A 56,955-nucleotide genomic window follows, 5' to 3' on the forward strand; every position below is an offset into this window, starting at 1 on the left:
GGCGGTGCGCGGCCCCTGCGGCTCGACGATCACATCCACCTCGACACGGCGCGATCCGGCCTCTTTGCCGGCGTCGACGTAGAAATAGCGAACCGCGTTGGCGTCGGTACGGTTGCCCATGAGGAAGCCGCGCGGGGTCATCTCCACTTGCCAAGGGCCGCTGACGCCGCGCGCGGGCAGGATCGTGGTGAGCGGACCCATCACGCCGCGGATCGCATCGCGGGACAGCGACGGAGCTTCGGTTTGCGGAGCCGGTTGTGCATCCTGTGCGAGAGCGGAGGGGGCCGCCATCGGCCCGGCGGCAAGGCCGAGGGCGAGGGCAAAAGCGAAGGCGAGGAGGGGGGCGGTGATGCGCCGTGTCGTCGGCATCGCGGGTCTCCTGGTCCGGGCGGCGGCCGGGCGGCCACCCTGTGGGGGTTGATCACGCGCGTGCGGGACCGGGCGGGTTGGTGGTAGCAAACCGCCCTCCCACCGATATAGGTGTCGGCAGCGCCTGTCGCCGGGGCTGCCGTGCGGCCAAGCGTGGCGCCCCGCGCCCGGTGCAGCGATGAAAGCCGTGCGTGACGCGCAGGATGTCCGCCGCCATTGCCGATGGCCGGACCCAAGAAGGAGGACGAAAGATGGCCGAGCCGCGGGTCTCCCACGTGGAGGTGGATCCCGATGATGCCGGAATGCGGCTCGATCGCTGGCTGCGGCGCGGCTTCCCGGACGTGCCTCTGGGCGCTCTGTCGAAGATCGTGCGCACCGGCCAGCTCCGCGTCGACGGGGCGCGGGTGAAGCTGGAGACGCGGCTCGAGGCCGGGCAGAGCGTGCGCCTGCCGCCGCAGATGACCGGCGGTGCCACCGCAGCCCCCTCCGGCCCGGTCAGCGGCGCCGCGGGCGACGCCGCCGCGCTGGAGGCGATGGTGATCTACCGCGACGAGGCGATCGTCGTCCTCAACAAGCCGTTCGGCCTCGCCGTGCAGGGCGGCTCCGGCATCTCGCGCCATGTCGACGGTATGCTGGAAGCCTGGCGCGACAAGAAGGGCCGCAAGCCGCGCCTCGTCCACCGTCTCGACCGCGACACCACGGGCGTTCTCGTCATCGCGCTGAAGCGCAGCATCGCCGCCGCGCTCGCCGAGACGTTCAAGGGCCGCGATGCCGAGAAGACCTATTGGGCGCTGACCCGCGGCCACCCGTCGCCGGACGAGGGCCGCATCTCCACCTGGATGGGCCGCGACCCGCGCGATTCGGAAAAGATGGCGGTGCTGCCGCAGAAAACCAAAGAGGCGCAGCGCGCGACCACGCTCTACGAGACGCTGGACCGCTCGGGCCAGCTCTCGCTGCTGCGCCTGTCGCCGGTGACGGGGCGCACCCACCAGCTTCGCGTGCACTGCGCCCACATCGGCGTGCCGATCATCGGCGACCCGAAATATTTCAACGTGGAGAATTGGGCGCTTCCGGGTGGCATCCAGAACCGCCTTCACCTGCACGCCCGCCACATCACGCTGCCGCACCCTGACGGCGGGACGCTCAACGTCACCGCGCCGGTGTCGCCGCATTTCCACCAGAGCCTCACGGTGCTGGGCCTGTCGCCGACCGGAGGCTGAGGCGAGGGCGGCAGCTTAATGCGTGGGCAGAGCCCTGCGGCCCTTGCTGCATCAGTCAAAGGCCGGTACGTCTAGGCCCCATAGGTTTCCTCAATAGCCTGATGCGGTCGATGCTCGCCGGTGCGCCGCTGTCCGCCGGGCGCTCCGCAAAACCAAGGCCGCCCTCCGTGGACCTCAGGCACCTGAAATACTTCCTCGCCATCGCCGAAGCGCGGTCGATCTCGGTCGCCGCCCAAACCATCGGCGTCGCTCAGCCTTCGCTGTCGCAGCACCTGAAGCGCATGGAGGAGGAACTCGGCGTGCGCCTGGTGGAGCGTTCGCCGCGCGGAACGATGCTGACCGAGGAGGGGTGGGTTCTGGTCGAACACGCCCGGCGCATCTGCGGCATGCTGGACGCCTGCGTCGAAGAAATGCGCAACCTTTCGGGCGAAGTGCGCGGGACGGTGAATTTCGGCATCCCGCCCTCCGCGGCGATGGCGCTGTCCGTCCCTCTCGCCGAGACGGTGCGGCTGGAACTCCCCAACGTGCGCCTCAGGGCCGTGGAGTCGATGTCCACCTACATCATGGGCTGGATCGAGGATCGCACGGTCGACCTCGCCATCGTCTACGATCTCGAGAATGCCGACCATCTGCGCGCGACCCACCTGGTGACGGAAACGCTCGACTTCATCTCCGCGCCCGACAGCTGGCCGTTCGACACGGTGCCGGGCACACCGGTCCCCTTCAAGGATCTCGAGGGGGTGGAAATGATCCTGCCCTCCAACGGCCTGCGCCGGACGATCGAGAAGTTCGCCCATGTGCGCGGGGTAAAGCTCAACGTCGTCATGGACATGGATGCGATGACGCAGATCAAGGAGCTGGTCGCGCGGGGCTCCGGCTATGCGATCTTCGCCCCCGCGGCGACGCAGGACCTCGTCTCGCGCGGCGAGCTGGTGCGTGCGCCGATCATCGAACCGGTGCTGACGCGCCCGGTGCATCTCGTCCACCACCGCGACGTGGTGCAGAGCAGAGCCTGCCGCGCCGTGGAGGCGCTGACCCTGAAGGTGGTGCGTGAGCTCGTGGCGCGCGGGCTGTGGGAAGGCACGCTGGCCGAGGCCTGATCTTGAACCCGGCCCTCTGACGACGTACCTCCAGCCCCTAAGCGAGGACGACCTCCTTACGGCTCACCGGCTCGGGACGACCCGATGTTCATGGAGGTTTGACATGCGGTCCTTCGGCGATCGCCTTCGCCATGCCCTCAGCTTCGAGATCATCGGGCTCCTCATCGTCGTGCCGCTCGGCGCGCTGGTGTTCGGCAAGCCCATGGTCGACATCGGCGCCGTCGGCGTCGTCAGTGCGGTGATCGCGGCGACGTGGGTGTTCGTGTACAACGCCGGCTTCGATTACGCGATGCAGCGCCTGCGCGGCACCACGCAGAAGGGTCTGCTCTTGCGCATCGCCCACGCGGTGCTGTTCGAGGTCGGACTGGTCGCGATGCTGATGCCGTTCATCGCGTTCTATCTCGGCGTCACCTTGTGGGAGGCGTTGATGATGGATCTGTCCTTGTCGGCCTTCTATCTGGTCTACGCTTTCACGTTCAACTGGGCCTACGACCGGCTGTTCCCGCTGCCGGAGTGGCGGACCGTCTAGGACATGCGGGCCTGCCGCGGCCCCGCGCATCTAAGCCTCAGCGCTTGCCGTAGGACTTCGGCAGTCCCAGCACCTGCTCGGCGATGAAGCAGAGGATGAGGTTGGTGGAGATCGGCGCCACCTGGTAGAGCCGCGCCTCGCGGAATTTGCGCTCCACGTCGTATTCCTCCGCGAAGCCGAAGCCTCCGTGGGTCTGCAGACACGCCTCGCCGGCCTCCCAGCTCGCGTCGGCGGCCAGCATCTTGGCCGTGTTCGCCTCCACGCCCGGATTGAGGCCGGCGTCGTACATGGCGGCGGCGCGGTAGACGATCGCCTCGGCCGCCATCAGGTGCGCGGCGGCCTTGGCGAGCGGGAACTGCACGCCCTGGTTGGCGCCGATCGGACCGCCGAACACTTCGCGCTCGCGGGCATAGTCGGAGCCCGTCTTGAGGAACCACTTGGCGTCGCCGATGCATTCGGCGGCGATCAAAATGCGCTCCGAGTTCATGCCCGACAGGATGTAGCGGAAGCCCTTGCCCTCCTCGCCGATCAGGCTGGAGGCGGGGATCACCGCGTTGTCGAAGAAGATCTCCGTCGTCGCGTGGTTGATCATCGTGCGGATGGGCCGGATCTCCACGCCGTTGCCGCGCAGCTCGCGCAGGTCGATGAGGAAGACCGACAGCCCGTCCGTGCGCTTCTCCACCTGATCCACCGGCGTGGTGCGGGCGAGGAGCACCATGAGGTCGGAATGCTCGGCCCGGCTGATCCAGATCTTCTGGCCGTTGACGATGTAATTGTCGCCGTCACGCCGTGCGGTGGTCTTCAGCGCCAGCGTGTTGGTGCCGGACGTCGGCTCGGTGACGCCGAAGGCCTGCAGGCGCAGCGACCCGTCGGCGATGCCGGGGAGATACTTCGCCTTCTGCTCGGGGCTGCCGTGGCGCAGCACCGTCCCCATCGTATACATCTGGGCGTGGCAGGCGCCGGCGTTGCAGCCGCTCTTGTGGATCTCCTCCAGGATGACGGCGCCCGCGGTCAGCGGCAGGCCGGAGCCGCCGTACTCCTCGGGGATCATGGCCGAGAGGTAGCCCGCCTCGATCAGTGCGTCGACGAACGCCTTCGGGTAGGCGCGCTCGCGGTCCAGCTCCTGCCAATAGGGGCCGGGAAAGCGGGCGCAGACCGCCGCCACGCCTTCGCGAATGTCGGCATAAGCGGCGGTCGGGTCGAACTCCGCGGCGGGGGTGAGCTTGTCCATCGGGGTCTCCGGTGAGGTGGGTGGCGGGCGTCGGCGGGTCTCTGCTGTCATCTTCGCCCCGGCCGGGGAAGCCATGCCACGCCGCGCGCGCATATAACGGGCATCAATAGCCCTGCCGAGGATGGCACGACTTCCGGCCGGGCGCCGCCCTGTGCCAGCGTGCCGCGCATCGCAGGGCCAGGAGGATGGGGCATTATGGGTGATCTGGACGGGCTTCTCGTCGTGTCGGTGGAGCAGGCGGTTGCGGCGCCCTACCTGTCGAGCCGTCTGGCGGAGGCGGGCGCTCGCGTCATCAAGATCGAGCGGCCGGAGGGCGACTTCGCCCGCGCCTACGATACGCTGGTCCATGGCGAGAGCGCCTATTTCGTATGGCTCAACCGCGGCAAGGAGTCCGTCTGCCTGGATCTTCGGCAGGACGAGGACAAGCGCGTTCTGGAAGGGCTGATCGCCAAGGCGGACGTGTTCATCCAGAACCTCGCCCCCGATGCGATCGACCGGCTGGGCTTCGCCCCCGCGCGCCTCAGAGCCGCTTATCCGCGCCTCATCACCGTGTCGATCTCCGGCTATGGCGACGAGGGGGAGATGAAGAAGGCCCGCGCCTACGACCTCCTCGTCCAGGCCGAGACGGGGCTCGTCACGATCACCGGCAACCCCGCGGGGCCGGCGCGGGTCGGCGTCTCGGTGTGCGACATCTCGTGCGGGATGACGGCGCACCAGTCGGTGCTGCAGGCGCTGTTCGCGCGGGAGCGGACGGGGGAGGGGCGCCACATCGCCGTCAGCCTCTTCCACGCCCTGTCGGACTGGATGAACGTTCCCTACCTGCAATACGTCTACGGCGACGTGACCCCGCCGCGGGCGGGGCTGCATCACCCCTCCATCGCGCCATACGGAGCCTATGCGGGTCGGGACGGCAAGGAGGTGCTCTTCGCCGTGCAGAACGAGCGCGAGTGGGTGCGCCTGTGCAACGAGGTGCTGAAGATGCCGGAGGTGGCGACCGATCCGCGCTTCGTCAGCGGTGCGGCGCGCGTCGCCAACCGCCCGGCGCTGGATGAGATCCTGAACAGCGTCTTCAGCCGCCACGACCGGGACGATCTGGCAGCGATGCTGACGGCGGCGCAGATCGCCAACGGCCGCGTCAACGGGATGGACGATCTCGCCCGCCATCCGCAGAACCGCTACGTGGAAGCCGATACGCCGAGCGGGCCGGTGCGCTTCCTGGCGCCGGGGGCGACGGTGAACGGGGCATCGCCCGCCTTCGGCCCCGTGCCGGCGCTGGGCGAGCATACCGCGGCGGTGCGGGCGGAGATCCTCGGCGAACAGTGACGCGGGCTCAGATGCTGCGCTGGTTGACCCGCTTGGAGAGTTCCGCCGCGCTCTCGACCCGCTCCGAATAGCGGTCGGTCAGGGCGGCGGAGCGGGCGCGGGTCATCAGCGTGAACTTCACCAGCTCCTCCATCACATCGACGATGCGGTTATAGTAGGCGGACGGCAGCATCCGGCCGTCCTCGCCGAATTCCGACCACGCCTTGGCGACGGAGGACTGGTTGGGGATGGTGATCATCCTCATCCAGCGGCCCAGAATGCGCATCTGGTTGACCGCGTTGAAGCTCTGCGATCCGCCACACACCTGCATCACGGCGAGCGTCTTGCCCTGGGTCGGCCGCACCGCGCCGGCGGCGAGCGGGATCCAGTCGATCTGTGCCTTCATGATGCCGGTCATGGCGCCGTGCCGCTCGGGGCTCGACCAGACCATCGCCTCGGACCAGATGGCGAGGTCGCGCAGCTCTTGCACCTTGGGCTGGTCGGCGGGGGCGCCGTCCGGCAGCGGCAGGCCCGCGGGGTCGAAGATCTTCACCTCCGCGCCGAACCAGGTGAGGAGCCGCGCAGCCTCCTCTGCGGCGAGGCGCGAGTAGGAGACCGGCCGCAGCGAGCCGTAGAGGATGAGGACGCGCGGCGGGTGGCCGTCGTCGCCCGGCGCGGCGTAGAGGGCCGGGTTGATCGGCGTCAGGCTGTCGGCGTCGATGTTCGGCAGGTCGTCGATCGGCACGGCGGGTCTCGGCTGTTCGTGGGGCGGCTGCTGCGCGGCGGGGGGAGAATTGACGCGGCGGCCGTCACAGTCCAGTGCGGGGCCGCTATGCGCGTGGCCGCCGCCGCCCGATGGCTAGCGTGCCGCGCTGCGGGGGATCGGCATCGCTGCGGCATTTTCGCGTGCTGCGGCGCTGCTGCGCTCTTGCGGACACAGCACCGGGCCCGCTGCCCGCGCCGCGCGGGTCACATCGCCGTCGGCGCGTTGACTTCGGGCGGACGGCACCCATACTGGCCCCGTATGCGTATTGTTCCGATCCTTCTGACCGTGATCGTCCTCGCCGGACTGGTGGCTGCACCGCCGATGACGTCGGCCGCGCTGTCCGGGAAGATCGCCAAAGTGCAGCGCGCCGTGGTCGAGGCTGTCGGCGCCGGGGGCACCTGCGTCACCGCAGAATGTGCCGAGCGCGTGGTCCGGGACAAGCTGCGCTGCCTCGCATCCACCAGCTTTTGCACCACGGCCCTCGCCGCGATCCTGCCAAGCGTGCCGAGCCTTCCGCCCCGTCAGCGCAGCACCGGCATCCCCGTGGAGGAGCCGGGCCTTTCAGTCCACACCACGGCGACCGACCCGCCACCGCCCCGAACCACCGCCTGAACGGCGTTGGCGAGCGGCCTGTCCGGCCCCGTTCACGCAGCGTGAACCGGAGGCACGGCGCGGCCTTTGTCCCGCGCGCGCACCGTCCGTGGCGTTGAACCGCGCCGCCGATACGGTGCCCGTGAGCGCCGGCCGCCTCCCAGCGATCTCACACCTTCCAAACAGTCACAGGCGCAGCCGACCGGGCGCGCGCCCGCAACAGGTCCGCACGGCCTGCGGGAGACACGGAAAGACGACGATGACACACCCGATTTCGATGCGCCGGCCCGCCGAACGCTGGCGAACCCATGCCGTGACCGAAGTGTCCGCGACGCGAGCCGGGGAGGGCGCGCGATGACGCTCCTCAACCGCCGCACCTTCGCGCTCGGCCTCGGCGCCACCACCCTCGCCGGCTGTCAGATGGCGGCGCCTCAGGAAACCGTCGTGCCCGGCCGCAGGGTGATTCCGGCAGACGTGGTCGCCATGTACGGGCCGCGCCCGGACGAGCGCTTCCCGCTCCCCGCCGTCGACCTGACGAAGATCGAGCCGCAATATTGGCGCCGCATCGTCGACGATCCGACCGGCGAGCGGCCCGGCACCATCGTCGTCGACACGGGCGCGCGCTACCTCTACCTCGTCATGGAGGGCGGCCGAGCGATGCGCTACGGCGTCGGCATCGGCCGTGACGGGTTCTCGTGGAACGGCGAGGCGGTCATTCCCTTCAAGCGCCAGTGGCCGACGTGGACGCCTCCGGCCGAGATGATCGCCCGCGAGCCCGAGCTCGAGAAATACCGCAACGGTATGGAGCCGGGCCTCGGCAACCCGCTTGGGGCGCGCGCCCTCTACCTGTTCCAGAACGGGCGCGACACGCTCTACCGTCTGCACGGCACGCAGGAGGCCTACTCGATCGGCCGCGCCGTCTCCTCCGGCTGCGTGCGGCTCATCAACCAGGACATCATCGACCTTTATGATCGCGTGCCGAACGGGACGCGGGTCGTGGTGCGCCCGCCCTCGCAGTCCCTCGGCGTCTGAGCGAGCGGGATGCGGCGCCGGGTCAGACTCCCGGCGCCGTCAACATCAGCTCGAAGGTGATCAACACCGGGCCTCCGCCGGGGACGAGATCGCCGCGGAACATCCCCCCGTCCGGGTCGACGCAGTGGAGCGGGATGCGCCCCGCCGTGGCGCCCGGCAGCGTCAGCACCTCCGAGGCGAGGCTTTCCATGGAAGGCCCCGCGGTGAAGTCGGCGCCGATGATGGAGCCGAGGCCGTAGAGCGGCGCCTCACTGCCGCCCAGTGGGCCGCCCAGTGGGTCGCCGAGCGGGGCGGCAAGGTCAGGCATCACCGTCACCAGATCCTCGAACGGGGCGAGGGTGGCGATGAGAGCGTTCACCGGCCCCGCCGCCGTGCCGCCGGGCCGGGCGCGGAAGAACGAGAAGGCAGTCTCGTCGTCGGCGGTGACGTCGAACAGGCCGCCGGTGAAGGCGAAGGCGGTGACCGTGCAGTCGGCGCCGATCGTCACCTGATCCGGCAGAAGGTGGCCGGAGCGGGTGTTGTCGTCCCATACCGCATGGCAGTGGAGCAGCCACGCCCCCTCCTTGCGGCCGACCGAGGCGACGGCGTGTTCCAGCACCGCGCCTTCCCCTTCGTGGGTATCGCTGTACCAGGCGACGCGCACCCCGTCGGGCGAGCCGAAGCGGGGCATCACGTAGCGGTAGGGGCCGAGCACCAGCCCGTCCAGCACCAGCATGGCGCTGTCGCAGCCAAGGCCGTCCATCGCCTCGGCCACCGCCTCCATCAGAATGCGCCCCTTGGCGAGCGGCAGAGCGACGCGCCGCACATGTCCCGGGACCACATGCTGGCGCACCGCGCCGCGCGGTCCCGGATGGGTAATTCGCGACGCCCGGCTCATGCGCCTGCCTTCTCGGTCAACAGTCCCATCTCGTCCAGCGTCTCGCGCACCAGCTTCTTGGCGATCTTGCCGTAGCCGGTCTTGGGCATCTCATCGAGGAAGACGTAGCGGGCGGGGAGCTTGTAGCGTGCCAGCTTGCCGTCGATGTGCGCGGCGAGCACGGCGGCGTCCAACGTGGCGCCCTCCGCGGGGCTGACGACCGCGAGACCCACCTCGCCCCACTTGGGATGCGGCACGCCGATGATCGCCACCTCCTTTACCGTGGGGTGGGTCAGCAGCAGCTCCTCGATCTCGCGCGGGTACACGTTGGAGCCGCCGGAAATGTACATGTCCGACGCGCGCCCGGTGATGAAGAGGAACCCCTCCGCGTCGACGTAGCCGATGTCGCCGGTGACGAACCAGCCGTTCCGGAACGACTTCACGTTGGCCTCCGGGTTATCGTAGTAGCCCGCGAACACGCCGGGGCCGATGACGCAAATGTCGCCAGCCTCGCCGGTGGGGAGCTCGTTGCCGGCGGCGTCCTGGATCTGCATTTCCATGCCCGTCCGCTCGAAGCCGCAGGTGCCGACCTTCACGCCCGGCCCGTCGTCCGGCGCGTGCAGCGCCTGCGGCAGCACGGTGATGCAGCCCGTCACCTCGCCGAGGCCAAAATATTGGATCATCACCTTGCCGAGCTTGGCGAGGGCGAATTTCTGATCCTCCCGGTACATCGGCGCCCCGGCATAGATGACGGTCTTCACCGAGGAATGGTCGTAACGGTCGACCGCCGGATGCTCGGTCAGGATTTTGACGATCGTCGGTACGGTGAAGATGTTCGTGACCTTCCACGCTTCGACGAGCCGCCACGCCTCTTCCACGTCGAGCCGCTCGCCCGGCAGGAGGATGGACTTGCCGCCGCGCGCCGCGACGACGAGCTGGTTCACGCCCGCACCGTGGGAGAGGGGGGCGACCACCAGCGAGGCATCGGCGTTGGTGTAGCCCGGCATCAAGTCGGCGAGGTGGTTGGTGATGATGAAGGCCATCTGGCCGTGGGTGAGCACCGCCGCCTTCGGCCGCCCCGTGGTCCCTGAGGTGAAGAAGAACCAGCACGGATCGTCATACTCGACCGGCTCCACCTCGGTCGCGGCGCCGGCGTGGCGCTCCACCAGCGCCTCGTAATCCTCGCCGAAGTCCGACGGGCCGATGGAGATGGTGGCGCGGATCGCCGGCGCGGCCGCGCGGATCGCTGCGGCATGGGCCGGAAAGGCGGCGTGGCAGAGGAGGAGCGTGGCGCCGGACGCGGTGGCGAGGTAGGCGACCTCGTCCGGGGTCTGGCGGTAGTTGGTCGGAACATAGACGGCGCCCGCGCGGAAGATCGCGAACATCGCCTCGAACATCTGGTTGCAGTTCTTGGACTGGACCAGAACGCGGTCGCCCTTGGCGACGCCGTGCGCCCGGAGCGCGGAGGTCATGGCGTCGACGCGGGCGTTCATCTCGGCCCACGTCCATGTCGCCTCGCCCCAGACGAAGCCGATTTCGCTGGGGAAGCGCCGGGCGTTCTGGCGCAGGATGTGGGAAAGGTTCATCACCCGCCGGGTGATGGGGGCGACGCCGCCTTTGGGCGCGCCCCCTGTCGTCTCGTTCATGCCTGTCCTCCCGGTTTTTGTTGTCATGTGTCAGGCGTTGGAAAGGGGCCGCGCCTGGCGCGGGATGTCGGTCGGGCTTGTCAGCCTGCGGGGGCCATCGCGGGCAGGCGCCGGGCGAAGCGGGCCTCGAAGGTGGCGGCCTGGCGGGTCAAGAGCGTCACGAGCTCGCGCTGCCGGTCCGGCCCCAGCCGCACGTCGAGCGCGGCGATCGAGAAGGCGCCGATGACCGCTCCGCCGGGCGCCCTCAGCGGCACGCCGATGCCCCATGAGTTGGCGACGTTGAGCCCGGGATTGAGCGCGTAGCCGCGCGCCCGCGTCTCGGCAACGAGAGTGCGCACCAGGGCGACGGAGTAGCTGGGATAATGGCTCGAAAGGGCGCAGGCATTCTGTGCCAGGGCGGCTTCCGCTTCCTCGGCCCCCAGCGCGGCGAGGATGGCGAGCGACCCCGCCCCGATACCGAGCGGGTGCCGGTCGCCCACCTGCAGCGCCTGCGTGCGGATCGGAAAGTCACCATCCTCGCGGTGCATGCACACGCCGTGCGCCCCGCGCCGCAGCGTCAGAAACGAGGTATCGCCGCTGATCTCGGACAGTTTCACCAAACTGTCGATCGCGAGGTCCACCAGGTCGAACCGCCGCTGCGCCATCACGCCGACGAGGTAGGCTTCCGGCCCCAGCGCATAGTCACGGCTCGTCTCGTCCTGCTCGACGAGACCGGCGCGGATGAGGGCCAGCAGCAGGCGGCGCACGGTCGGCCGGCTCAGCCCCGTCTCGGCCACCAGGGTGCCGATCGACACGCCGCGCCCTGCGCGTGAGATGCGCGACAACAGCGCCAGCGCCCGGTCGACGCTCTGCGCGCCGCCGCGGCTATCCGGATCGGGCAGGGTGGTGTCCATAGTGTGGATGGTGTCCCGCATGACGTCTCAATGTCGGCATAAGGACATTCTTTAATCAACTCAATAAGCGGCTTGCATTCGGCTTAATCGTTCCGTTATCTTGAATAGAACGATGTCCACAATGTGGATCAAGCGCGGCTTAGATCGCGAAAAACATAGGCCTTTTGGGGAGGTTCCATGAACAAGACCGGCACGGCGCTCGTCGCCGCCTTTGCCTTTGCGGCCACCGCTCTCGGGGCGTCCGGCGCGCGTGCCGACACGCTCGTCATGCAGTCGATCTACCCGTCGACCCTGCCGCTTCTCGGCGACACGGGCGTGAAGCTCACCGAGCAGGTGAAGCGGCTGACCGGCGGCGACCTCGAAATCGAGTTCAACGAGCCGAACGCCATCGTCGGCGGCAACGAGATGTGGGACGCCATCTCCACCGGCGCGGTGGACGCCGGGTGGTATTCGCCCGGCTTCGCGCAAGGGATCATCCCGTCGGCGGGCATCTTCACCGCCGTCCCGTTCGGGCCTGACGTGCGTGAATATACCGCCTGGTGGTATTATGGCGGCGGCAAGGAGCTGTGGGCGGACATCACCGCCAAGTACAACATCCACACCGAGCTGTGCACCATCCTGGTGCCCGAGGCGTCGGGCTGGTTCGCCAAGGAAATCAACACCCCGGCCGACCTTCAGGGCCTGAAGATGCGCATCTTCGGCCTCGGCGCGGCAGTGATGCAGAAGCTCGGCGTGGAAGCCCAGTCGATGCCGGTCGCCGATACGATGACGGGCCTGCGCCTCGGCACCATCGACGCGGCGGAGCTGTCCTTCCCGCTGATCGACAAGCAGCTCGGCATGAACGAGTACGCCAGCGAATATTACTTCCCCGGCTGGCATCAGCAGACCTCGCTGATCACCTTCATCATCAACCAGGACGCGTGGGACGGCCTGTCCGACGAGCACCAGGCGGCGATCGAGATGGCGTGCGCCGCCAACGTCGCGATGACCTCCGCCCGCGGTGAGGCCGAGCAGCTCCAGCCGCTCGCCGATCTGGAGGCCGCCGGCGCCAACGTCCACAAGTGGAACGACGAGATGATGGCCGCCTTCAAGGGCGCGTGGGACGAGGTCGTGGCCGAGCAGACCGCCGCCGACCCCGACTTCAAGCGCGCCTGGGAAAGCCTGTCCGACTTCCGCGCCAACTACGCCAAGTGGGCCGAAATCGGCTACGTGCAGTAAGCCGCGGCGGGAGGCGGGGTGCCGCGGTGCGGCGCCCCCTCCCACGCGACACGTGACACCGTTCGCGCGACTGCTGCCGGGCGGAGCCTCACGCGCCGCGACCGCCCGGCGCCCGTCTTCCTAGCGCCACTTCGATGCAATGCCGGACCAGAGCCGCCCGCCGCCACGCGCCGCGGGTGAGGCTCCAGCGAGTGCCATGCAGTCTCTCCTCATCATCGCCAACGTCATGGCCTTCCCGTGCCGGGTGGTCGCCAAGCTCCTGGGGTTCACGCTCCTCGTTCTGATGGCGGTCATCCTCTACGACGTGATCGGCCGGCGCTTCTTCTCCACCGGCTCGTTCAAGCTGCAGGAGCTGGAGTGGCACCTGCACGGCGCCATTGCCGTGCTCGGCTTCGGCTACGCCTACATCCACAACGCCCACGTGCGGATCGACGTGTTCTCGTCGAACTTCTCCGATCGGGCGAAGCTGCGGATCGAGATCTTCGCGATCCTCGCCTTCCTCATCCCCTTCATGGCGCTGCTCGCCTGGTACGGTTACGACTTCGCTCTGCGGTCGTTCGAGCGCGGGGAGGGAAGCTCCGGCGGCGTCGGCCTGTCGGACCGCTGGATCATCAAATCCGCCATCCCCATCGGCGCGGTGCTGACCATCATGGGCGGCGTTGCGGTGCTGCTGCGCGCCATCGTCGCGCTGAAGCGGCCGGACCTGATGGCCGACCCGTTCGGCGGCGAAGAGGCGATGCCGGCCGCGGGAACGGAGGCCGCGCCGTGACCGAGTTCATCGCCGCGCTGCTGCCGGGCGCCATGTTCCTGTCCCTCGTCGTCGCGCTCTTCTCCGGCGCGCCGGTGGCGATCATGCTGATGGGCATCAGCCTCGTCTTCGGCATCATCGCCGTGTTGACGGGCGAGATGCGTCTCGTCCAGGCGACGCTCATCCCCAACCGCATCTTCTCCGGCACGATCGAGAACGCGGTTCTGGTGGCAGCGCCCATGTTCATCTTCATGGGCATCATCATGGAGAAGACGCGCCTGGCCGAGGATCTGCTCCTGACCTTGCAGCGGCTGATGCGCGTTGTGCCGGGGGGCCTGGCGCTGGCGGTGGTGATGATGGGCACCATCCTCGCCGCCGCCACCGGCATCATCGGCGCATCGGTGGTGATGCTGACCGTGCTGGCACTGCCGACGATGGTGGAGCGCGGCTACGGCAAGGGCCTTGCCGCCGGCACCGTGGCCTCGGCGGGGACGCTCGGCATCCTCATCCCGCCGTCCATCATGCTCGTCTTCATGGGCGACCTGTTGTCGGTTTCGCTCGGCCACCTCTTCATCGCCGCCTTGGTGCCGGGGCTGCTGCTGTCGGCGTGCTATGTCGTCTACATCGTCGTGAGGAGCGCGCTTCAGCCGGGTGTGGCGCCGCGGATGGCGCCCTCAACCGGCGAGGACCGCACGGGGCTGTGGCTCGAAACCGCGAAGTCCGTGGTGGCGCCTCTCGTCCTCATCGTCGCCGTGCTGGGGTCGATCCTCGGCGGCATCGCGACGCCAACCGAGGCGTCGGGCGTCGGCGTCTTCGCGGCACTGGTGCTCGGCCTCCTGCGCGGCCGCCTCTCGTGGCCGGTGCTGAACGCGGCCATGGATTCCTCGGTGAAGCAGCTCGGCATGCTGTTCTTCATCTTCGTCGGCGCGACGGCCTTCTCCTACATCTTCCGCATCGTCGGCGGTGAGCACTTCATCGTCGAAACGGCCCGCTCGCTGCCCTTCGGCGATTGGGGCCTGCTGATGGCGATGATGGGCATGATCTTCGTCATGGGCTTCTTCTTCGACTGGATCGAGATCACGCTCATCATGCTGCCGATCTTCGCGCCGGTGGTGCCGCTGCTCGACCTCGGCGACCACGTGACGTCGCAGGAGATGATCTACTGGTTCGCGATCCTGGTGGCGCTCAACCTCCAGACCTCGTTCCTGACGCCGCCCTTCGGCTTCGCGCTCTTCTACCTCAAGGGCGCGGCGGGGTCGGTCATCTCCATGGCGGACGTCTACAAGGGCATCATCCCCTTCGTGCTGGTGCAGCTCGTGGTGCTCGGCCTGTGCATCGCCTTCCCCGAAATCGTGCTGTGGCTACCCGAGGTTTTGACCCAATGAGCGGTTCCGACATGGTGACGACGCGCAAGGGGCGGGTCGAGGGAAAGCGCGTGGCCGTCATCGGCGCGGGGTCGGTGGGGCCGGGTTGGGGCAACGGCAAGGCGGCCGCCGTGCTCTTCGCCCGCGAAGGCGCCGCCGTGCTTTGCGTCGACCGCGACCGGGCCGCCGCCGAGGAGACGGCTGGCATCATCCGCAGCGAAGGCGGCACCGCCCATGTGCTCGCGGCCGACCTCACCGTGGACGGCGCGCCTGAGGCGGTGAGGGACGCGGCCGCCGATGCGCTCGGCGGGCTCGACGTGCTGCACTTCAACATCGGCTTCTCCACCAAGGGCGGCATCGCGGATACGCCGCTGGCGGACTGGCGCCGCGTCCACGGCCTCAACCTCGACGCCGCCTTCCTCGTGGCCCAGGCGACGATCCCGCTGATCGAGGCGGACGGGGGCGGGGCCTTCGTCTTCGTCTCCACCCTCGCGGCCGAGCGCAATGGGCCCTATTCCTACATCGGCTACGAGACGTCGAAGGCCGCGCTGTGCCGCCTGTCGCGCTCCATCGCCGCCGAATATGCCGCGCGCGGCGTGCGCTCCAACACCATCGTTCCGGGGTTGATCGATACCCCGCACATGCTGGCCTACAACGCCGCCGGGCCGGACCACGAGGCGATCCGCGTCGGGCGCGCCGCCATGGTGCCGATGAAGCGCCAGGGCACCGCATGGGACGTCGCCGCCGCCGCCGTCTTCCTCGCCTCCGACGAGGCGGGCTTCATCACCGGGGTGGACCTGCGCGTCGACGGCGGCACCGCGCTCCTGATGGGAAACGCCGCGCACTGAGCCGCCGACCCCTGCGAACCGCCGACCCCTGCGACCCGCCGAACCCGCGACAAGAACGGAGACTATGATGGCGAAGACGATCCTCATCACCGGCGGCCCGTCTGGCATCGGCCGCGCCGTCACCGAGGCGGTGCTCGCCGAAGGCTGGACCGCCATCGCGGTGGACGTGTCGCAGGCGACGCTCGACCGATGCCGCGAGGAACTCTCCGCCGCCGGGGACCGTCTCGTCGTGCGCCCGCTCAATGTGACCGACGACGCCGCCGTCACCGCTCTGGTGGACGCGCTGGAGGCGGAGGGCCACGCGCTCGACGGCGTGGTGAACTCCGCCGGCATCGCCAAGGAGATCGACGCCTTCAACACCTCCACCGACCTCTTCCGCACAATCCTCGACGTGAACGTCGTCGGCGGGTTTGCGGTGGCGCGGGCCGCCGCGCGCCACATGATGGCGCGCAAGGCCGGGGCGATCGTCAACATCGCCTCCGTATCGGGCATGGTGGGAAGCTCGGGCCGGGTGGCCTACGGCGCCTCCAAGGGCGCGGTGCTGACGATGACGCGGGTGCTGGCCATCGAGTGGGCCAAATACGGGATCCGCGTGAACACGATTTCGCCGGGGCCGATCGAGACGCCGATGGTCGCGGCGATGCACACTCCCGAAAGTCGCGCCGCCTACAACGAGCGCGTGCCGATGGAGCGCTATGGCACCCCGGCGGAAATCGCCGCCGCGGCGATGTTCCTGCTCGACGGTGCCAAGTCCGGCTACATCACCGGACAGAACATCCCCGTCGACGGCGGGATGACGATCGCCGGTGTGCTGCACGGGAACAAGCCCGGGGCTCACTGAGGCGCGGCGCGGGGGAGGGGGCGCGAAAAGGGGCGGGGGCTCGGATCTCACCAAAGAACAGGGCGGGCCGCCTGTTCTTCAGAGCCGAACGTCGCTGAGAAGCCCTGAGCGAAACGGCCCCGCCGCGCAAGGCACGCCTTCGGCTCTACGGCCTTGCGCGCCGGGGCCGTTTCACTCCGGTCGGGCTTCAGCGACGATCGGCTCCGAAGAACAGGCTCCGGCGGGGCGCCTCTTCGGCGCGGTGCCGCGGGCGGCGGCAGGCGGCACGGGGCCGGGTCACACGGGATCGGGCGCGGGTCGGATTGGGGCGGGTTTCAACCCCCAGCGGGCTTGCGGGGCCGCTGCTATTCGCCCCATGAGGATCAGGTCCGGATGGCGCAATCATTGCGTCCATCACGCAACGTTCGTTCCTTGAGGATATCCGCCCTATGGCCATCGCCGAACCTGTCACGGGGGCGGGCGCCGCAGCGCCCGGCCGTGACGCTTTCGTCGAGATCGACACCGTGAGCCTCGCTTATGGCAGCGGTCCGTCGCGCACGCTCGCCCTGCGCGGCGCCACGATCAACGTGCGCAAGGGCGAATTCGTCGCCGTCGTCGGCCCGTCCGGCTGCGGCAAGTCCTCGCTCATGAAGCTCGTCACAGGGCTGATGCGCCCCACCGTCGGCTCGGTCCGCGTCGACGGCAAATCCGTCGACGGTCCGCTGAAGATCGCCGGCATGGCCTTCCAGAACCCGACCCTTCTCCCCTGGCGCAACACGCTGAAGAACGTGATGCTGCCGCTCGAGATCGTCGACCCTCACAAGGGACGCCTGCGCGCCAACCGCAAGGAATACGAGGAGCGGGCCGAGAGGCTGCTGGACTCGGTCGGCCTCAAGGGCTTCGGCAACCGTCATCCGTGGGAATTGTCCGGCGGCATGCAGCAGCGCGCCTCTCTCTGCCGCGCGCTCATCCACCAGCCGGACCTCCTGATGCTGGACGAGCCGTTCGCCGCGCTCGACGCCTTCACCCGCGAGGAGCTCTGGGCGGTCCTGCAGAAGCTCTGGATGGAGGAGAAGTTCACCGTCATCCTGGTGACGCACGATCTGCGCGAGGCGGTCTATCTCGCCGAGACGATCCGCATCATGTCCGCACGTCCCGGCCGCATCGTCGCCACGCGCGAGGTGCCCTTCGGCTTCCCCCGCACCCTCGACGATACGTTCAAGCCGGAGTTCGTCGACATCGTTCACGAGCTGCGCGAGCACATCGGCCGTGAGCGCACCACCCAGCAGGCGGTTTCGCAATGAGCCAGATCGACCAGAAGATCGACAGCGACGCCTCCGATCTCGTGCTGGAGCCGGACGCACCGGCGCCGAGCCGTCGCCTCGTCACCGAGAATTCCGCGCCCTGGCTGATCGCCGCGGGCACCCTCGTCGTCTGGCAGCTCGCGGTGTGGGTGTTCTCCATCAAGCGCTTCGTTCTGCCTGCGCCGACCGACATCGCCGCCAGCCTCTGGAAGTGGAAGGAGGTCATCCTGATGCACGCCGGGCAGACGCTCTACACCACGCTCCTGGGCTTCGCCTTCGCCGTGGTGGGCGGCATGCTGCTGGGCGTGGCGGTCGGGTATTCGCGGGTGATGTACCGCGCGCTCTATCCGATCCTCATCGCCTTCAACTCGGTGCCGAAGGTCGCCATCGTGCCGATCCTCGTCATCTGGTTCGGCATCGGCACCATTCCGGCGGTCATCACCGCGTTTATGCTGTCCTTCTTCCCCATCGCGGTGAACGTTGCGGCGGGCTTGGCGACGGTGGAGCCGGAGCTTGAGGACGTTCTGCGCTCGCTCGGCGCCTCGCGCCGGACGATCCTCTTCAAGGTCGGCCTGCCGCGCTCGTTGCCCTACTTCTTCGCCTCGTTGAAGGTGGCGATCACGCTCGCCCTCGTCGGCTCGGTCATCTCCGAGACGATCGCCTCCAACGCCGGCATCGGCTACCTGATGCTGAACGCCTCCAGCCGGTTCGACGTGCCTCTGGTGTTCGCGGGACTGATCGTCGTCGCGGCGATGGGCGTCGCGATCTACGCCGTCTTCGCGGCGGTCGAGACGCGCACCACCGGCTGGGCCGTGCGCGGTCAGACGCAGCGCTTCGACGCCGGCGGCGGCTGAGCCCGAGCGGTGGTCCCACGAAAAAAAAGCGGCGCCCCGAAAGGAGCGCCGCTTCTTTTTTGCGCGGATGAGCGCGAGGCTTACTTCGCCGCGTCCGGAACCTGGCGCTCCTCCAGCGGCGGCAGGAAGCTGCCGTCGAAGTAGTTCGCCTCGGCCGGGTCGATGTCGAGGCCGTAGGCTTCGGCCATCTGCGCGGCGGCGGTCGCCATGCGCTCCTCGGAGACGGAGGAGATGCCGTTGGCGATCACGTCGGGCGTCACGATGGAGAGCTCCTTGGCGAGCTCCCAGCGCTGCGCCTCGACGTCGAGGTCCACCAGCGGCTCGCGCTTCTTCAGAAGCTCCAGCCCTTCGGTGGGATCCTCCAGCATGTCGATGAGGCCCTTCATGGTGGCGGCGACGAAGCCTTTCACCACGTCCGGGTGCTCTGCCGCGAAGGACTCTTTCACCAGGATGCCCGACGAATAGGGCTTCACGCCCCACTCGGCGAAGGTGGAATAGGCGATGTCGTCGAGGTCGACACCGGCCAGCACCATGTTGAGCACGGTCGTGGTGCTGAAGCCGAAGGTGGCGGACGCCTGACCCTGCAGCACCATCGCGTCACGCAGGTTCGGCTCAACGTAGAGGAACTCGACGTCGTCCGGGCTGAGGCCGTGCAGCTTGGCGACGACCGGCCACACGGTGACGGTGGCCTCGTTCTGCGTGGCGGAGATCGTCTTGCCGACGAGGTCCGCGGGCTCGGAGATCCCGGTCTCCTTCATGGAGATGACGCCGGTGGGCGACTGGTCGTTGATGACCATCACCTCGAGGACCTTGTCCTCCGGGTTGTCGGCGTTGAACTTGAAGAGGCCGGTGCCCTCGGCAAAGCCGATGTCGTAAGCGGCGGCGGCGACCTTGGAGATCGTATCGCCCGAGCCGAAGCCGCGGTCGATCGTCACGTTGAGGCCTTCATCCTCATAGTAGCCCTTCTCGAGGGCGATGAGGAAGGGGCCGTGCATCGCCTGCCAGGCCCAGTCGAGCACGAAGCTGACGTCGGTCTTGTCCTGGGCGTGGGCGGCGAAGGCGGAGAAGGACAGGGCCGTGCCGGCGGCCAAGGCGCAAAGCGTGCGGCGAATATTCAAAGCGGGGGTGCTCCCATGGTTGACGCGGCGGACCGGCGCGCGGCGGGCGCGGCGCAGCCGGACGGATGCGCCGATGGCATGCAAATACGAGACCACCGGCCCCTGCCGCAATGCCGCACATGACCGTTCTGCGACGACACGTTTGACAGCTTCGTCACTTGCCTAACGGCCGCAAAGATTGGCCTATGTTGTCGCACTCAATCATAAGGAGGGCGCCGCTTCATGCCGACTGTGGCCAAGGACACCGCCCATGCCCGAACCGGGCTGCCGTTCGACCGGATCGCGTTACTTCTTCAGGGCGGCGGGGCGCTTGGCTCCTACCAGGCCGGCGTCTACGAAGCGCTGACCGAGCGCGCCCTGCATCCGGACTGGGTCGCAGGAATTTCCATCGGCGCCATCAACTCCGCTCTCATCGCAGGCAATGCGCCCGAGGACCGTGTGGCGGCGTTGCGGGCGTTCTGGGAGAGCGTGACGGCCACCCCCTTCGGCATGCCGGCGAACTTTTGGCGCGACATGGGGTTCGGCCCGCCCCGAGGGGATTTCGCGCATTCGATGTTGAACCAGGCGCGGGCCTTCGGGACGCTGCTCGGCGGTGCGCCCGACTTCTTCAGCCCGCGCCCTTGGCCGCCCTTCTTCGCCGTCCCCGGCACGCCTGAAGCGCAGAGCTTTTACGATGTCGCCCCCTTGCGCGCGACGCTGCTGCGCCTGGTCGACTTCGACAGGATCAACGCCGGCGAGATGCGCTTCAGCGTCGGCGCGGTGAACGTCTGCTCGGGCAACTTCGTCTATTTCGACAATGCCACCCACACCATCGGTCCCGAGCACGTGATGGCGAGCGGCTCGCTTCCGCCGGGCTTTCCGGCGACGATCGTCGATGGCGAGCCTTATTGGGACGGCGGACTCGTCTCCAACACGCCGCTCCAATGGGTGCTGCAGGACCGGCCGCGTACCGACACGCTGGCCTTCCAGGTCGACCTTTGGAGCGCGCGCGGGGAGATGCCGAAGGACCTCATCGCCCAGGAGGTGCGCCAGAAGGACATCCGCTTTTCCAGCCGCACCCGCGCCGCGACGGACCAATACAAGAAGATGCAGCGGCTGCGCCGTGCCCTGATGCGTCTGTTGGACGAGCTGCCCGACCGCGAGGCGCTGGCCGCCGACCCGGCCCTTGCCGAGCTGATGGCGGAGGCCGACGACAAGGTGACGCAGATCGTCCACCTCATCTACCGCGCCCGCAACTATGAAGGGGCGTCAAAGGACTACGAGTTCTCGCGCCTGACGATGGAGGAGCATTGGGCCTCCGGCTACGACGACATGGTGCGCACGCTGGACCACCCGGACTCGCTCGCTCGGCCGGACAGCGACGACGGGGTGGCGACATTCGATATCGCCCGGCCCGACCCCACCCGGACCTGACACCCGCTTTTTCCCGCCTTCGCCGGACCCGCTCCCCGCCCTTCCGAGGACATTTTCATGAAGATCGCCGACGTTCGCGCCAATGCCTTCGCGATGCCGCTGCACAACCCAGCCTATCCGCGCCCGCCCTACAAGTTCTACAACCGCGAATTCATCGTCATCACCTATCGCACGGACCCCGAAATCGTGCGGGCCATGGTGCCTGAGCCGCTGGAGCCGGTGGGTGATCTCGTGGCCTACGAGTTCATCCGCATGCCCGACTCCACGGGCTTCGGCGACTATACCGAGACGGGCCAGGTGATCCCGGTGCGCTACACCACGCCGGAGGGCGAGGTGCAGGAGGGCGGCTACGTCCACGCGATGTATCTGGACGACAACTCGCCCATCGCCGGCGGGCGCGAGCTGTGGGGCTTTCCGAAGAAGCTCGCCAAGCCTGTCATCCGCCACGAGGCGGAAACGCTGGTGTGTACGCTGCACTATGGCACCATCCCGTGCGTGGTGGCGACGATGGGCTACAAGCACCAGGAGGCCGACCTCGCCGCCGTCGGCAAGGGGATGGAGAAGCCGGCCTTCATGGTGAAGATCATCCCGCACGTCGACGGTACGGCCCGCGTGTGCGAGCTGGTGCGCTACTACATGGAAGACGTGACCTTGAAGGGTGCGTGGACGGGTCCGGCCGCGCTGCAATTCTTCGAACACGCGATGTGCGACGTGGCGCGCCTGCCGGTGCGCGAGGTCGTGTCCGCCAGCCACTACATCGCCGATTTGACGCTGGGGCTGGGCGAAGTGGTGTTCGACTATCTCGCCGACTGAGCGCAGCCCTCGCCGCTGACCGGCTGAGCGGACCGATTGAGCGGGGGGCGCGGCGAGGTGGCCGCGTGCCCGGCGTGCGGTCATCTCAAAGGTGGGTTATGGTGTGGCAAAAGGCTGGAACGGCCAGGAGGTTTCCCGTGTCACCTTATCTCACCATCGCGGACCTGCGCGAGCGGCACCGCCGGTTCACGCCGCGGATGTTCTACGATTATGCCGATTCCGGCTCCTATACCGAAGGCACCTACCGCGACAACGAGGAAGCCTTCGCCGCGATCAAACTGCGCCAGCGCGTCGCCCGCAACATCGACCACCGCAGCACCGCGGCGAAGATCCTGGGCGAAGACTATTCCATGCCGCTCTACCTGGCACCGGTCGGGATGACCGGGATGCAGTATCCGGACGGTGAGATCCTCGCCGCCCGCGCGGCCAACGCGTTCGGCGTCCCGTTCACCCTGTCCACCATGTCGATCTGCTCGATCGAGGACGTTGCGGCGGCGACGGGCAAGCCGTTCTGGTTCCAGCTCTACGTGATGCGCGACCGCGCTTTCGCCGCAAGCCTGATCGAACGGGCCAAGGCCGCCGGCTGCTCGGCCCTCGTGCTGACGCTCGACCTGCAGATCCTCGGCCAGCGCCACAAGGATCTGCGCAACGGTCTGTCCGCCCCGCCGAAGATGACGCCGAAGGTCATCGCCCAGCTTCTCGCCCGCCCGGCCTGGTGCATGAAGATGCTCGGCTGCAAGCATCGCGATTTCGGCAACATCGTCGGCCACGTGAAGGGTGTCGACGACATGAGCTCGCTGTCGGAGTGGACGGCGCAGCAGTTCGACCCGACGCTCGACTGGTCCTCGGTGGAGTGGGTGAAGGAGCGCTGGGGCGGCAAGCTGATCCTCAAGGGCGTCGGCGACGTCGAGGATGCGAAGATCGCTGCCAGCCTGGGCGCGGATGCGATCACCGTCTCCAACCACGGCGGGCGCCAGCTCGACGGTGCGGCGGCGTCGATCGACATGCTGCCCGAGATCGTCGACGCGGTGGGCGACAAGATCGAGATCCACATGGACGGCGGCATCCGCTCCGGCCAGGACGTCCTCAAGGCGATGGCGCTGGGGGCGGACGCGGTGTCGATCGGCCGGGCGTTCATCCACGGCCTCGGCGCCGCGGGTGAGCCGGGGGTGACGCGCGCCCTCGAGATCATCAAGAAAGAGCTCGACATCACCATGGCGCTGTGCGGCGAGACGGACATCAACGCCGTCGGCGCGCACAACGTGTGGGGCCGCGCGCCGCATCCCGTGCCGGTGGCGGAGGAGACCCGCGAGGAAGCGCTCGTCTCCGTCGGCGCCTGACGGCGGACGAGCAAAGGAGGGGACGGCCGATGCGCGTTCTGGTGACCGGCAGCACCGGCCATCTGGGCGAAGCCTTGATGCGTCTCCTTCCCGCCGCGGGGCACGAGCCCGTCGGCCTCGACGTGAAGCCGGGGCCGTTCACCGCGATCAACGGGTCCGTGGCCGATCCCGCCGTGGTGCGGGCGGCAATGGTGGGGGTGGACGCGGTGATCCACACGGCGACGCTGCACAAGCCGCACGTCGTCACCCACACCAAGGCCGACTTCGTCGAGGTCAACATTTCCGGCACGCTGGCGCTGTTGGAGGCGGCGGCGGAAGCCGGTGTGCCGCGTTTCGTCTTCACCAGTACGACGAGCGCGTTCGGCGCCGCGCTGAACCCCGGCCCGGACGAGCCCGCGGCGTGGATCGACGAGAACGTCCGGCCGATCCCCAAGAACATCTACGGTGTCACCAAGACGGTGGCGGAGGACATCGCCGCCCTTTTCGCGCAGCGCGGCGAGATGAACGTCACCGTCCTTCGCACCTCGCGGTTCTTTCCGGAGGACGACGACAGCGCCGCCGTGCGCGCCCGGTGGAGTGCCGAAAACGCCAAGGCGAACGAGTTTCTCTATCGCCGCGTGGACCTCGAGGATGCGGCCACCGCCCACATCGCCGCGCTGACCGCGGGGCGGGGCTTCCAGCGCTACATCGTCAGCGCGCCGCCGCCCTTCTCCCGCGCCGACACGGCGGACCTGAGGCGCGACCCGCACCGCGTCGTGGCGAGGCTCTTCCCGCAGTTCGAGGCGGTCTACGCGGCGGCGGGGTGGACGATGGCGCCGACCTTCGACCGCGTCTACGACAGCGCCCGCGCGTTGGCAGGGCTTGGCTGGCGGCCACGCTGGGATTTCGCGGCGATCCTCGCCCAGGTTGCGGCCGGCTCGCCGATCGGCAGCGACCTCGCCCTGACGGTCGGCTCCAAGGGCTACCACGAGACGGTGTTTGCGGACGGCCCTTTTCCCGTGTGAGTCCGCCTGGGGGCCACGGACCGTCTCACCCGCCGCGATCGCGCCCACCTCCACACACGCACATCCGCCGCTGAGACGTGAGCGACCCCATCGACGCGGTGCGCCGCCGGCGATCACGTTGCGCTGTGTCTGATTCGGCGCGTTGCAGCCATGCACGGGTGCAGTTGACGAACATTAAAGTTCGTCAACGCTTTAGAATGCGGTTAGCATGGATCAAACCATTTTCCGGTCACAATTTTTCTTTCAGGCATGATTGATCTTGATGACTACGACGCCATCCTGAGCGCACTTTATTCAAGCGTGGCAGATGCGGGCCAGCTTCGCGACGTCGCGCGAAGGCTCGCCAAGCTGTTGCCCGGCGGCAGTGGTGTGACCATCCGCCGGGTCAATAAATTCGATTTTTCGCAGCCTTCGATGATCATCGAAGGTCTCGATCCCGAATTTATCCACAGCTTCGAGACCTATTGGGGCGAACGAAACATCTTCAAGGACCTCGTGGTCAGCCTGAAGCCGCTCGAAATTGCCAGCGCGCCGACGCACATGGACCTATCATATATCGAGAAGACGGAATTTTACCACGAATTCATGAAGCCGCAGGACCTGTCGCCGGCCTCGTCCCGCGGCGTCATCATCGGCGGTGACAGCACGTTCAACATCGTCCTCACCCTGGATGTGGCGGGACCTGTCAGCGATCAGCTTCACCTCGGCACGATCGACCTGTTGCGCAGGCTCACGCCGCATCTGGTGCGCGTGCTGAACCTGGCGACAGATGCCTGGACCGAGGGCCTGAAGACGTCGCTCGCCACCATTCCGACGGCCGCGCTGATCCTCTCGCGCGAGCGCAAGGTGATGCACCTCAACGCCGCCGCCCAGAACCTGTTGCCCGAAACAAGCCTCTTCGTGGACCGCGCCGGGATATTGCGCGGGCGCACGCCCTATGCTGACAGCATCGTCGAGACCGTGGCGGGGCAGGTCGCGCGGCGGGTCTTGCCGGTGCAGACGGTCAAATTGTCGGACTTCGGCCCGCTGGGGCATCTTTACCTGACCGTCGCCCCGGTTCAGCACGAGAACGTGGCCGACCTCCTCATCAACCGCCACGCCGAGGCTGCGGCGATCCTCTACATCGCCACCGATCACACGCGGATGCGCACCGTGCTGCCGCGCCTGATGAGCGTGTTCGGATTAACGCGTGAGGAAGCCGTCGTCGCCTACGGCATCCACAGCGGAACGCCGATGGAGCGCGTGGCGGTGGTCGCCGGCCTCTCCCTTTACGAGACGATGCTGATCGTCGAGCGCGTCAAGGAGCGGCTCGACGCGCGGCGCTATGCGGACGTGGTGCGGAAGGTGGGCCGCCTGACCGGGTCGGTCTGACGCGCCGTGTGGGCCGGGCCTTTCGGGTGACAGACCGCCCGGCGCTGAGGGCGGCCTCTGCAGGGCCGAGGGGGCGCCGGGTCAGGCCGCTTCCGGGGTGGTTTCGGCGAGGACCCCGGCGGCGTTGGCCGGGAGCGGGCCGCCATAGGCCCAGTCCAGCAGCTCGGCGGTGTGGATCACCGGACGCTCGCCGGCAAGCTGCGTCATGCAGCCGATGTTGCCGGTGGCGACGATCTCGGCCTTGGTCAGCCCGATGTTGGCGAGCTTCCTCTCCCGCAGGCGGGCGGCGATGCCGGGCTGCATGATGTTGTAGGTGCCCGCCGAACCGCAGCACAGATGCCCCTCGGGCACGTCCTTGATGGTGAAGCCGGCCGCCGTCAGCAGGCGCTTGGGCTCGGTGCGGATCTTCTGGCCGTGCTGCATGGAGCAGGCGGAGTGGTAGGCAACGACGGTGTCGCTGCGGCGCACCGGCGCACCGAGGTCCAGCGTGGCGACGAACTCGGTCACGTCCTTGGCGAGCGCGGAGACCGCGGCGGCACGCTCGGCCCACTCGGGGTCGCCTTGCAGCATGAAGCCGTAGTCTTTGATGGTCGTGCCGCAGCCGGAGGCGGTGATGACGATGGCGTCGAGCCCGCCTTTCTCCATCTCGCCATACCAGGCGGCGACGTTGGCCTTCGCCGAGGCCAGCGCGTCATGCTCGCGGCCCATGTGGTGGACGAGGGCGCCGCAGCAGCCCTCGCCGGCCGGCTGCACCACCTCCACCCCGGCGCGGTTGAGGAGGCGGATGGTGGCCGCGTTGATCGACGGGGCGAGGACGCTCTGGGCGCAGCCTGTGAGGAGGGCGACGCGCTTCTTGCGCGGGCCGGACGCGGCGTGGAGGGCGGGGCGCTGGTCGTTGCCGGGGGCGGGCAGCGTGGCCGGGGCGAGCGACAGCATCGCCCCGACGCGGGAGAGGAAGCTCGGCACAGGCGCGGTGGTGCGGGCCGCGTTCACCGCGGCGGGCATCGCCGGCTTCATCGCCCGGTTCTCGGCGTTCATGGCGTTGGGGGAAGAGGGGCGCACGGCGGGGGTCGCCGCCTTAGGGGCCAGCACACCGGCGAGGGGCCGCGCCAGGGCCGACAGGCGCAGCGCAAGGCGCATCCGCCGCGGATAGGGCAGAATGAGCGCCAGCATGCGGCGCAGAAGCCGGTCAGACAACGGCCGCCGATAGGTGGCCTCGACGTGGGCGCGGGCGTGGTCGATCAGGTGCATGTAGTGGACGCCGGACGGGCATGTCGTCATGCACGAGAGACAGGACAGGCAGCGGTCGATGTGGGTCACGTCCGCGGCGGTGGCCGCGCGCCCGCCCTCCAGCATCTCCTTGATGAGATAGATCCGCCCGCGCGGCGAATCACGCTCGTCCCCCAACAGCACGAAGGTCGGGCACGTGGCGGTACAGAACCCGCAGTGGACGCAGGCGCGCAAGATGTCGTCGGCCGTACGGATCGCCGGATCTTCGAGCTGCTCCGGAGAAAAGTGGGTCTGCATGGTTCTGACGCTATCGGTTGGCGGCCGCGGCAAGCGGCCAGGGGACACTTAGACCAGGAAGGCGTCCGGGTCGTCGATCGGCTCGGCGCGGGCGGCGCGCACGACGCCGTGGACGGCGCGCGCGACCAGCCACACCGCGACGAGCGGGTAGATGATGACATTACCACCCGCGAAGGCGAGGAGCACGGTGGCAAGATAGCCCGCCGCGATGCCCCAGAAGGTGCGGATCTGGTAGGTGTAGTGCGAGTGGAGCCACGCCGGCGGCTGACGGCGCTGCGCCCAGTAGGCGAGGCCGAAGCCGAGCAACGCCGCGATCGGCAGTGCCGGGGCGACGAGGTAGATCGAGTAGATCAGCTTCGCGTTGACCATGCCCGGCTTGTCCCAGGTGCCGGCGGACTCGATGCGAGGCTCCCCACGCGCCGACGCTGCGCCCGTGCGGCTGCCGGCGCGCGACGACCGCTCGGCCTTGCGCGCCGCGTCGGCGGCGGCAGCGGCCTCGGCGACCGGATGCGGCGGCGGCTCGCGATGGCCGCCCGTCTCGGGGATGTGGTGCCGGTTTTCGGGCGGCGGGGCCTTCGCTGGGGAGACGGGCGGTGATGACGCCGGAGCCGCGCTTTTGGGGGCGCGCTTACGGGCCGGCTTGCGCACAGTGCGGCCGGACGAAGGGACGCTCGGCCCGGAGCGCCCGGAGGGCTCGTTGTCGCTCATCTCGTCATCAACGACCGAACGCGGCTGAACGTTGCGGCTTCGTAAGAGCATCATGCATGCACCATGGTCAGCCGCGTCCCGCCTGCCTCAGGAGCGTGCGAGACGTCCGGGGTTGAGAATCGATTGCGGGTCGAACGCGGCCCTGAGGCGCTGTGTGAGAGCCTTAACATTAGCCGCGGCATTATGGAACGTCGCGGTTTCTGCGCGCACAGCCGAAGGGGCCCGCACGAGCGTGGCATGGCCTCCGCCCGCCGCCGCGATTGCCGCGCGCAGGACCGCGCCCCCGCCGTCACCGCTCGCCGGAGCCTCCACCCAAACGAGGCCACCCGCCCAGTCCATGAAGGCGCGGCTGCCGGCGGGTGCGGCGGCGAGGATCGTTGGGCCGGCCGTCGGCGCGACGGAGATGCGCCAGACGGGGCCGGAGGTGCCGACGAAGGGCGTCACGTCGCGGATCGCCTTCCAGGCGGCCGCGGACTGCGCAGGGTCGAGCCGGCCGACCTCGTGCCCGGCGAAGAGCGCGGTGAGCGCGGCGGCCCGCGCCTCCACCGAGGGGCCGAATCCTTCCAGGCGGACGAGGGTGCGTGCGGCATCGGCACCCAACACCGGGGCGGCGATGTCGGCCGGCAGATGCGCGGCGCTCGAGACGTCCGTCGGCGCGCCGAGGGCGCGGGACATGGCCGCGACGGCGTCCTGCGGCGTCAACCCGGCGAGGGTGAGGCTGATCTCCATTTCGGGCCGGGGGAGCACCTTCACCGTCATCTCGGTGGCGACGGCGAGCGTCCCCCACGAGCCGCAGAGCGCGCGCGCAAGGTCGTAGCCGGTGACGTTCTTCACCACCTTGCCGCCGGCCTTGAAGCTCTCGCCCCGGCCGGAGACGGCGGCGATGCCCAGCATATGGTCGCGCACGGCGCCCGCGGTCAGGCGGCGCGGCCCGGCAAAATTGGTGCCGAAGGCGCCGCCGAACGTGGCCGCTCCGGTGCCGCCCAGCAGGGGAACGAAGTCCGGCGGCTCGAAGGCGAGCATCTGGTTGGCAGCGGAGAGCGCCTCCGACAGCTCCGCCATGGTGGTGCCGGGCCTCACCGTGAGGATCAGCTCCTCCGGCTCGTAGCTGACGATGCCGGAGAAGGCGGACAGGTCCAACACATGCGCGGTCTGCGTGGCCGGGCTGATCGCCCTTTTCGTGCCGCCGCCGATGACCTCGACCGGCTCGGCGCGTGCCAGTGCGGACTTGATGTAGTCCTCCACCTCGGCCGCGCTGGTGGGGGTAAGCGTCGTCGTCACTGGGCCGTGGCTCCGTTCCCGGCGTCCTGATCCGGCGCGTCGGGTGTGTCAGTCGCGCCGGGTGCGTCTTCGGCATCGGGCGCGCAGGGGAAGGTGACGGCCAGGATGTTGTGCAGCACGACGGCGGTCGGCGTCTCGCCCGGCACCCCGCGCTCGATGGCGACGGCCATCATGTCCATCATCTCGACCAGCGTCACCGGCCGGGGCAGGCAGTAGGGGGCGCGGTTGCCGTTGGCGAACGCGCCGACGCCATACCCCTCGATCAGCCCGGCCATGTAGGAGAGGCACGCATAATTCTCCGGCGGCCGCTCGCCGTCCGCACCGGGTCGCGCGTCGCAATTCTCGATGAAGCGGGCGGCGGTTTTGAACGGGCTCGATTCGCCGTCGTGGCCGGAGGGAGCCTGAGCGAGGGCGGGAGCCGAGGCCGCGAGGGACGCGGCCATGAAGGCCGCGGCGAAGAGGGAGCGCATCAAAACCTCGGAATGTCCGGGAAGGGCAGCTTGCCGTGATGGACGTGCATCTTGCCCAGCTCGGCGCAGCGGTGAAGTGTCGGAAACACCTTTCCAGGGTTCAGAAGATGCTGCGGGTCGAAGGCGCACTTCACGCGCTGCTGCTGCTTCAGGTCGTCCTCGGTGAACATCTCGCCCATCAGGTCGCGCTTCTCGACGCCGACGCCGTGCTCGCCGGTCAGGCAGCCGCCGACTTCGACGCACAGCTTCAGGATGTCGGCGCCGAACGCCTCGGCCCGCTCCGTCTCGCCGGGGGCGTTGGCGTCGAACAGGATCAGCGGATGAAGGTTGCCGTCACCGGCGTGGAACACGTTGGCGACGCGCAGGCCGTGCTTCTGCGACAGCTCCTGCATCCCCTTCAGCACGCGCGGCAGCTCGCGCCGCGGGATCGTGCCGTCCATGCACATGTAGTCGCGCGAGATCCGGCCGACGGCGGGGAAGGCGGCCTTGCGCCCGGCCCAGAATGTGGCGCGCTCCTCCTCCGATTGGGACACGCGCGAGGTGGTGCAGCCGAAGGTCCGGCAGATGGTTTCCACCCGCTCGATGAGGTGGTCCACCTCCACCTGAGGCCCGTCCAGCTCGACGATCAGCAGCGCCTCGACGTCGAGCGGGTAGCCTGCGTGGACGAAGGCCTCGGCGGCGTGAATGGCGGGCTTGTCCATCATTTCCATGCCGCCGGGGATGATTCCCGCGCCGATGATCGCGGCGACGGCGCGCCCGGCATCCTCCGCATCAGGGAAGCCGACGAGCACGGCGCGCGCGGTCTCCGGCGAGCGCAGGATCCGCACCGTCACCTCGGTGACGACGCCGAGAAGGCCCTCCGAGCCGATCATGAAGGCGAGCCAGTCGTAACCCTCCGAATCGAGGTGCTTGCCGCCGAATCGCATCACCTCGCCTTCGATGGTGACGATCTCGAGCCCCAGCACGTTGTTGGTGGTGAGGCCGTATTTCAGGCTGTGCACGCCGCCGGAATTTTCCGCGATGTTGCCGCCGATGGAGCAGGCGATCTGCGAGGAGGGGTCCGGCGCGTAGTAGAACCCTTCGTGGCTCACCGCCTGGGTGATCGCGAGGTTGGTGACGCCCGGCTGCACGGTGGCGGTGCGGTTGTCGAAGTCGATGTCGAGGATGCGGTTGAACCGCATCATGGAGATGAGCACGGCGTCGGCGAGGGGGAGGGCGCCGCCGGAGAGCGACGTGCCGGCGCCGCGCGGCACCACGCGGATGCCGTTCTCGTGGCAATATTTCAGGACGGCCGCGACTTGTTCGACGGTTTCCGGCAGCACCACGACGAAGGGCATCTGCCGGTACATGGTCAAGGCATCGCTCTCGTAGGTTCGCATGCCGGTTTCGTCGTCGACCGTGCCTTCACCGGGGACGATTTCGCGCAATGCCGCAACGATTTCAGCCCGGCGCGCCATGATCTCCTGGTTGGCCGACGGCATCATTAAGCCCGACATATCATTCCCTCCCGCGCACCGAATCTGGAGCGGCAGACCCCACTTGCAACGTCATATTGTCGACTGTCCAGCCGGTCATGCCGGCCAAGCGGTTGAAATCCGCAGCGACATGTTATCCTAAATCAAGCGTAATCAACCTTGAAGGATCGGCATGGGCGTTCTCACGCAGGCAGACGAAATTTCGGAAATCGCTTTCGGCTACATGGGATCGAAGGCGCTGTTCGCAGCGCTGGAGTCGGACGTGTTCACCCTCCTGTCCAGCGGGCCTATGACCGCCGAGGACATCGCAGGCAAAACCGCCCTCGAGCCCGACCGGGCCGAAATGCTGCTCACGGCGCTGGCGGGGCTCGGCCTCGTCTCTGCCGATGACGGGCGGTTTGCGAACTCGCCGGCGGCGGACGCCTTCCTCGTGAAGGGCGCCAAGTACGACTTCTCGGACTATCTGCGCTTGCAGGTGGGCCAGCAGATGTACCCGCTGATGAACCAGATCGAGGCGGCGCTGGAGAACCGCCTGTCCGACGAGGAGACCGGCTCGTACGCCGATTGGTTCTCCGACCCGGCACAGGCCAAGCTCTATTCGGAGAGCCAGCATGCAGGCTCGCTCGGCCCGGCGCGGCAGCTCGCCCGCAAGACCGACCTGTCGGACGCCAAGACGATGCTCGACGTCGGCGGCGGCACGGGCGCCTTCGCCATCACGCTGTGTCAGAAGAACCCGCAGCTCACGGCGACGATCGTCGACTTCCCGAACGTCGCCTCACTCGGCAAGCAGTACGTCAAGCAGGCGAACCTTGCGAGCCGCATCCGCTATGTCGAGGGTGACGGGCGCGAGGACATCTGGCCGAAGAACAACGACATCGTGTTGATGTCCTATCTCTTCTCCGGCGTGCCGGGCGAGGCGCACGAGGGGCTGATCGCCCGCGCCTTCGACCATCTGGCGCCGGGCGGGCGGCTTCTGATCCACGACTTCATCGTCGACGCGGACCGCACGGGGCCGAAGCTCGCCGCGCTGTGGCAGCTCCAGCATACGGCGTTCACGCCCGAGGCCCGCTCGCTCGACACGGGGTGGCTGGAGACGGCGCTTCCGGCGGCCGGTTTCGAAGACGTCAGCGTGGGGACGATGATCCCCGAAATGACGATGCTGGCGCAGGGTCGCCGCCCAAAATAAGCGGCCTCGGCCCGACCTCAACCAAGGGGCGCTCGCGGGCGCCCCTTTCGCGTTGCGGGTGGTGCCTTCAGGGCGGTGGGCATAGGCCGCACCAATAGCGGCGGCGTGCCATGTTGCCGCAGCCGGGTGCGGGGCGTATGCGGACGGGTATGCAACCACACGATCGCCTCGCGCGGCGCAATGCGCTCGTCCTTGCGCTCGCTCAGGCCATGGGCGGCGCGCTTACCTCCATCACCATCTCGCTCGGCGGCCTCGTCGGCGTGTCGCTGCTGGGCTCCAGCTCCTATCTCGCAACCCTCGCGGTCTCGACGATGATCGTCGGCACCGCCTGCGGCACCATTCCGGCGGCGATGCTGATGGGCCGCATCGGCCGGCGCGCGGGCTTCATGCTGGGGGCGCTGATCGCCTCCATCGGCGGCCTCGTCGCCTTCGGGGCGATCATGGCGGACAGCTTCCCGCTCTACTGCGTCGGCACCTTCTGCGGCGGCTTCTCGTTCGCCTTCGTGCAGCAATACCGCTTCGCCGCGGCGGAGGGGGCGAGCGACACCTTCCGGCCGCGCGCCATCTCCTACGTGCTGGCGGGCGGGCTGCTCGCCGGCATCATCGGCCCGCAGACGGTGATCGCGACGCGCGACATGTTCGCCCCCACGGCCTTCGCCGGAGCCTATCTCGCCCAGGCGGTGCTGGCGCTTGTGGCGGTCGCGATCCTCTCCTTCTACCGCGCGCCGGATGCTGCGGCTTCGGGCACCGCGAAGGCGGGCGGGCGGCCGATGCGCCAGATCCTCGCCGACCCCAAAGTGCAGCTCGCCATCATGGTGGCCCTCGTCTCCTACGGGGTGATGAGCCTGATGATGACGGCGGCCCCGCTCGCCATGCTGGCCTGCGGGTTCGACACGGACGATGCCGCCTTCGGCATCCAGTGGCACGTGATCGCCATGTTCGCGCCGAGCTTCATCACCGGCAGTCTGATTTCTCGCTTCGGGGCGGAGGTGATCGCGGCCATCGGCCTGGTGCTGCTGCTGGCGGCGGGGGGCACGGCGCTCGCCGGCATCGAGCTCGGCCATTTCTACGTGGCGCTGATCCTTCTGGGGCTCGGCTGGAACTTCGGCTTCATCGGCGGCACGGCCATGTTGACCCAGGCGCAGCGGCCGGAAGAGCGGGCGCGCACCCAGGCCGCCAACGACTTCATCGTCTTCGGGATGGTGGCGCTGACCTCGCTGTCGTCGGGCGCGCTGTTCCACACGGCGGGCTGGGCGCCGATCAACTGGGTGCTGCTCGGCCTCGTCGCTTGCCCTCTGGTTGTGTTGGGGATTTGGACCTTCGTGGGGCAGGGGCGCCGCACCGATAAGCTTGCCTGATGGGCTGACGACCGCTTTACTCCAGCGGCAACGACAAGAGATGCGGCCCCCAACGAGGGGCCGCACGCTGGAGGAACAATGAACCCCACACTGATCGTCATCGCGTGCGGGCTCGTCTCGCTCGCCTATGGCGCCTGGGCGATCCGCTCGCTGATCGCCGCCCCCGCCGGATCGCCGCGCATGCAGGAGATCGCCGGCGCCATTCAGGAAGGCGCTTCGGCCTATCTCTCGCGCCAATATATGACCATCGCGGTGGTCGGCGTGGTCATCTTCGCGCTCGTCTTCTGGCTCCTCGGGGCGCTGGTCGCCGTCGGCTTCGCCATCGGTGCGGTGCTGTCGGGCGTCGCCGGCTATATCGGCATGCTGGTCTCGGTCCGTGCCAACGTGCGCACCGCGCAGGCCGCCTCGCAGTCGCTCCAGGGCGGGCTCGACATCGCCTTCAAGTCGGGCGCGGTCACGGGCCTGCTGGTCGCCGGTCTCGCCCTTCTGGGGGTCGCGGTCTACTTCTTCGTGCTGACCGGGGTGATGGGGATCGATCCGACCTCGCGCACGGTGGTGGACGCGCTCGTGGCGCTCGGGTTCGGCGCCTCGCTGATCTCCATCTTCGCGCGGCTCGGCGGCGGTATCTTCACCAAAGGCGCGGACGTCGGCGGTGATCTCGTCGGCAAGGTCGAGGCGGGCATCCCGGAGGACGACCCGCGCAACCCGGCCACCATCGCCGACAATGTGGGCGACAACGTGGGCGACTGCGCCGGCATGGCGGCCGACCTCTTCGAGACCTACGCAGTGACGATCGTCGCCACCATGGTGCTCGCGGCGATCTATTTCGCCGGGACCGATCACCTCGCCGCGACGATGCTCTACCCGCTGGCGATCGGCGGGGCGTGCGTTCTGACCTCCATCGCCGGAACCTTCTTCGTGAAGCTGGGCGGCGGCACCAACATCATGGGCGCGCTCTACAAGGGGTTCATCGCGACGGCGGTCCTGTCGCTCATAATCCTCGCTCCGGTGACGTATCTGGTGTTCGGTTCGTTCTCGACGGTGATGTCGGTCGGCGGAACGGAGGCGGTGGCCGCGGCCGGTGACGCGATGGCAGCGGCGACGGCGCAGGCGGCAGAACCCGCGCTCACCTTCACGCCCTTCTCGCTTTATCTCTGCGGCGTGGCCGGGCTCGTCATCACCGGGCTGATCGTCTGGATCACCGAGTATTATACCGGCGTCGGCTATCGCCCGGTGCGCTCGATCAGCCAGGCGTCGGTGACCGGGCACGGCACCAACGTCATCCAGGGTCTGGCCGTTTCGCTGGAGGCGACGGCGCTTCCGGCGCTGGTGATCATCGCCGGCATAATTTTTACCTATTCCATGGCGGGGCTTTTCGGCATCGCCATTGCGGTGACGACGATGCTGGCCCTTGCCGGTATGGTTGTGGCGCTGGACGCCTTCGGGCCGGTGACGGACAACGCCGGCGGCATCGCCGAGATGGCCGATCTTCCGGCCGACGTGCGTGCCACGACCGACGCGCTGGACGCGGTCGGCAACACCACCAAGGCGGTGACGAAGGGCTACGCGATCGGCTCGGCCGGCCTCGGCGCTCTGGTTCTCTTCGCGGCCTACACGGAGGACCTGAAATATTTCATCGCCCACTCCGACCAATATCCCTACTTCGCCGGGCTGACGGCCGAGACGCTGAACTTCTCCCTCGCGAACCCGTACGTGGTGGTGGGGCTGTTCTTCGGCGGGCTGCTGCCGTTCCTGTTCGGCGGCATCGCGATGACGGCGGTGGGCCGGGCGGCCGGCGCGGTGGTCGAGGAGGTGCGGCGCCAGTTCCGCGAGAAGCCGGGAATCATGGAGGGCAAGGACCGGCCCGATTATGGGCGCGCGGTGGACATGCTCACCAAGGCGGCGATCCGCGAGATGATCGTCCCGTCGCTGCTCCCGGTGCTGTCGCCGATCGTGGTCTTCTTCCTCATCAACGCGATCGCCGGAAAGGGGCAGGCCTTCGCGGCGACGGGGGCGATGCTGCTCGGCGTCATCATCACCGGGCTGTTCGTGGCAATCTCGATGACGGCCGGCGGCGGCGCCTGGGACAATGCCAAGAAGTCGTTCGAGGACGGCTTCGTCGACCGCGACGGGGTGAAGCACCTCAAGGGGTCGGATGCGCACAAGGCCTCTGTAACCGGCGACACCGTGGGTGATCCCTACAAGGACACGGCCGGGCCTGCGGTGAACCCGATGATCAAGATCACCAACATCGTGGCGCTGCTGCTTCTCGCGGTGCTGGCGCATCAGGGCGTCTGATCCAACGCACGAAAAAGGGCCGCGCACCGGAGTGCGCGGCCCGTCTCTCGGGGAACCCTCCCGCGGGGGCGCGGGTTAGTTCAGGTTGATCGTGAAGCCCGAATCGTCGCGACGGTCGTGGCGGTAGTCGTTGCGGCGTTGCTGCTCGTCGATCCGGTCGAGTTTGCGGTCATATCGGCGCTCGATATTGTTCGCCGCCTCGTAATTTCCTTTCGACGCCATGTAATCGGCGCGGCGCTGCCCCTCGGAGGCGACGCGATTTTCCTTGGCGTCGAGCTGGGCGTCGCGGCGGTCGTGACGGTAGTCGTTGTTGTCGTAACCGTTGTCGGTGCCGAACTGGATGGAGACCTGAGCGGCCGCCGGTGCTGCGGTCATCCCGGCGCCCATCGTCGTGGCCAGAAGAGCAGCCATCAGAGCCTTGGTCATGATTTCTCTCCACATTGAATTGCGTTACGGACGCTGCGAGCCTCGCGGTGTCCGTTATGCTTACAACAACGTGGGCCTAATCAGGTTCGTTCCCGCGACCGGCACGCGAATACGCTTCCGCACGCGGCGCGTCCCCGTCCACGCAGGGCGACGGGCGGCGCGGCCCGCGGAAGGGGCGACCGGTGACGCTGCCGGTTCAGGCGCTAGAGGCTCGGATTGGCGAGGCCGGCGAGAACCTGGGAGAGGAAGGCGAGGTCCTGGCCCGACGTGCGGGTCTTGCGCGACAAATAGTCGAACACCTTGCCGTCCTTGAGGCCATATTCGGCGACTTCGCGGACCCGCGAATTGTCGTCCAGATAGACGACGAGAATGCGCCGATCGCGCACGGCGGTTTTTTGGAAGGCGAAGTTTCGCCCCGCGGTCTGCGAGATGTAGTACAAGGCCTCTCCACCCGCGAGGCCGGTGGTGGTCGGCGTGCCGAGGGCGAGGAGGGCTTGCTCCTTGGAGGATCCCACAGGCACCTGCTCGAGCTGGTCCTGGGTGATTTTCTGGCCGCGGGTGAACTCTTCACCCATGGCGCAGGCCGATAAGGCAACACACATCGCAGCGACGGCGACGAGCGACTTCACCTCGAAACGCCGCGCACCCATCTTATCTGAGGCGCGTAAGGGGTTCTGTGCCATGCTTCGCTTCTTCTTCCGCAACAAGGCCGATCCTGCGGTGCGGCACCTCTATGAAGCGGCCGTCACGCAGGCGCGGTCGCCCGTCTTTTACACACATTATGGCGTTTCGGACACGCTCGACGGACGATTCGAGATGATCGTTCTCCACATCACCCCGTTTATCAACGCCATCCGCGGGGACAGCGGGATAGGGGTGGACGGCCAGGCCCTGTTCGATCATTTCCTGAGCGACATGGATCAGAACCTGCGCACGATCGGTGTGAGCGATATCGCCGTACCGAAGAAGATGAAGAAGATGGGCGCCGCATTCTACGGCCGGTATGAGGCCTATCTCGCTGCCTTGGGGGATCGCCGAGCGCTCGCCGCCGCGGCCGCCCGCAACGTTCTCGACACGCCGGACAGACTCGATTCGCCCGAAGCCTTCGCCCTGGCCGACTATTTCACCGCCCTCTGCGCGATGGCCCCGGACCACCTGACCGCGACGCCGCACTTCCCCGACCCGGCCGCCTTCGCGCCGATCGGCCGCACCGGTGCCGGAGCCGACACCCTCCAACGGGAGACCGTTCAATGACTGCCCGCCTGTCCCGCCCCGTCAACGTCAACCGGCTGGGGGAGGGGAAGACGCTGTCCATCGAGGCGAGCGCGGAGGAGTGCGCTGCCCTGGCCGAAGCGCTCGACATTCTCGCCATCGACAGCCTGACCGCCGAGGTGAGCGTCAAACCCTGGCGCGGCGACGGCGTGCGCGTGGAAGGCGTCGTCCGCGGCACCGTTTCCCAGGCCTGCGTCGTCACGCTGGAGCCTGTGCCCGGCGCGGTGGAGGAACGCTTCGAGCGCCGCCTTCACCCGGACGTGGTGGAGTCCGAAGACATCGTCGTCGACCCCGACCAGCCGGACCCGCCGGAGCGGATGGACACCCACGAGGTGGACGTCGGTGCCATCGCTCTGGAGCATTTCGCGCTGGGGCTCGACCCCTATCCGCGGGCACCCGGCGTGGAGTTCGAGGCCGTGGAAGAGGACACCGGCGAGGACGATCCGTCCCCCTTCGCCGCCCTCGCCGCGTTGAAGAACAAACCGTCGTGAGGATTTTTTCGAGGGGCCACTTCCCTCACGCGCCGCACCGCTTCAAAAGCGGCACGACGTATCTCAGAGGCACGCGCCGCCCCGATGGCGGCACAAGCAAGGCAGCGAACCAGATCCCATGACCACAGGCGAGATCCGATTGGCCATCGACGCCATGGGCGGAGACAAGGGGGCGTCCATGGTGATCCCCGGCCTCGCGGTCGCGCTGCTGCGCTGCCCGAACCTCGTGTTCGAGCTGTTCGGTGACCGCGCGGCGCTGGAAGCCGAAGTCGCCAAACACCCCACGCTGAAGGACCGCGTCACCATCCACCACACCGACGTTTCGGTGCCGATGGATGCCAAGCCGAGCCAGGCGCTGCGCATGGGTCGGCGCGTCTCGTCCATGTGGCAGGCGCTGGAGTCGGTGAAGTCCGGCACCTCTGCGGCCACCGTGTCGGCCGGCAATACCGGCGCGCTGATGGCGATGGCGAAGTTCTGCCTGCGCGGCATGCCGGGCGTCGACCGTCCGGCGCTGGCGGCGATCTGGCCGACGATCCGCGGCGAATCCATCGTCCTCGACGTCGGCGCCTCGATCGGCCACGACACCGACAATCTCGTCGCCCACGCGCTCCTGGGCGCGGCGATGTCGCGCGCCGTATTCGGCATCGACAAGCCGAAGGTGGGCCTCCTCAACGTGGGCGAGGAAGAGGTGAAGGGCCTGGAGGAGGTGCGCGAGGCGGGCGCCATCCTGCGCGCCGGAACCTTCCCCCACATGCGCTACGAAGGCTTCGTCGAGGGCGACGACATCGGCAAAGGCGCGGTGGACGTGGTGGTGGCCGAGGGTTTTTCCGGCAATATCGCGCTGAAGACGGCCGAGGGGACGGCGCGTCAGCTTGCCGAATATCTGCGCATGTCCATCGGGCGTACACTGCGGGCGCGAATTGGGTATGTGCTCGCAAAACCGGCATTTGCCCGATTGCGCGACAAGATGGACCCGCGCAAGATTAACGGTGCGGTGTTCCTGGGCCTGAACGGGCTCGTAATCAAAAGCCACGGCGGCACGGACGAGTATGGGTTTGCGAGCGCGGTTGAACTCGCGCACGACATGGTCCGCAACGACCTGCAAGCACGCATCACCTCGGACCTGGCCGCACTGACGGAGAGCAAAGAGCTTGCAAACGCGGGTTGACCAATACGCCGAAGGGGCTGCGCACCGGATGCAGAACGACACGCTCCGCCCGCCGGCGACCCGCATCGCCGGCGTCGGATCCGCGCTGCCTGCGCGCGTCCTCACCAACGCCGACCTCGCCGCCATGGTCGACACGTCGGACGAGTGGATCGTCTCGCGCACCGGGATCGAGGAGCGCCGCATCGCCGCGGACGGTGAATGCACCTCCGACCTCGCCGAGCGGGCCGCCCGCGCGGCGCTCGGCGATGCCGGGCTGACGCCGGACGACATCGACCTCATCGTGCTCGCCACCGCGACGCCGGACAACACCTTCCCCTCCACCGCGGTCTCCGTGCAGCACCGGCTCGGCATCACCCGCGGCGCCGCCTTCGACGTGGCCGCCGTGTGCTCCGGCTTCGTCTTCGCGATGACGACTGCGGACGCGCTGATCGCCCAAGGCCTCGCAAAGCGCGCCTTGGTGATCGGTGCCGAGACCTTCTCGCGGATCCTCGACTGGGAGGACCGCACCACATGCGTCCTGTTCGGGGACGGGGCGGGGGCCGTGGTTCTGGAAGCCGCGGAAGGCGCAGGGACCGACAAGCCGCGCGGACTGATCGCGGCGTGCCTGCGCTCGGACGGGGCGCACAAGGACAAGCTCTACGTCGACGGTGGGCCGTCCTCCACCCAAACGGTGGGCCATCTTCGGATGCGCGGCCAGGAGGTCTTCCGATTCGCCGTCTCCGCGACGGTGGACGTGGTGGAAGACGTCTTCGCCAAGGCGGAGATGAGCGCCGACGATATCGACTGGTTCGTTCCGCACCAGGCCAACAAGCGGATCATCGACTCCAGTGCCAAGAAGCTGGGCATCGCGCCGGAGAAGGTGATCTTGACCGTGCAGAAGCACGGCAACACCTCGGCCGCCTCCATCCCGCTGGCGCTGGCCGCCGCGGCCGAGGACGGGCGCATCAAGCGCGGCGACGTCGTGCTCCTGGAGGCGATGGGCGGCGGCTTCACCTGGGGTGCCGTTCTGGTCCGCTGGTAGAGCGGCTAACCCCCCGAGTCTCAAACTTTATGGCTGGGTCTGCGACAATCCGTTGACCGGGCGATAGAGAGCAATCTAGCTTACCTGTCTGTAACAAAGAGAGCGGTCAGCGGACCCGACTGGGCCGTCCGCCGCCGAAAAATTGTGATCGGGGAGCTATGGGACGCACGATTACCCGCGCGGACCTTGCCAATGCTGTGTGCAGCAAGGTGAACGTTTCGCGTGCAGAGGCGGCTGAGTTGATCGACCAGATCATCGAGGAAATCGTGTCGGCGCTGGAGCGCGGCGAGTCGGTGCGCATGTCGTCCTTCGGCGCCTTTGAGGTGCGCCAGAAGAAGGAACGCCTCGGCCGTAATCCTAAGACCGGCGAGGAGGTGCCGATCGAGCAACGCGCCGTCGTCACCTTCCGTCCGAGCGACGTCTTGAAGCGATATATTAACGAGCACGCCTCCAACTGAACTCTGGCGCCGCCTCTGACGGCTGCGGCCGAGGCGGGAGGCGCGCGATGTCAGACCTGATCCACGACGACGGGCCGCAGGGCGCCGACTTCTATCGCCGCTCGGCGCGTCCTCAGGCGGGGGCGCGCCCCATCGTGCCGCCAGGTCACAGGGCGACCCGCCCGGCGGCGCCCGATGCGGCCCCGCACGCCGCCGCGCCGCACGCAACGGCCGCGCAGGCCGCACCACCCCGGTTCAACCCACCGCAATCCACAGCGCAGCGCGCTGCCGCGCCGCCCTCCGGCGCGTCCCATTCCCATGTGCGCCGTTCGAGCGGAGCTCACGCCGCGCCGCCCCGGCCGGCAACTCATGCCTCCGCTGCCGAGGTGTCCGCTCGCGGGGCCGCTGCGGCGGCGCCCGGCGAACGGGTCCGGCGCGATCCGTCCACCCGGCCTACCGAGGAGCGCGACATCGCGGGGGCGTCGCCGGTGACGCACCGCAGCGCAAGTCCGCGCCCCGGGGCGCGCGCCGACATGGCCGCGGGCACGGTGGGGGCAGAGCGCATGCCGCCGCCGCAGCGCCGCGCGCCGTCTGCGGCCGGCTCCGGCGGCGCGCGACCTCCGTCGGGCGGCACCGCGCGTGAACAGGTGGAGCGGGCGGAGGCGGTCGCTGCGCCGGCCCGGTCGGCGCAGGCTGAAAAGGCAGACGCCCATGCCGCGGAGCGGGAGGCGGGCGAGGGGCGGGGGCTCGTCGACGCGGAGCGGCTTGCCGACGAGGTCGGCGTTCCCGCTTCGGTTCTGACCTATCTCGAAGCGCGCCTGCCGGGAGTCCACGCGATCGCCGAGGGGCGGCGCAGGCTCTACCGGCCCGCAGACGCCGCGCTCATCGCCGGATGCGCCGAGCTACTTTACGGCGAGGGCCGCTCTTTTCGCGAGGTGATGGGCTATCTGCGTGCGGGCAAGTCCAAGGCGATCGCACGGCGCGGCTGGGCGCTGCTGGGCGAGATCGAGACCGAGCCGGCGCCCGAGAGCGGCGCGCCGTCCCGCGCCATCCCCGCCGACGCGCTGGTCCAGCACCGCGGCCGCCCCGGCCCGACGACACCGCTGCGCCCAACCGAGGATCCCAGTGCGATCCTCGCCGACCTGATCGAATGCGTGCGGCTCCTGGAAGCCGCCCGCTGACGCCAGCCGCGCCGCCCGTGTCGCGCGGCGCCCATGTCGCGGGCTGGCTGTGTCGCGCGCTGGCCACGTCGCTCGCCGCTAGAGGGGGCGGTCCCGCGGGTGATCCGCCGCGCGGGCACGTAGTGTTAGGGCCGTGATGGAACCGCCATTCGCGCTGGCTCCGCGGTGGGTTTCCTGCGCCCGCCGCGCCGCGATGTCGGCAGTGTCTGGCAACCGGCGCCCCGCCTTTGCGGCAGAGGCCTCAACCGGCCTCAGCGGCGGCGGGCGAAGCCGGGGACGGTGCCGGGGCCGTCGGGCCCCTCTTCGCCGGGACGGCGGTTGAGGGCGCCGCTCTGCGCCGGAGGGGTCTCGGCGGCGCGATCGTCCATCGGCGGGGCGGCGGGGGTGTGGCGCTGCGCCGCGCTGAAGCTTGCCCCCTCCGGCTCGCCGCCGTCCGACTGGGCGGTGCGCACCTGTGCGTTGATTTCACTCGTCAGCCGCTCGATCGCCGCGGTCGCCGCGTCGATCCGCGCGATCAGCGGCTCGTCGTCCGCCTCCGCCGCCAGCGCCGCCCGCTCGCGCGCGCGCTCGAGGCGGGCGTTCTGCTCCGTCAGCTCGGCCACGCGCGATTCGGCGATGTCGAGCCGGTCCAGCACCGTCAGCGCCGCCATCACCGCGATTCGCCGGTCGCCGATCTCACCGATTCGGCCCTTCAGCGTGCGAATCGTCTTGTCGAGCTCGCGCGCCAGCGCCTCGACCCGCTGCTCCTCGCCGGGGTCGCACGACATGCGATAGGTGTGGCCGTCGATCTCGACGCGAACCTGGCTCAGCTCCGGCCCTCCTCGTCGCCGGGTGCCGCGCCGGGCGGGGACAGTCGGCGCACCCGCTCCATGATCTTCACGAGCCGCCCCGCCACGTCCTGATTGGCCAAACGCAGCCGTTCCGCCCGCGCTTCTGCGTCGTCGAGCTTGGCCGCGAGCTGCGCGCGGTCCCGCTCCAGGCGCACGTTGTCGTCCCTCAGAGCGTTGACGGTTCCGGCCGCATCCGTCTTCAGCGCGGCCGCCGCTTCCAGGCGCACGAGCGCCGCCTCGAGGCGGGCCAAAGCCTGACTGGTTCGTAGTCCAGCGATGTTCCCGTCCTCCTGCATCTCAGGACAAATTGATTTATTTGGCGATGGGTTTTGCGCCGAACCCAACTCGTGCGCTATGTGGGCGCCCCAAACAACAAAAACCCAAGCCCTTCGAGTGTCTCTGATGGTGGATGTGGACAAGCTCAAACCGATGGCAAACGCACTGCGTATGCTGTCCATCGACGCGGTCGAAGCCGCCAAATCGGGACATCCCGGCCTGCCCATGGGGGCCGCCGACCTGGTGACGGCCCTGTTCTCTCGGCATATCCGCATCGACCCGGCCGATCCCGACTGGGCCAACCGCGACCGCTTCGTGTTGTCGGCGGGTCACGGCTCGATGCTGCTCTATTCGCTCTATCACCTTCTCGGGTACGAAGATTTCCCGATCGAGGAGTTGAAGCGGTTCCGCCAGCTCGGCGCGAAGACCGCGGGCCATCCCGAATATGGCCACGGCAAAGGCATCGAGACGACGACCGGTCCGCTCGGCCAGGGGCTGGCGACGGCGGTCGGCATGGCGCTCGGCGAACGGCTGTTGAACGCGCAGTTCGGCGACGAGATCGTCGACCACCGCACCTTCGTGCTCGCCTCCGACGGCGATCTGATGGAAGGCATCAGCCACGAGGCGATCGCCCTCGCCGGGCACATGCGCCTGAAGAAGCTCACCGTCATCTACGACGACAACGAGATTTCGATCGACGGGCCGACTTCCATCGCGGAGACCGGCGACGTCATCCGCCGCTTCGAGGCCGCCGGCTGGCGCGCCGAGCGGATCGACGGGCACGACTTCAACGCCATCGACGCCGCGTTGACCCGCGCGGCCCAGGCCGACAAGCCGACCTTGATCGCCGCGCGCACGGTCATCGGCTACGGCTCGCCCAACAAGGCGGGCACGGCCGGCGTCCACGGCTCACCGCTCGGCACGGCTGAGGCGGCCGCGACGCGCTCGCAGCTCGGCTGGACCGCGGGCCCGTTCGAGGTGCCGGAGGACGTGCGCGACAACTGGCGCATCACCGGGCTGAAGTCGGCCCAGGCGCACCGCGAGTGGCGCACCCGCTACGACGCGATGGACGCCGAGGCGCGGGCCGAGTTCGACCGACGTCTGCGCGGCGACATGCCGTCCGAGTTCGCCCCGGCGATGGTGCGGCTGCGCACCCAGCTCCTCAGCGAGAAGCCGGCGATGGCGACGCGCAAAGCCTCCGAGCGGGCGCTCAACACGGTGAATGCGGTGCTGCCGGAGACGGTGGGCGGTTCGGCCGACCTCACCGGCTCCAACAACACCAAGACCGACCACGTGGCGCCGATCGCGCCGGGCGACTTCGCCGGCCGTTACGTCCACTGGGGCGTGCGCGAGCACGGCATGGCGGCGGCCATGAACGGTCTGGCGCTGCACGGCGGGCTGCTTCCCTATGGCGGCACCTTCCTGTGCTTCTCTGACTATTCGCGTCCGGCGATCCGGCTGGCGGCGCTGATGGGGATCCGCGTCGTCCACGTGATGACGCACGATTCCATCGGTCTGGGCGAAGACGGGCCGACGCACCAGCCGGTGGAGCACCTGGCGGCGCTTCGCGCGATCCCGAACCTTCTCGTCCTGCGTCCGGCGGACGCGGTGGAGACGGCGGAGGCGTGGGAGATCGCGTGCGAATATCAGGGGCCGTCGGTGCTCGTCCTGACGCGCCAGAACCTGCCGGTCCTGTCGCCCGGTCCGGCGACGCAGAACCGCTCGCGCCGCGGCGCCTACAAGGTGGTGACGGCGCCGAAGGCCGAGGTCACGCTCTACGCCAGCGGGTCGGAGCTCGAGATCGCGGTCGAGGCGGGGCGGATGCTGTCGGGCGAGGGCATCGCCGCGGACGTGGTCAGCGTGCCGTGCTTCGAGCTCTTCTTCGAGCAGGACGAGGAATATATCGACTCGATCATCGGCGGTGCCACGGCCAAGGTCGCGGTCGAGGCGGCGATCCGTCAGGGCTGGGACGCCTTCGTGGGGCGCAAGGGCGGCTTCGTGGGCATGACCGGCTTCGGCGCGTCGGGCCCCTACAAGGAGCTTTACGAGCACTTCGGCATCACCGCGAAGGCGGTGGCGGACGAGGCCAAGGCCCTGCTGGGCTGAGAATGGCGGCGGGGGTGACCCCGCTCCACCTACAGAAAAAGGCGCCCGGTGGGCGCCTTTTTTCGTCGTACAGGAGGGATCAGATCCAGGGGCGGGCTTCGGCGACCCTGCCTTCGTGGGCCGACACGCTGGACGCCTTCTGAAGCGTCAGGCCGATCTCGTCGAGGCCTTCGACGAGCATGTGCTTCAGGCCCTGGTCGATGTCGAAATGGATCGGCTCGCCGTCGGCGCCCGAAACGGTCTGGTTGGGCAGGTCCACCGTCAGCGTCGCGTTGGCGCCGCGCTCGGCATGGGCCATCAGCCGCTCCAGCTCCTCCGGCGTGACCTTCACCGGCAGAAGGCCGTTCTTGAAGCAGTTCTGGTAGAAGATGTCGGCGAAGCTGGTCGAGATGACGCAGCGGATGCCCCGGTCGATCAGCGCCCAGGGGGCGTGCTCGCGCGAGGAGCCGCAGCCGAAATTGTCACCGGCGACGAGAATTTCGGCCGCCTGATATTGCGGCTTGTTCAGCGGGAAGTTGGGGTCCGGATTGCCGTCTTTGTCGCGGCTGATCTCGGCGAAGAGGCCCTTGCCGAGGCCGGTGCGCTTGATCGTCTTCAGGTAGTTCTTCGGGATGATCATGTCGGTGTCGACGTTGATCATCGGCAGGGGCGCGGCGACCGCCTCCAGCGTGGTGAAAGGCTGCATGCCTTCGTCTCCCTAGTTCTGGGCGCCGGTGGCCGGGGAGACGCCGCCGGGAGCATCCATCGGATCGACCGCGGCGGGGGTATCCTCCGATCCGCCGAGCGCCGATTGCAGCTCGTTCAGATCGCTCTGAAGGCGCGACCTGAGGAGGTTGATCTGGTCGAGGGACAGGGAAGCTTCGTCGAGCTGGTCGCCGGCGGCATCGAGGCTGTCGCTGAACAGGGTCACCACCTCAGATGACGCACCGTCTTCACCGGCTTGAGGTGCCACAACCTGGCCGAGCCCGTCCAGCGCCAATCGCATGGAATTGACGACACGGGTCAGGCTGGTGATCGCCTCCGCGTTGAGGAGCGCCATCTCGGCCGCCCCTTGCGCCACCGCGGCTGTGACCGGCGGCGTGGCATCGGCGTCGGCCGCGGCGGTCGACGCGCGTGAGGTGGTGCCGTCCGCCATGCCCGCCTTGCCGACCAAGATCGGCGAAGCGGTCATCAGCCCGCCGAAGAGGAGCGCCACGATGACGCCCCCCGTCATGCCGCGCAGGATGCCGATGACGAGGCCGCCCAGGATAATCGCGCAGCCCGCGAGGACCGGGATGAAGAGGTCGGGGTCCTCCGACAGGACGTTTTCGATGAGCTGCTGGATGTCCACCAGGCCGTCTCCCATACGACGTTAACTTTAGTGCCGAACTGGCAATGGTGCCGATGATATCAGATGCACCATTGCAGTGGGCCGGGTCTTAGCGCGCCATCCCATAATATTCGTCGTTCGGGCGCATCTTGGTTGCCGAGGCGACGCGGTTCGTCATGTTGAAGAAGGCGGCGACGCTGGCGATGTCCCAGATCGCGCGGTCGGTGAAGCCGGCATCGTGCAGCGGACGGTTGTCGGCCTCGGTGATCTCCGAGGGCGTGAGGGTGAGTTTCCAGACATAGGCGCACATGGCGTGCTGGCGCTCGTCCAGCGCGGCGTAGCGCCAGTTGGCGACCAGCGTCTCGCCCAGCTTGGGATCGCCGGACAGTTCGCGCACGGCGGCCCCGTGGGCGACCAGGCAATAGTGGCAGCGGTTGGCCGAGGAGACGACGACCGCGATCATCTCGCGCTCCAGCTTCGAGAGGTCGGAGGCCCCCAGCATCAAGTCGTTGTACATGTCGGTGAAGGCGCGCAGCTTCTTCTCGTCGAAGGCGTAGGCGACGAGCACATTGGGAATCAGCCCCAACTTTTCCTGGCATTTGTCGAAGTAGGCGCGGGTTTCGGGCGACAGCTCGGGGGTGGGCAGATCGAGCGATATCACGGGTTCGTCATGGGCCATCTTTAGGTGCTCCTCGGGGTTCTGCAGTTTCTTGGGGACTGGACAGGCACGGTCCGGCTGTCAATGTGCCCCTTCAGGAGGAGCGAGCATGCTTGAAGACGAACAAGAGACCAAGGACGGCAAGCTCAGCGCGCTCGCCGAGACGGTCCGGGACGAAGGCGGCGACGTTGGGTTCGCGACCTTTGCCGAGCTTCTGTTTCGCCACGCCGCGGCGGAAGATCTGACACGGTACGACGTGGACGGGCTGATGCGCGTTGCGAGCGCGGCCTGGGAGTCGCTGCAGAGCCGCACACCCGGTCAGCCGCACGTCAGGGTGTTGGCGCCGGATGTGGTCGCGGTGACCGAGGAGGACACCCACCACTCGATCTCGACCATCGAGGCGATCAACGACGACAAGCCGTTCCTTTTCGGCTCGCTGAAGAACGAGCTGCACGCACAGAACCTGGAGCTGAGCCTCGTCGTTCATCCCATTCTGGCGGTGGAGCGCAACGCGGCCGGGACGCTGATCGGCTTCCACGGCGAAGCGCGGCCCGGCGACGGCTACGCGCACGAGAGCTTCGTTCACATCCACGTCGAGCCGATCGACGATGCGGAGCAGCGCGAGACGCTGCGCCAGTCGCTGCTGGCCGTCCTGAACGACGTCAACGCCGCAGTGGGCGATTGGCCGAAGATGCGCTCCATCTTGCGCGAGGCGATCGAACGTTATCGCCACCAGCCGCCCCCGGTCGAGAAAGAGGTGCTCACCGAGGCGATCGCCTTCCTGGAGCGGGCCGAGCGGAGCGATTTCATCCTCACCGGCATGCGCGAATATGTGCTGGACGGATCGCCCGACGACGGCGAGCTCGTCGCGTCCGAGATGGGCGGGCTCGGCATCCTGCGCGACCCGGACATCAAGGTGCTGCGCCGCGGCTCGGAGCTGGTGACGCTGACGCCGGAGGTGCGCGAGTTCCTGAAGAGCCCGGAGCCGGTCTTCATCGCGAAGGCGAACGTGAAGAGCCGCGTCCACCGGGTCACGCAGCTCGATTATATCGGCGTGAAGCGGTACGAAAACGGCGTGTTGAAGGGCGAGCTTCGGATCGTCGGCCTGTTCACGTCGTCCGCCTACACCCAGTCGGTGTTCGATATTCCGATGCTGCGGCGCAAGGCCAACAACGCCCTGCGCACCCTCGGATTCGATCCCGAGAGCCATTCCGGCAACGCGCTGCGCAACATTCTGGAGACCTACCCGCGCGACGAGCTGTTCCAGATCTCCGAGGATCTTCTGGCGCGCTATCTCCTCGCCATCCTGCAGCTTTCGGAGCGTCCGCGGGTCCGCATCCTGCCGCGCATCGACCCGTTCGACCGCTTCGTGTCGCTGCTGATCTACGTGCCGCGCGACCGCTTCTCGACGCAGATCCGCGAGCGGATCGAGGCGATGATGGCCGAGGTCTATGACGGCCACGTGTCGGCCCGCTACATCGCCATGCCGGAAGGGGTGTTGAACCGCCTGCACCTCATCATCGGCCGGCGCGAGCGCGAGACGCCGCGGCCCGACCCGCGCGAGCTGGAAGACCGCGTGGCGGCGATGATCCGCACCTGGTCCGACGAACTGCTGCGCGCGGCTGCGGCGGCGCCCAAGCTGAAGCTCGACCGGTTCAAGATCAACCGCTGGTCGGACAGCTTCACCGAGTCCTATCGAGCCACCTATTCGGCCGAGCGCGCGGTGCGCGACATCACCATTTTGGAGCGCATCAGCGACGAGACGCCGACCGCGATCCTGTTCTTCCGCCGCGATCCGGCCGATCCGACCGACCGCGTGTCGCTCAAGATCTACCACAAGGATGCGCCGATTTTGCTCTCGGCGCGCGTGCCGATTTTGGAGAATATGGGCTTCATCGTCGTCAACGAACGCACCTTCCGCGTGGCGGTGCCGGAGACGGACGAGGGGATCTACATCCACGACATGACGCTGGCCGTGGCGTCCGGGCGCGAGCTCGACATCACCGCTAACGCCGAGAAGCTTCAGGCACTCTTCATCGCCGTGTGGGAGGGGGCGGCGGAGAGCGACGGCTACAACGCGCTGCTCCTCAATGCCGGGCTCGGCTGGCGGGATATCGCGATCCTGCGTGCCATTTCGCGCTATCTGCGCCAGCTCGGCCTTGCCTACGGGCAGGAGCTGATGGCCTCGACGCTGAACAAATATCCCGAGCTCGCCGCGGCGCTGATCCAGTTCTTCCGCGCCCGCTTCGACCCGTCCCTGTCGGACGATACGCGGCACGAGGCGGAGATGGAGATCGCCGGCGGCTTCGAGGAGCTGTGCAACGATATCGAGAGCCTGGCCGACGACACGATCATCCACCGCTTCATCAATTTCATGGAAGCGACGCTGCGCACCAACCTCTTCCAGCACGAGGATGACGGAGAGCTGGCGCGCACCTTCGCGTTCAAATTGGACCCGCATCAGATCACCGGAATGCCCCGTCCGGCCCCCTTCCGCGAGATCTGGGTCTACTCGCCGCGGGTGGAGGGTGTGCACCTGCGCTTCGGAGCGGTGGCACGCGGCGGCCTGCGCTGGTCGGACCGGCCGCAGGACTTCCGCACCGAGGTTCTCGGCCTCGTGAAGGCGCAGCAGGTGAAGAACGCTGTCATCGTGCCGGTCGGCGCGAAGGGCGGGTTCTTCCCCAAGCGCCTGCCGGACAGGACCCAGCGCGACGCCTGGTTCGAGGAGGGGCGCGAGAGCTACAAGGTGTTCGTCGACACGCTTCTCGACATCACCGACGACATCGACGGCGAGGCGATCATCCCGCCCGACGAGGTGGTGCGGCACGACGGCGACGACCCCTATCTCGTCGTCGCGGCGGACAAGGGCACGGCCACCTTCTCCGATACCGCCAACGCCATCTCCGAAGCGCACGGCTTCTGGCTGGACGATGCCTTCGCGTCCGGCGGCAGCCAGGGTTACGACCACAAGGTCATGGGCATCACCGCGCGCGGTGCGTGGGAGGCGGTGAAGCGCCACTTCCGCGAGATGAACCACGACACTCAGGTGAAGCCCTTCACCGCGGTCGGCGTCGGCGACATGTCGGGCGACGTGTTCGGCAACGGGATGCTGCTGTCGAAGGCGACCAAGCTCGTCGCCGCGTTCGACCACCGCGACATCTTCGTCGACCCGAACCCGGACCCGGCGACCTCGTGGGCGGAGCGCAAGCGGCTGTTCGACCTGCCGCGCTCGTCCTGGCAGGACTATGACCGCGCGGCGCTGTCCCAGGGCGGCGGCATCTTTTCGCGCGCGGCGAAGTCGATCGACCTGTCGCCCGAAGCGCGGGTGGCGCTCGACATCGGCCGCGGCCCCGTGACGCCGACCGATCTGATGAGCGCGATCCTGAAGGCGCCGGCGGACCTTCTGTGGTTCGGCGGCATCGGCACCTATGTGCGCGGTCCCCAGGAAACGAACCTCGACATCGGGGATCGCGCCAACGACGCCATCCGCGTGGCGGCCGGCGATCTTCGCGTGAAGGTTGTGGGCGAGGGCGCCAACCTCGGCGTCAGCCACAAGGGACGCATCGCCTTCGCGCTCAAAGGCGGGCGCATCAATTCGGACGCGATCGACAACTCCGCCGGCGTGAACACCTCGGACGTGGAGGTGAACATCAAGATCGCGCTGGCCGACGCCATGCGCCGCGGCCGCCTCTCGCGCGAGGAGCGCAACACGCTGCTCGCCCAGATGACGGAGGAGGTTGGCGACCTCGTCCTGCGCAACAACTACCTGCAGACGCTGGCGATCTCACTCTCCAAGCGGCAGGGCACCCACAATGCCGGGCTGCAGCGCCGTCTGATGGAGGTGCTGGAGCCGCGCGGGCTTGACCGCGAGATCGAGGACCTGCCGTCCAACACGGCGCTGGAGGAGCGCGTCGCCGGCGGCGAGGGGCTGACCCGGCCCGAGATCGGCGTCCTCCTGGCCTACGCCAAGATCGTCCTCTTCGACGACATCCTGCAGTCTGACGTGCCGGACGACGCCTACCTCTCCAAGGAGCTGGAGCGTTATTTCCCGGTCGAGATGCAGGAGAAGTTCGACGAGGAGATCCAGGCGCACAGGCTGCGGCGCGAGATCATCTCCACCATGCTCGCCAACTCGATGATCAACCGCGGCGGGCCGACCTTCATCGTGCGCATCGGCGATCAGACCGGCGCGCCAGTGTCGGAGATCGCCCGCGGATTTGCCGCGGCCCGCGATTCGTTCAACCTGCCCGCTCTCTACGCGGAGGTCGATTCGCTGGACAACGCGCTCGATGGGGCGCTCCAACTCCGGCTCTATTCGGAGATCCGCGCGCTGCTGATCGACGCGACCATCTGGTTCGTGCGCAACGAGACGTTCGACGAGGGCCTTCAGGCCGTGGTCGAGCGGTTCAAGAGCGGCATCGGCCAATTGCGTGATTCGTTCGAGCAGATCCTGCCGGAGTCCGATGCCGAGGAGCTGGCCCATCAGACCTCGCTGTTGACCGACGACGGTGTGCCGGCGGCGCTGGCGCCCCGGTTCGCGCGTCTTCCGCTGGCCGCCTCCGCGCTCGACGTTGTGGTGGTGGCTGACGCGTGTGCGGTGTCGCTGCGTGAGGCGGGTGAGGTCTTCTTCGCCCTCAACGACCGCTTCCGCATCATGAGCCTGGACGAAACCGCCCGCGCGATCCCGATCAGCGACTACTATGACGGTCTCGCCCTCGACCGCGCGCGCCGCACGCTGGCCGACGCCCACCGGCGCCTCGCCATCGACGTGCTGCGCTCCAGCGACGGGGTGGAAGGCGGCCTTGCGCGGGTGGATGCATGGATCGAGGCGCGCGGCGCCACGGTGGCACGCACCCAGCGGTCCATTCAGGAGATCGTCAGCGGCGGGCGGGTGTCCATCTCGCGGCTCGCCGTTGCATCCGGGCTGTTGGCCGACCTGTCCGGCGCCGTCTCCCAGGCGGCGTGACGAGGCTTGCGGCTTGAAAACACGAAGAAAGGTTAACTGAAGGAGCCGCGCAGGCTTAACCAGACCTTCACGCATTCGGCTTAGATCATGAGATGCCATTTGCGTGAGGGTAATGCGTCGCAATGAGCGGACACCGGGTCGAGGCGCCAAAAGCGTCTCGACCGCCCCTTCTTGATACGGTTCTCGTGGGCGATTGCTTGGAGGCACTCGCGCGGTTGACCCCTGGGTCGATCGACGTTGCCTTCGCCGATCCCCCCTATAACCTTCAACTGTCGGACCAGCTCCTGCGTCCGAACCAGACGCGCGTCGACGGTGTCGACGACGCCTGGGACCAGTTTGCCAGCTTCAAAGCCTATGACGACTTCACGCGGGCCTGGCTCGCGGGGGTGCGCCGCGCTCTGAAGCCGAATGGCACGCTGTGGGTCATCGGCAGTTATCACAACATCTTCCGCGTCGGCACGGCGTTGCAGGACGAGGGATTCTGGATCCTGAACGACGTCGTCTGGGTGAAGACGAATCCGATGCCGAACTTCCGCGGCAGGCGATTCTGCAACGCCCACGAGACGCTGATCTGGTCCGTAGCCGATGCGAACCGCACGGATTATACGTTCAACTACAAGAGCCTGAAGGCGTTCAACGACGACCTTCAGATGCGCTCGGACTGGACGCTGCCGATCTGCACCGGGGCCGAGCGGCTGCGCGGTGAGGACGGCGCCAAGGCCCACCCGACGCAAAAGCCGGAAGCGCTGCTGAATCGGATCCTTCTGGCGTCCACCAAGCCCGGCGACGTGGTGCTGGACCCCTTCTTCGGCACCGGCACCACCGGCGCCGTCGCCAAGCGGCTGGGGCGCCACTACATCGGCATCGAGCAGGACCCGACCTACGCGAAGATCGCCAAGGAGCGCATCTCCGCGGTGGTGCAGCATCACGACCTCGACCAGGTGGGCGCCGAGGGGAAGCCGAAGCGCATCCCCTTCGGGCTCTTGGTGGAGGCCGGGCGCGTGCAGGTGGGCGACGTTCTCATCGGCGGGCGCGGCGGGCCGCGCGCCCAGGTGCGCGTCGACGGGTCGATCCGCTCCGGCGACTACGAGGGGTCGATCCACAAAGTCGGCGCCGCTGTGCGCAACCTGTCGAGCTGCAACGGCTGGACCTATTGGCACGTGGAGGCCAACGAGGGTCTGGTGCCGCTGGACGCGCTCCGGACGGAGTTGCGGCGCGAGTTGCGTCTCTAGAGGGCGAGTCCGTTTCGCCCATCCTGGCGGAAGCGCCTCAGCGAGGGCGTTCCCCCCTCGCGCTCCCCCTGAAGTCGGCTTCTGCCGACTTCAGCATCCATGACGCCCAACTGCGCAACAGCGCAGTTGGGTCTCGCCAGCGGGCAGGGTTCCATGCGAAGGGCATGGAACCGATCGGCAGGCTATGTCGGACCCCGGCGGCGTCAAGCGTCCGTGCTCCCCATGCTCGCCCGCCCCCCGAGAGGGCGGCCTGCGCGTGGGTCCGCGCGGACACTTGACCCCGCCGTGATCCGACAAGACGGTTACGCGGTCTCGCGCAGTTCCTCGGCCGCCTCCAGCGACACCGACACGAGCTGGCTCACACCCTTCTCCACCATCGTCACGCCGTAGAGACGGTGCATCCGCGCCATCGTGATCGGGTTGTGGGTGATGGTGATGAAGCGCGTCTCCGTCGCCCGCGCCATCTCGTCGAGCAGGTTGCAGAACCGCTCCACGTTGGCGTCATCCAGCGGCGCGTCGATCTCGTCCAGCACGCAGATCGGCGCCGGGTTGGTCAGGAAGACCGCGAAGATCAGCGCGGTCGCCGTCAAGGTTTGCTCGCCACCGGAGAGGAGCGAGAGAACCTGCGGCTTCTTGCCGGGCGGGCGGGCGATGATGTCGAGACCGGCGTCCAGCGGGTCCTCCGCCTCGGTCAGCACCAGCCGCGCTTCGCCGCCGTTGAAGAGCTTCGTGAAGAGGCGCTGGAACTCGCCGTTCACGTGGTCGAAGGAGGCGACCAGGCGCTGGCGGGCCTCGCCGTTCAGCTCTTTGATGGCCGTGCGCAGCTTGTCGATGGCGGCGACGATGTCGTCGCGCTCGGCCAGCATCGTGCCCTGCCGCTCCTCGATCTCCTTAAGTTCGTCTTCGGCGACGAGGTTGACCCCGCCGAGCCGTTCCCGCTCGCCCTTCAGCCGTTCCAGGCGCTTCTCCGATTCGGGGCGGTCCGGCAGCGGGTCGCCGGGGGCGAGGCCCGCGAGCTTCATCGCCGCGGCGGGGGCCACGTCGAGCGCCTCGATGAGCGCCGATTCCACCTCGGCGAGGCGGGAGCGGGCGGCGGCGGTGCGCTCCTCCGCGCGGCCGGCGGCCTCGCGGGCGGCGGAGAGGGCGGCGAGCGCATCGCGTGCGGCCTGTGTGGCGGCGCGCTCGGCGGCCTCGCCTGTGGTCCGCGCCTCGCGGGCGGCGGCGTTTGCGGCTTCGGCGGCCTTCACCGCGCGGGTGGTCTCGAAGCGCTCTTCCGCGGTGTCGGACGGCGCATCGGCCAAAGCCTCTTGTTCTTCGGCGATGGCTTCGAGGCGCTGTTCCAGGTCCGCCTTGTGGGCGTCGGCGCCGTTGAGGCGGGCGCGCCATTCGTTGAGTTCGCCCGCGAGGCGTTCCAGCCGTTTGCTGCGGCCATAGACGGCGCGGCGCTCCTGCTCGGCGGCGTTCGCGGCCTCGGTGGCGGCGCGGCGGGCGTCGGCGGCGGCGGCCTTGGCGCGGTCGCGGGCGATCGTCTCGGCGTGCCCGTCGGACGCGCCGTCGCGGGCGGCCTCCGCCTCGGCCAGCGCCTCCTCGGCCGATTCGGCGGTGGCGTGGGCGGCCTCCAAGGTGGCGGCGATGCGGCTTTCGGCGGCCTCGGCCTCGCGCGCGGCGGTCTCGGCGGCGGCGAGGCGCTCCTTCGCGGCGGCGACGGCCTTGCGCTCGGTCGCCAAAAGCCCGCGTGCGGTGGTCTGTGTGGCACGGGCGGCGGCCAGCGCCTTGCGCGCGTCGGCGACGCCCTGGCGTGTTGCCGCCAGCAGCGCGCGGGCGGTCCGGTCCTCCTCCGCGGCCGCGGTGACGCCCTCTTCGGCGGCGGCGATCGCAGCCTCGGCGTCCTCGCGCGCGGGGGCGAGCGCGTCGATCGCGCGGCCGATCTCGGCGAGGCGGTTCTTCTGGGCGAGGCGTTCGGCGGCGGCGCTGGGGGCTCCGGCTGCGCGGGCGTAGCCGTCCCATCGCCACAGCGCGCCGCCCAGAGTGACGAGCCGCTGGCCGGGCTGCAACGTGCCGGCGAGTGCGCCGTCCTCCACCAGCCCGACCTGGGCGAGACGGCGGGCGAGCGCGGGCGGTGCCTTGACGTGGGCGGCGAGAGGGGCGGCGCTTGAAGGAAGGTCCGGATCGGCGCCGACCGGCGGCTCGGCGGCCCAGCGGGCGGGCGCGTCGGCGCTGATGGGGGCTTCGAGGTCGTCGCCCAGGGCCGCCGCAAAGGCGATCTCGTAGCCGGGTTCGACGGTGCAGGAATCGAGCACCGCGTCGTCGGCGCGGCCCAGCGAGGCGGTGAGGCGTTCGAGCGCGCTTGCCTCGGTCTGCAGGCCGGAGATCTCGGCGTCGACGGCCGCGAGCGCCTGGCGCGCGGCGGCCTCGGCGGCGCGGGCGGGGGCCATCGCCGCCTCGGTCTCGGCGACGGTGGCGGCAGCGTCCGCCTCGGCGTGGCCCGCTTCGGCTTCGGCCTCCTCGGCGGCGGCGACGGTCTCGGCGGCCTCGATCTCCTTCGCGATGGCCTCGGCTTCGGCGTCCTCGGCGATGGCGACGGTCGCGGCCGCCTCGTCGCGCCGGCGCACCGCCTCGCTGGTGCGGGCCTTTTCCAGCTCGGCATCCAGGCGGCGGACGGTCTCGCGCGCCTTCGCGACCTCGGCGGCGGCGCGCTGGTGCGCCTGGTCCAGCGCGGCGCGGGCGGCGAGGGCGGTGGCGGCGGCCTCCGTCGCGGCGCTCGCGGCGGCTTCGGCCTCCTCGGCGGCGGCCTCGGCCTCCTCGGCGGCGTATTCGCGGGCTGCGATGCGCTCGTCCGCCCCGTCGTTGCTGCGTCTGAGGTCGGCGTCCTCGTCCTCCAGGCGGGCGAGGGCGGCGGCGGCGTCGGTCTTCGCGCGGTCCTGGCGGGCGAGGTCGGCGGTCAACGCCTGCGCCTGGGCCTGCAGCGAGGCGAGCTTGCCGGAGATCTCGCGGTCCTTGGCGTCCAGCGCGGCGAGGGCTGCGGCGAGGCTCTGCAGCTTCGCGGCGGCGGCGTTCTCCGCCTCGCGTAGGGCCGGGAGGGCGTGGCTTGCGGCCGCCTCCTCGGTGGCGGTGTGCACTTGGCGCTCGGCGGCGGCCTTCAGCGCGGCGGCGGTCTCGGCCATCGCCGTCTCGCCGGACATCACGGCCTTCTTCGCCTCGGACCAGCGTAGGTGGTGGACCGTCGCCTCCAGCGTGCGGATCTCCTCGGAGATCTTGCGGTAGCGCTGGGCCTGCTTGGCCTGGCGCCGCAGGTTCTCGATGCGCCGTTCCACCTCGCCGGCGACGTCCTCGATCCGCGTGAGGTTCTGCTCCGCCGCGTTCAGCTTCAGCGACGCCTCGTGCTTGCGCGCCCTGAGGCCGGAGATGCCGGCGGCTTCCTCCAGGATGTTGCGCCGGTCGGTCGGCTTGGCGGCGATCAGCTCGGCCACCTGGCCCTGGCGCACCATGGAGGGCGAGCGCGACCCGGTGGCGGCGTCGGCGAAGAGAA

General features: G+C 68.6%; 50 protein-coding genes (2 of these 50 cut by a window edge). 30 read left to right on the plus strand and 20 right to left on the minus strand.

Annotated elements, in window-relative coordinates:
* Nucleotides 1-369, minus strand: the 5' portion of a protein-coding gene (locus BIX52_RS10000; RefSeq protein ID WP_075220928.1) for a hypothetical protein. Its footprint begins 411 nt before the window's first position; the window shows 369 of its 780 coding nt (coding positions 1-369); the start codon lies at nt 367-369; its stop codon lies off the left edge, out of view.
* A 251-nt stretch (nt 370-620) separates the two neighbouring features.
* On the opposite strand from BIX52_RS10000, the gene BIX52_RS10005 reads away from it, so the two are divergent.
* From BIX52_RS10005 to BIX52_RS10015, 3 genes are all read left to right on the plus strand, one after another.
* Complete coding sequence (locus BIX52_RS10005; protein ID WP_075220929.1) at nt 621-1,589, plus strand: RluA family pseudouridine synthase; 969 nt, start codon at nt 621-623, stop codon at nt 1,587-1,589.
* A gap of 167 nt (nt 1,590-1,756) precedes the next feature.
* A complete protein-coding gene (locus tag BIX52_RS10010) occupies nt 1,757-2,689 on the plus strand; it encodes a LysR family transcriptional regulator (protein ID WP_075221189.1) in 933 nt (310 codons plus the stop codon).
* A 103-nt stretch (nt 2,690-2,792) separates the two neighbouring features.
* On the plus strand, nt 2,793-3,218 hold the full coding sequence (locus BIX52_RS10015; protein WP_075220930.1) for a PACE efflux transporter: 426 nt from the start codon (nt 2,793-2,795) through the stop codon (nt 3,216-3,218).
* 37 nt (nt 3,219-3,255) lie between these two features.
* Here BIX52_RS10015 and BIX52_RS10020 read toward each other — a convergent pair whose 3' ends face one another.
* On the minus strand, nt 3,256-4,449 hold the full coding sequence (locus BIX52_RS10020) for an acyl-CoA dehydrogenase family protein (RefSeq protein ID WP_075220931.1): 1,194 nt from the start codon (nt 4,447-4,449) through the stop codon (nt 3,256-3,258).
* Between the two features lie 192 nt (nt 4,450-4,641).
* On the opposite strand from BIX52_RS10020, the gene BIX52_RS10025 reads away from it, so the two are divergent.
* Nucleotides 4,642-5,772 carry a CaiB/BaiF CoA transferase family protein gene (locus tag BIX52_RS10025; RefSeq protein WP_108676541.1) on the plus strand — a complete coding sequence of 377 codons (1,131 nt, stop codon included), beginning with the start codon at nt 4,642-4,644 and terminating at the stop codon, nt 5,770-5,772.
* Nucleotides 5,773-5,779: 7 nt separating this feature from the next.
* Here BIX52_RS10025 and arsH read toward each other — a convergent pair whose 3' ends face one another.
* Nucleotides 5,780-6,490, minus strand: coding sequence for an arsenical resistance protein ArsH (gene arsH / locus BIX52_RS10030; protein ID WP_075221190.1), 711 nt, complete (start codon nt 6,488-6,490; stop codon nt 5,780-5,782).
* A gap of 285 nt (nt 6,491-6,775) precedes the next feature.
* On the opposite strand from arsH, the gene BIX52_RS10035 reads away from it, so the two are divergent.
* Both BIX52_RS10035 and BIX52_RS10040 read left to right on the plus strand, forming a co-directional pair.
* The gene (locus tag BIX52_RS10035) at nt 6,776-7,129 is read left to right on the plus strand and encodes a hypothetical protein (protein WP_075220933.1); all 354 of its coding nucleotides are present in this window, start codon (nt 6,776-6,778) and stop codon (nt 7,127-7,129) included.
* Nucleotides 7,130-7,462: 333 nt separating this feature from the next.
* The gene (locus BIX52_RS10040; protein WP_075220934.1) at nt 7,463-8,140 is read left to right on the plus strand and encodes a L,D-transpeptidase; all 678 of its coding nucleotides are present in this window, start codon (nt 7,463-7,465) and stop codon (nt 8,138-8,140) included.
* A gap of 22 nt (nt 8,141-8,162) precedes the next feature.
* On the opposite strand, the gene BIX52_RS10045 is transcribed toward BIX52_RS10040, so the two are convergent.
* The 3 genes from BIX52_RS10045 to BIX52_RS10055 form a co-directional block, all read right to left on the minus strand.
* Nucleotides 8,163-9,017 (minus strand): PPC domain-containing DNA-binding protein, encoded by an 855-nt coding sequence (locus tag BIX52_RS10045; protein ID WP_139312749.1) that lies wholly within the window; start codon nt 9,015-9,017, stop codon nt 8,163-8,165.
* Complete coding sequence (locus BIX52_RS10050) at nt 9,014-10,642, minus strand: acyl-CoA synthetase (RefSeq protein ID WP_075220935.1); 1,629 nt, start codon at nt 10,640-10,642, stop codon at nt 9,014-9,016. The genes BIX52_RS10045 and BIX52_RS10050 overlap by 4 nt, the downstream gene beginning before the upstream one ends.
* A gap of 80 nt (nt 10,643-10,722) precedes the next feature.
* Nucleotides 10,723-11,556, minus strand: coding sequence for an IclR family transcriptional regulator (locus BIX52_RS10055; RefSeq protein WP_211098172.1), 834 nt, complete (start codon nt 11,554-11,556; stop codon nt 10,723-10,725).
* A 156-nt stretch (nt 11,557-11,712) separates the two neighbouring features.
* Here BIX52_RS10055 and BIX52_RS10060 point away from each other — a divergent pair, with 156 nt between their 5' ends.
* The 7 genes from BIX52_RS10060 (at nt 11,713) to BIX52_RS10090 (ending at nt 18,691) form a co-directional block, all read left to right on the plus strand.
* On the plus strand, nt 11,713-12,753 hold the full coding sequence (locus tag BIX52_RS10060) for a TRAP transporter substrate-binding protein (protein WP_075220937.1): 1,041 nt from the start codon (nt 11,713-11,715) through the stop codon (nt 12,751-12,753).
* A gap of 196 nt (nt 12,754-12,949) precedes the next feature.
* A complete protein-coding gene (locus tag BIX52_RS10065) occupies nt 12,950-13,522 on the plus strand; it encodes a TRAP transporter small permease subunit (RefSeq protein WP_075220938.1) in 573 nt (190 codons plus the stop codon).
* The gene (locus tag BIX52_RS10070; protein ID WP_245803166.1) at nt 13,519-14,886 is read left to right on the plus strand and encodes a TRAP transporter large permease; all 1,368 of its coding nucleotides are present in this window, start codon (nt 13,519-13,521) and stop codon (nt 14,884-14,886) included. The genes BIX52_RS10065 and BIX52_RS10070 overlap by 4 nt, the downstream gene beginning before the upstream one ends.
* Nucleotides 14,883-15,713, plus strand: coding sequence for an SDR family NAD(P)-dependent oxidoreductase (locus BIX52_RS10075; RefSeq protein ID WP_205647794.1), 831 nt, complete (start codon nt 14,883-14,885; stop codon nt 15,711-15,713). The genes BIX52_RS10070 and BIX52_RS10075 overlap by 4 nt, the downstream gene beginning before the upstream one ends.
* Nucleotides 15,714-15,777: 64 nt before the next feature.
* Nucleotides 15,778-16,554 carry an SDR family NAD(P)-dependent oxidoreductase gene (locus BIX52_RS10080; RefSeq protein WP_208990396.1) on the plus strand — a complete coding sequence of 259 codons (777 nt, stop codon included), beginning with the start codon at nt 15,778-15,780 and terminating at the stop codon, nt 16,552-16,554.
* Nucleotides 16,555-16,982: 428 nt separating this feature from the next.
* The gene (locus BIX52_RS10085) at nt 16,983-17,837 is read left to right on the plus strand and encodes an ABC transporter ATP-binding protein (protein WP_075220941.1); all 855 of its coding nucleotides are present in this window, start codon (nt 16,983-16,985) and stop codon (nt 17,835-17,837) included.
* Nucleotides 17,834-18,691, plus strand: a complete 858-nt coding sequence (locus BIX52_RS10090) for an ABC transporter permease (protein ID WP_083660155.1) — start codon at nt 17,834-17,836, stop codon at nt 18,689-18,691. Before BIX52_RS10085 ends, BIX52_RS10090 begins: the two co-directional genes overlap by 4 nt.
* An 80-nt stretch (nt 18,692-18,771) precedes the next feature.
* Here BIX52_RS10090 and BIX52_RS10095 read toward each other — a convergent pair whose 3' ends face one another.
* Nucleotides 18,772-19,782, minus strand: coding sequence for an ABC transporter substrate-binding protein (locus BIX52_RS10095; RefSeq protein ID WP_075220942.1), 1,011 nt, complete (start codon nt 19,780-19,782; stop codon nt 18,772-18,774).
* Nucleotides 19,783-20,031: 249 nt separating this feature from the next.
* On the opposite strand from BIX52_RS10095, the gene BIX52_RS10100 reads away from it, so the two are divergent.
* The 5 genes from BIX52_RS10100 to BIX52_RS10120 all read left to right on the plus strand — a co-directional run bounded on the left by BIX52_RS10100 (nt 20,032) and on the right by BIX52_RS10120 (nt 25,750).
* Nucleotides 20,032-21,222, plus strand: coding sequence for a DUF3734 domain-containing protein (locus BIX52_RS10100; RefSeq protein WP_075220943.1), 1,191 nt, complete (start codon nt 20,032-20,034; stop codon nt 21,220-21,222).
* A gap of 57 nt (nt 21,223-21,279) precedes the next feature.
* Nucleotides 21,280-22,035, plus strand: a complete 756-nt coding sequence (locus tag BIX52_RS10105) for an acetoacetate decarboxylase (RefSeq protein WP_075220944.1) — start codon at nt 21,280-21,282, stop codon at nt 22,033-22,035.
* A 137-nt stretch (nt 22,036-22,172) separates the two neighbouring features.
* On the plus strand, nt 22,173-23,375 hold the full coding sequence (locus BIX52_RS10110; protein ID WP_083660156.1) for an alpha-hydroxy acid oxidase: 1,203 nt from the start codon (nt 22,173-22,175) through the stop codon (nt 23,373-23,375).
* A 29-nt stretch (nt 23,376-23,404) separates the two neighbouring features.
* Nucleotides 23,405-24,379 carry an NAD-dependent epimerase/dehydratase family protein gene (locus tag BIX52_RS10115; protein WP_075220945.1) on the plus strand — a complete coding sequence of 325 codons (975 nt, stop codon included), beginning with the start codon at nt 23,405-23,407 and terminating at the stop codon, nt 24,377-24,379.
* Nucleotides 24,380-24,628: 249 nt separating this feature from the next.
* The gene (locus tag BIX52_RS10120; RefSeq protein WP_075220946.1) at nt 24,629-25,750 is read left to right on the plus strand and encodes a hypothetical protein; all 1,122 of its coding nucleotides are present in this window, start codon (nt 24,629-24,631) and stop codon (nt 25,748-25,750) included.
* Nucleotides 25,751-25,831: 81 nt separating this feature from the next.
* Here BIX52_RS10120 and BIX52_RS10125 read toward each other — a convergent pair whose 3' ends face one another.
* The 5 genes from BIX52_RS10125 to BIX52_RS10145 are packed head-to-tail and all read right to left on the minus strand — an operon-like array spanning nt 25,832 to nt 31,232.
* Nucleotides 25,832-27,277: a heterodisulfide reductase-related iron-sulfur binding cluster gene (locus BIX52_RS10125; RefSeq protein WP_075220947.1), complete on the minus strand. Its 1,446-nt coding sequence runs from the start codon at nt 27,275-27,277 to the stop codon at nt 25,832-25,834.
* A gap of 48 nt (nt 27,278-27,325) precedes the next feature.
* Complete coding sequence (locus tag BIX52_RS22445) at nt 27,326-28,039, minus strand: DUF4870 family protein (protein WP_139312750.1); 714 nt, start codon at nt 28,037-28,039, stop codon at nt 27,326-27,328.
* 33 nt (nt 28,040-28,072) lie between these two features.
* Nucleotides 28,073-29,266 (minus strand): glycolate oxidase subunit GlcE, encoded by a 1,194-nt coding sequence (glcE, locus tag BIX52_RS10135; RefSeq protein WP_075220948.1) that lies wholly within the window; start codon nt 29,264-29,266, stop codon nt 28,073-28,075.
* Nucleotides 29,263-29,736, minus strand: coding sequence for a Rap1a/Tai family immunity protein (locus tag BIX52_RS10140; protein WP_075220949.1), 474 nt, complete (start codon nt 29,734-29,736; stop codon nt 29,263-29,265). Before BIX52_RS10140 ends, glcE begins: the two co-directional genes overlap by 4 nt.
* A complete protein-coding gene (locus BIX52_RS10145; protein WP_075220950.1) occupies nt 29,736-31,232 on the minus strand; it encodes an FAD-linked oxidase C-terminal domain-containing protein in 1,497 nt (498 codons plus the stop codon). The genes BIX52_RS10140 and BIX52_RS10145 overlap by 1 nt, the downstream gene beginning before the upstream one ends.
* A gap of 151 nt (nt 31,233-31,383) precedes the next feature.
* Between BIX52_RS10145 and BIX52_RS10150 the strand changes: the two genes are divergently transcribed.
* The 3 genes from BIX52_RS10150 to BIX52_RS10160 all read left to right on the plus strand — a co-directional run bounded on the left by BIX52_RS10150 (nt 31,384) and on the right by BIX52_RS10160 (nt 36,053).
* Nucleotides 31,384-32,397 carry a methyltransferase gene (locus BIX52_RS10150; RefSeq protein ID WP_075220951.1) on the plus strand — a complete coding sequence of 338 codons (1,014 nt, stop codon included), beginning with the start codon at nt 31,384-31,386 and terminating at the stop codon, nt 32,395-32,397.
* A gap of 149 nt (nt 32,398-32,546) precedes the next feature.
* Nucleotides 32,547-33,755, plus strand: a complete 1,209-nt coding sequence (locus BIX52_RS10155; protein ID WP_211098173.1) for an MFS transporter — start codon at nt 32,547-32,549, stop codon at nt 33,753-33,755.
* A 78-nt stretch (nt 33,756-33,833) separates the two neighbouring features.
* Nucleotides 33,834-36,053, plus strand: a complete 2,220-nt coding sequence (locus BIX52_RS10160) for a sodium-translocating pyrophosphatase (protein ID WP_075220953.1) — start codon at nt 33,834-33,836, stop codon at nt 36,051-36,053.
* 75 nt (nt 36,054-36,128) lie between these two features.
* Here BIX52_RS10160 and BIX52_RS10165 read toward each other — a convergent pair whose 3' ends face one another.
* A complete protein-coding gene (locus tag BIX52_RS10165) occupies nt 36,129-36,479 on the minus strand; it encodes a hypothetical protein (protein ID WP_075220954.1) in 351 nt (116 codons plus the stop codon).
* Nucleotides 36,480-36,682: 203 nt separating this feature from the next.
* Entirely contained in the window at nt 36,683-37,054 is a 372-nt protein-coding gene (locus BIX52_RS10170; protein ID WP_205647796.1) for an outer membrane protein assembly factor BamE, read from the minus strand.
* Between BIX52_RS10170 and BIX52_RS10175 the strand changes: the two genes are divergently transcribed.
* From BIX52_RS10175 to BIX52_RS10200, 6 genes are all read left to right on the plus strand, one after another.
* Entirely contained in the window at nt 37,053-37,733 is a 681-nt protein-coding gene (locus BIX52_RS10175) for a ubiquinol-cytochrome C chaperone family protein (RefSeq protein WP_083660158.1), read from the plus strand. The genes BIX52_RS10170 and BIX52_RS10175 overlap by 2 nt on opposite strands.
* Nucleotides 37,730-38,242 (plus strand): YceD family protein, encoded by a 513-nt coding sequence (locus BIX52_RS10180; protein WP_075220957.1) that lies wholly within the window; start codon nt 37,730-37,732, stop codon nt 38,240-38,242. The genes BIX52_RS10175 and BIX52_RS10180 overlap by 4 nt, the downstream gene beginning before the upstream one ends.
* Nucleotides 38,243-38,360: 118 nt before the next feature.
* Nucleotides 38,361-39,410, plus strand: a complete 1,050-nt coding sequence (gene plsX / locus BIX52_RS10185; RefSeq protein WP_075220958.1) for a phosphate acyltransferase PlsX — start codon at nt 38,361-38,363, stop codon at nt 39,408-39,410.
* 28 nt (nt 39,411-39,438) lie between these two features.
* Complete coding sequence (locus BIX52_RS10190; protein WP_075220959.1) at nt 39,439-40,431, plus strand: beta-ketoacyl-ACP synthase III; 993 nt, start codon at nt 39,439-39,441, stop codon at nt 40,429-40,431.
* Between the two features lie 158 nt (nt 40,432-40,589).
* Nucleotides 40,590-40,889, plus strand: coding sequence for an integration host factor subunit alpha (locus BIX52_RS10195; RefSeq protein WP_075220960.1), 300 nt, complete (start codon nt 40,590-40,592; stop codon nt 40,887-40,889).
* 512 nt (nt 40,890-41,401) lie between these two features.
* A complete protein-coding gene (locus tag BIX52_RS10200) occupies nt 41,402-42,049 on the plus strand; it encodes a MerR family transcriptional regulator (RefSeq protein WP_075220961.1) in 648 nt (215 codons plus the stop codon).
* A 251-nt stretch (nt 42,050-42,300) separates the two neighbouring features.
* On the opposite strand, the gene BIX52_RS10205 is transcribed toward BIX52_RS10200, so the two are convergent.
* Both BIX52_RS10205 and BIX52_RS10210 read right to left on the minus strand, forming a co-directional pair.
* Nucleotides 42,301-42,858 carry a cell division protein ZapA gene (locus BIX52_RS10205; protein WP_342743829.1) on the minus strand — a complete coding sequence of 186 codons (558 nt, stop codon included), beginning with the start codon at nt 42,856-42,858 and terminating at the stop codon, nt 42,301-42,303.
* Nucleotides 42,855-43,130 (minus strand): DUF4164 family protein, encoded by a 276-nt coding sequence (locus BIX52_RS10210; protein WP_208990394.1) that lies wholly within the window; start codon nt 43,128-43,130, stop codon nt 42,855-42,857. The genes BIX52_RS10205 and BIX52_RS10210 overlap by 4 nt, the downstream gene beginning before the upstream one ends.
* Nucleotides 43,131-43,281: 151 nt before the next feature.
* Here BIX52_RS10210 and tkt point away from each other — a divergent pair, with 151 nt between their 5' ends.
* Complete coding sequence (tkt, locus tag BIX52_RS10215) at nt 43,282-45,261, plus strand: transketolase (RefSeq protein WP_075220964.1); 1,980 nt, start codon at nt 43,282-43,284, stop codon at nt 45,259-45,261.
* A gap of 79 nt (nt 45,262-45,340) precedes the next feature.
* Here the strand turns inward: tkt and leuD are convergent, their stop codons facing one another.
* The 3 genes from leuD to BIX52_RS10230 form a co-directional block, all read right to left on the minus strand.
* Nucleotides 45,341-45,946, minus strand: a complete 606-nt coding sequence (leuD, locus tag BIX52_RS10220; protein ID WP_075220965.1) for a 3-isopropylmalate dehydratase small subunit — start codon at nt 45,944-45,946, stop codon at nt 45,341-45,343.
* 12 nt (nt 45,947-45,958) lie between these two features.
* Complete coding sequence (locus tag BIX52_RS10225; RefSeq protein ID WP_075220966.1) at nt 45,959-46,606, minus strand: hypothetical protein; 648 nt, start codon at nt 46,604-46,606, stop codon at nt 45,959-45,961.
* 73 nt (nt 46,607-46,679) lie between these two features.
* Entirely contained in the window at nt 46,680-47,249 is a 570-nt protein-coding gene (locus tag BIX52_RS10230; protein WP_075220967.1) for a peroxidase-related enzyme, read from the minus strand.
* A gap of 88 nt (nt 47,250-47,337) precedes the next feature.
* On the opposite strand from BIX52_RS10230, the gene BIX52_RS10235 reads away from it, so the two are divergent.
* Both BIX52_RS10235 and BIX52_RS10240 read left to right on the plus strand, forming a co-directional pair.
* Nucleotides 47,338-52,194 carry an NAD-glutamate dehydrogenase gene (locus tag BIX52_RS10235; RefSeq protein WP_075220968.1) on the plus strand — a complete coding sequence of 1,619 codons (4,857 nt, stop codon included), beginning with the start codon at nt 47,338-47,340 and terminating at the stop codon, nt 52,192-52,194.
* Between the two features lie 122 nt (nt 52,195-52,316).
* A complete protein-coding gene (locus tag BIX52_RS10240; RefSeq protein ID WP_075220969.1) occupies nt 52,317-53,426 on the plus strand; it encodes a site-specific DNA-methyltransferase in 1,110 nt (369 codons plus the stop codon).
* Nucleotides 53,427-53,728: 302 nt separating this feature from the next.
* On the opposite strand, the gene BIX52_RS10245 is transcribed toward BIX52_RS10240, so the two are convergent.
* Nucleotides 53,729-56,955: the 3' portion of a chromosome segregation SMC family protein gene (locus tag BIX52_RS10245; protein ID WP_075220970.1), read on the minus strand. 385 nt of this gene lie beyond the right edge of the window; only the last 3,227 of its 3,612 coding nucleotides appear in the window; its start codon lies off the right edge, out of view; it ends in the stop codon at nt 53,729-53,731.

Source organism: Acuticoccus yangtzensis, from assembly GCF_001927245.1.
Classification (GTDB): domain Bacteria; phylum Pseudomonadota; class Alphaproteobacteria; order Rhizobiales; family Amorphaceae; genus Acuticoccus; species Acuticoccus yangtzensis.

Bases quoted from the DNA above. Each gene is read 5' to 3' on its own strand.
- BIX52_RS10140 (WP_075220949.1), bottom strand. From the start codon at position 29,736: ATGCGCTCCCTCTTCGCCGCGGCCTTCATGGCCGCGTCCCTCGCGGCC.
- BIX52_RS10040 (WP_075220934.1), top strand. From the start codon at position 7,463: ATGACGCTCCTCAACCGCCGCACCTTCGCGCTCGGCCTCGGCGCCACC.
- BIX52_RS10065 (WP_075220938.1), top strand. From the start codon at position 12,950: ATGCAGTCTCTCCTCATCATCGCCAACGTCATGGCCTTCCCGTGCCGG.
- BIX52_RS10225 (WP_075220966.1), bottom strand. From the start codon at position 46,606: ATGGGAGACGGCCTGGTGGACATCCAGCAGCTCATCGAAAACGTCCTG.
- BIX52_RS10195 (WP_075220960.1), top strand. From the start codon at position 40,590: ATGGGACGCACGATTACCCGCGCGGACCTTGCCAATGCTGTGTGCAGC.
- BIX52_RS10200 (WP_075220961.1), top strand. From the start codon at position 41,402: ATGGCCGCGGGCACGGTGGGGGCAGAGCGCATGCCGCCGCCGCAGCGC.
- BIX52_RS10060 (WP_075220937.1), top strand. From the start codon at position 11,713: ATGAACAAGACCGGCACGGCGCTCGTCGCCGCCTTTGCCTTTGCGGCC.
- BIX52_RS10055 (WP_211098172.1), bottom strand. From the start codon at position 11,556: ATGCGGGACACCATCCACACTATGGACACCACCCTGCCCGATCCGGAT.
- BIX52_RS22445 (WP_139312750.1), bottom strand. From the start codon at position 28,039: ATGATGCTCTTACGAAGCCGCAACGTTCAGCCGCGTTCGGTCGTTGAT.
- BIX52_RS10145 (WP_075220950.1), bottom strand. From the start codon at position 31,232: ATGTCGGGCTTAATGATGCCGTCGGCCAACCAGGAGATCATGGCGCGC.
- BIX52_RS10150 (WP_075220951.1), top strand. From the start codon at position 31,384: ATGGGCGTTCTCACGCAGGCAGACGAAATTTCGGAAATCGCTTTCGGC.
- BIX52_RS10015 (WP_075220930.1), top strand. From the start codon at position 2,793: ATGCGGTCCTTCGGCGATCGCCTTCGCCATGCCCTCAGCTTCGAGATC.
- BIX52_RS10105 (WP_075220944.1), top strand. From the start codon at position 21,280: ATGAAGATCGCCGACGTTCGCGCCAATGCCTTCGCGATGCCGCTGCAC.
- BIX52_RS10165 (WP_075220954.1), bottom strand. From the start codon at position 36,479: ATGACCAAGGCTCTGATGGCTGCTCTTCTGGCCACGACGATGGGCGCC.
- BIX52_RS10170 (WP_205647796.1), bottom strand. From the start codon at position 37,054: ATGGGTGAAGAGTTCACCCGCGGCCAGAAAATCACCCAGGACCAGCTC.
- BIX52_RS10155 (WP_211098173.1), top strand. From the start codon at position 32,547: ATGCAACCACACGATCGCCTCGCGCGGCGCAATGCGCTCGTCCTTGCG.
- BIX52_RS10080 (WP_208990396.1), top strand. From the start codon at position 15,778: ATGATGGCGAAGACGATCCTCATCACCGGCGGCCCGTCTGGCATCGGC.
- BIX52_RS10100 (WP_075220943.1), top strand. From the start codon at position 20,032: ATGCCGACTGTGGCCAAGGACACCGCCCATGCCCGAACCGGGCTGCCG.
- BIX52_RS10125 (WP_075220947.1), bottom strand. From the start codon at position 27,277: ATGCAGACCCACTTTTCTCCGGAGCAGCTCGAAGATCCGGCGATCCGT.
- BIX52_RS10180 (WP_075220957.1), top strand. From the start codon at position 37,730: ATGACTGCCCGCCTGTCCCGCCCCGTCAACGTCAACCGGCTGGGGGAG.
- BIX52_RS10090 (WP_083660155.1), top strand. From the start codon at position 17,834: ATGAGCCAGATCGACCAGAAGATCGACAGCGACGCCTCCGATCTCGTG.
- BIX52_RS10045 (WP_139312749.1), bottom strand. From the start codon at position 9,017: ATGAGCCGGGCGTCGCGAATTACCCATCCGGGACCGCGCGGCGCGGTG.
- leuD (WP_075220965.1), bottom strand. From the start codon at position 45,946: ATGCAGCCTTTCACCACGCTGGAGGCGGTCGCCGCGCCCCTGCCGATG.
- BIX52_RS10190 (WP_075220959.1), top strand. From the start codon at position 39,439: ATGCAGAACGACACGCTCCGCCCGCCGGCGACCCGCATCGCCGGCGTC.
- plsX (WP_075220958.1), top strand. From the start codon at position 38,361: ATGACCACAGGCGAGATCCGATTGGCCATCGACGCCATGGGCGGAGAC.
- BIX52_RS10235 (WP_075220968.1), top strand. From the start codon at position 47,338: ATGCTTGAAGACGAACAAGAGACCAAGGACGGCAAGCTCAGCGCGCTC.
- tkt (WP_075220964.1), top strand. From the start codon at position 43,282: ATGGTGGATGTGGACAAGCTCAAACCGATGGCAAACGCACTGCGTATG.
- BIX52_RS10005 (WP_075220929.1), top strand. From the start codon at position 621: ATGGCCGAGCCGCGGGTCTCCCACGTGGAGGTGGATCCCGATGATGCC.
- BIX52_RS10175 (WP_083660158.1), top strand. From the start codon at position 37,053: ATGGCGCAGGCCGATAAGGCAACACACATCGCAGCGACGGCGACGAGC.
- BIX52_RS10120 (WP_075220946.1), top strand. From the start codon at position 24,629: ATGATTGATCTTGATGACTACGACGCCATCCTGAGCGCACTTTATTCA.
- BIX52_RS10240 (WP_075220969.1), top strand. From the start codon at position 52,317: ATGAGCGGACACCGGGTCGAGGCGCCAAAAGCGTCTCGACCGCCCCTT.
- BIX52_RS10075 (WP_205647794.1), top strand. From the start codon at position 14,883: ATGAGCGGTTCCGACATGGTGACGACGCGCAAGGGGCGGGTCGAGGGA.
- BIX52_RS10035 (WP_075220933.1), top strand. From the start codon at position 6,776: ATGCGTATTGTTCCGATCCTTCTGACCGTGATCGTCCTCGCCGGACTG.
- BIX52_RS10230 (WP_075220967.1), bottom strand. From the start codon at position 47,249: ATGGCCCATGACGAACCCGTGATATCGCTCGATCTGCCCACCCCCGAG.
- BIX52_RS10050 (WP_075220935.1), bottom strand. From the start codon at position 10,642: ATGAACGAGACGACAGGGGGCGCGCCCAAAGGCGGCGTCGCCCCCATC.
- BIX52_RS10085 (WP_075220941.1), top strand. From the start codon at position 16,983: ATGGCCATCGCCGAACCTGTCACGGGGGCGGGCGCCGCAGCGCCCGGC.
- BIX52_RS10160 (WP_075220953.1), top strand. From the start codon at position 33,834: ATGAACCCCACACTGATCGTCATCGCGTGCGGGCTCGTCTCGCTCGCC.
- BIX52_RS10115 (WP_075220945.1), top strand. From the start codon at position 23,405: ATGCGCGTTCTGGTGACCGGCAGCACCGGCCATCTGGGCGAAGCCTTG.
- BIX52_RS10020 (WP_075220931.1), bottom strand. From the start codon at position 4,449: ATGGACAAGCTCACCCCCGCCGCGGAGTTCGACCCGACCGCCGCTTAT.